Origin of the sequence: Janthinobacterium fluminis (assembly GCF_028595325.1) — a bacterium.
Taxonomy (GTDB): Bacteria; Pseudomonadota; Gammaproteobacteria; order Burkholderiales; family Burkholderiaceae_D; genus Janthinobacterium; species Janthinobacterium fluminis.
Window position 1 is genome coordinate 57241 of sequence record NZ_JAQQXR010000002.1, and the last position, 57671, is coordinate 114911.

The window sequence follows — 57671 nt, forward strand, 5'->3', positions numbered from 1 at the left end:
GTCAGGCCGGCCAGCATTTTCACGCGCAGCAGTTCCGGCAGCAGCGAGCTGGAGGCGCAGATCGAGCCGACCCGCAGCACCGGCGACAGCGTCTTCGAGTAGCTGCCGACGCGGATCACGCGGCGCAGCCCGTCCATCGCCGCCAGCGAGGCTTCGCCGCGCGGCGTCAGCTCGCGGTAGATGTCGTCCTCGACGAGCCAGAAGTCGAATTGCTCGGCCAGCCCCAGCAGGCGGTGCGCCTGGGCGTGGCTGAGCGAGGCGCCGAGCGGGTTTTGCAGCACCGTGTTGACGAACATCAGCTTCGCTTGCGTGGCGGCCGCCTGGCGCGCCAGGTGGTCGAAGTCGAGGCCGGCCTCGCCGCGCGGGATGCCGACCGGCACGCAGCCGTGGTGGCGGATCAGCGACAGCAGATTGCTGTAGCCGGGGTCCTCGACGAAGACGGTGTCGCCCGGCTTGGTCAGCGTGCGCAGGATCAGGTCGAAGGCGTGGGTGGCGCCGTGGGTCAGCAGGATCTGCTCCGGCTCGACCGCGTACAGCTCCTCCGACAGCGTCGCCGCCAGGTGCTGGCGCAGCGCGGCGAAACCGAGCGGGTGGCCGTAGCCGCGCAGCCGGTTGGCCGGGATGCGCATCGCCTGGCGCACGGCGTCGAGGATGGTGGCCTCGCCGTACAGCTCGGGCGGCAGCCAGCCGGCGCCCACCGGCAGCGCGTCGGACACGCCGGAGTACAGGTCGGGGGAGAGGGCGTCGATCGCCGTCGGGCTGGCGTAGATCGCCGCGTGCGGCGGCGCCGCCGCCTCGCTGCGCGCCACGTAGTAGCCGGAGCCGCGCCGCGACGACAGCAGGCCCAGCGTGACGAGGCGGTCGTAGGCCTCCACCACGGTGAAGGTGGAGATGCCGTTGCACTTGGCGAACTGGCGCACCGAGGGCATTTTGGTGCCGACGCGCAATTCGCGCCGGCCCACCATCAGCGTGACGGCCGCGACGATCTGCTCGACCAGGCCGCCCTTCTTGCTGCGCTCGATGGCCAGCGTCGGCCAGCCGGCGTCCGACTTGGCGCAATGGGGCTGCGGCGGCGCGGTGCTAGTCTGATTCATCCGTGTGTCCCCTGTGATGCACCGGACAGAACTGTATTGTTTTCGTTACCTGTACGGTTGGATGGTTTTGCCGTCTGTGTATCTGTGCCATCGCTGGCGGCGTGTCTATTATTGCATCATCATTTTGCCAGCTGGTAAATTATTTTACGTTTGTAAAAAGTTGCGGCCCGGTGGTAGTGATGCCGTTCAGGCGCTTGCCCGGCCCGGACGGCACTCCCAGTCATAATCGAAAGGAGACTCGCATGAACGAATCCAGACCCGCATCCATGTCCGCGTTTTGGATGCCATTTACCAACAACCGCGACTTCAAGGCCCAGCCGCGCCTGCTCGTGTCGGCCGAGGGCATGTACTACAAAGACGTCGACGGCAACGCCGTGCTCGACGGCACCGCCGGCCTGTGGTGCGTGCCCTGCGGCCACGCCCAGCCGAAAATCGTCGGCGCCGTGCGCGAGATGGTCGGCCAGCTCGACTTCGCGCCGACCTTCCAGATGGGCCATCCGGCCGCCTTCGACCTGGCCGAGAAGCTGATGGCCTACACCGGGCACCGCTTCGGCCACGTCTTCTACACCAACTCCGGCTCGGAGGCGGTGGACACGGCGCTGAAAATGGCGCTGGCCTACCACAAGGCGCGCGGCGAGGCCGGGCGCATCCGCCTGATCGGCCGCGAGCGCGGCTACCACGGCGTCGGCTTCGGCGGCATCTCCGTCGGCGGCATCGCCGGCAACCGCAAGAGCTTCGGCCCGATGCTGGGCGGCGTCGACCACCTGCCGCACACCCACAACCTGGAACGGAACGCCTACACCCGCGGCGAGCCGGAATACGGCAGCCACCTCGCCGACGAGCTCGAACGCATCGTCGCGCTGCACGACGCCTCGACCATCGCCGCCGTCATCGTCGAGCCGGTGGCCGGCTCGACGGGCGTGCTGATTCCGCCGAAGGGCTACCTGAAGCGCCTGCGCGAGCTGTGCACCAAGCACGGTATCCTGCTCATCTTCGACGAAGTCATCACCGGCTTCGGGCGCATGACGACGCCGTTCGCGGCCGACTATTTCGACGTCGAGCCGGACATGATGACCACCGCCAAAGGGCTCACCAACGGCGTCGTGCCGATGGGCGCCGTGTTCACCAAGCGGCACATCCACGACGCCTTCATGGACGCCCCCGCCGGCATCGAACTGTTCCACGGCTACACCTATTCGGGCCACCCGCTGGCCTGCGCCGCCTCGCTGGCGACGCTGGAAGTGTTCGAGGAGCAGAATATTCTGGCGCACGCGCAAAGCGTGCAGGCATACTGGGAAGACGCCGTGCATTCGCTCAAGGGCTTGCCGCACGTGATAGACATCCGCAGCATCGGCCTGATCGCCGGCATCGAGCTGGCGCCGATCGCCGGCAAGCCGGGCGCGCGCGCCTTCAGCGCCTTCAAGCAAGCCTTCGCCGACGGCGTGCTGATACGCACCACCGGCGACATCATCGCCCTGTCGCCGCCCCTGGTGCTGGAGAAGAAACACATTGACGAGCTGTTCGGCAAGCTGGCCAAGGTGCTGAAGAATCTGGAGTAGCCCCGCCGAAACATAACGATAAAAGAGGAGACCAGCATGCTAGTAGGCGTTCCAAAAGAGATCAAGAACCAGGAGTCGCGCGTCGGCCTGACCCCGGCCAGTGTGCGCGAGTTGATTCTGCGCGGCCATCAGGTGCTGGTGCAGAAAAACGCCGGCCTCGGCATCGGTCTGAGCGACGCGATGTACGAGGCGGCCGGCGCCACGATCGCCGAGACGGCCGAGGAGGTGTTCCGCCGCGCCGGCCTGATCGTCAAGGTCAAGGAGCCGCAGCCGCAGGAATGCGCGCTGCTGCGCCCCGGCCAGATCCTCTACACCTATCTGCACCTGGCCCCCGACCCTGGGCAAACGGCGGCGCTGCTGAAGTCGGGCGCCGTCTGCATCGCCTACGAAACCATCACCGGCCACGGCGGCGGCCTGCCGCTGCTGGCGCCGATGAGCGAAGTGGCCGGGCGCATGGCGATCCAGGCCGGCGCCGCCCATCTGGAAAAATCCAAGGGCGGCATGGGCCTGCTGCTGGGCGGCGTGCCGGGCGTGGCGCCGGGCCACGTCGCCATCCTCGGCGGCGGCGTCGTCGGCACCCACGCGCTGCAGATGGCCGTCGGCATCGGCGCGCGCGTGACGGTGCTCGACAAGAACGTCGACCGCCTGCGCCAGCTCGACCTGGTCTTCGGCAACCGCATCGTCACGCAGTATTCGAACGCGCAGTCGATCGAGGAGGCCGTGCTTGACGCCGACCTGGTCGTCGGCGGCGTGCTGGTGCCCGGCGCCACCGCGCCGAAACTGGTGACGGCGGCGATGATCGCGCGCATGAAGCCGGGCGCCGTGGTGGTCGACGTCGCCATCGACCAGGGCGGCTGCTTCGAAACCTCGCGCGCCACCACGCACGCCGAGCCGACCTACCTGGTCGGCGACGTCATCCACTACTGCGTGGCGAACATGCCCGGCGCCGTCGCCCGCACCTCGACCTTCGCGCTGAACAACGCCACCATCGGCCACGCGCTGGCGCTGGCCGACAAGGGCTGGCGCCAGGCCATGCTCGACAACGTCCACCTGAAGCACGGCCTGAACGTGTGCCAGGGCCACGTCACCTATGAAGCCGTGGCCAGGAACCTGGGCTACCCCTATGTACCGGCCGACACGGCCCTGGCCTGAACCGCATTTTTTATTTCCGTTAAAGCGAACATCATGAGCAATCTCGACACCATCACCCATTACATCAACGGCGCCTTCACCGACACCCGCAGCGGGCGTTACGCCGACGTCTACAACCCGGCGCTGGGCCAGCCGGTCGCCAGGGTCGCGCTGGGCACGGCGGACGACGTCGACGCGGCCGTGCGGGCGGCGGCCGCCGCCTTCCCGTCGTGGTCGGCCACGCCGCCGCTGACGCGCGCCCGCGTGCTGTTCAAATACCTGCAACTGTGCCAGCAGCACACCGACGAATTCGCCGCGATGCTGACGCGCGAGCACGGCAAGACCTTCTCCGACGCCCAGGGCGAAGTGGCGCGCGGCATCGAGATGGTCGAATTCGCCGTCGGCATTCCGCAACTGCTGAAGGGCGAATTCACCGACCAGATTGCGCGCGGCATCGACGCCTGGTCGATGCGCCAGGCGCTGGGCGTGGTGGCCGGCGTCACGCCGTTCAACTTCCCGGTGATGGTGCCGATGTGGATGTTCCCGGTCGCCATCGCCTGCGGCAACACCTTCGTGCTGAAGCCGTCCGAGCGCGACCCGTCGGCCTCGCTGCTGCACGCCAAACTGCTCAAGGAGGCCGGCTTGCCGGACGGCGTCTTCAACGTCATCCAGGGCGACCGGGTCACGGTCGACGCCCTGCTCGACCATCCGCTGGTGCAGGCGCTCAGCTTCGTCGGCTCGACGCCGATCGCCGAATACATTTACGCGCGCGGCAGCGCCAGCGGCAAGCGCGTGCAGGCGCTGGGCGGCGCGAAGAACCACATGGTGGTGATGCCCGACGCCGACATGGAGATGACGGTGGACGCGCTGATCGGCGCCGCCTACGGTTCCGCTGGCGAGCGCTGCATGGCCATTTCCGTGGTGGTGGCGGTGGGCGACGCCGGCGACAAGTTGATAGGCGCACTGGCATCGCGCACGGCCGCACTGAAAATACGCGACGGCATGGCGGCGGACGCCGAAATGGGGCCTGTCGTGTCGTCGGCCGCCAAGCAGCGCATCGAAAGGCTGATCGGCGAGGGCGTCGAGCAGGGCGCGACCCTGCTGGTCGACGGCCGCAACCACAAGGTGGCGGGGCGCGAGAACGGCTTCTTCGTCGGCGGCACGCTGTTCGACCATGTGACGCCGGAGATGTCGATCTATAGGGAGGAAATCTTCGGGCCGGTACTGTGCGTGGTGCGCTCGCCGGACGTGGCCAGCGCCGTCGCGCTGATCAACAACAACGAATATGGCAACGGCGTGGCCATCTACACGCGCGACGGCGGCGTGGCGCGCGAGTTCGTGCGGCAGATCCAGGTCGGCATGGTCGGCGTCAACGTGCCCCTGCCGGTGCCGATGGCCTTCAACAGCTTCGGCGGCTGGAAGCGCAGCATGTTCGGCGACCACCACGCCTACGGCCCGGAAGGCGTGCGCTTCTACACGCGCCACAAGGCCGTGATGCAGCGCTGGCCGAACACCGCCAGCGCTGGTGTGGAATTTGCTTTCCCGCAGATGAAGTAAGGGGGCAAGCCGGGCGGCCGCCGGCGGCGGCCTGTCGCGTTGCTCGGCTCGCCGGCAGAGCGCACTTGTTGTATCCACGCAGGAGTCGAAACGATGCTCGAGTCTCTCCATTACCTGCCGCGTCCGGCCGAGCCGGACGCCACCCTGGCCGGGCGCTTCGGCGACCTGGCGCCGGCGCTGACGGCGCGCCAGGCGGCCATCGAAAGCGCGCGCTGCCTGTACTGCTACGACGCGCCGTGCACGCGCATCTGCCCGACCGGCATCGACGTCGCCAGCTTCATCCGCAACATCCACGATAACAACATCAACGGCGCGGCGGCCGGGATTTTAGGGCAGAACATCCTCGGCGGCAGTTGCGCGCGGGTCTGTCCGACCGAAGTCCTGTGCGAGGACGTCTGCGTGCGCAACCGCGACGCGGAAGGCCAGCCGGTGCGCATCGGCGCGCTGCAGCGCTACGCCGTCGACCACATGCATTTCGCCGGCCATCCGTTCACGCGCGCGCCCTCCACCGGCAAGCGTGTTGCCGTCGTCGGCGCCGGCCCGGCCGGGCTGGCGTGCGCGCACCGGCTGGCGATGCTGGGCCACGACGTCGTCGTGTTCGAGGCGCGCGACAAGGCCGGCGGCCTGAACGAATACGGCATCGCCAAGTACAAGCTGACCGACGATTTCGCCCGCAAGGAAGTCGAGTTCCTGCTCGGCGTAGGCGGCATAGAAATCCGATGTCGCCACGCGCTCGGCGGCGAGCTGCAACTGCGCGACTTGCGGGCGCAGTACGACGCCGTCTTCCTCGGCCTGGGGCTGGGCGCCAGCCGCCGCCTCGGCCTGACGGGCGAGGACGCGCCCGGCCTGCTGGCGGCGGTCGACTACATCGCCGCGCTGCGCCAGAGCGACGACCTGGGCGCGCTGCCGCTGCCGGCCCGCGTCATCGTCATCGGCGCCGGCAACACCGCGATCGACATGGCGGTGCAGATCGCGCGCCTGGGCGCGCGGGAGGTGACGCTGGTGTACCGGCGCGGCTTCGACGCGATGACGGCGACCGCGCACGAGCAGGACATCGCCAAGGCGAACCAGGTGCGCATGCGCACCTGGGCGCAGCCGCAGGAGGTGCTGCTCAACAGCGCCGGCCGGGTGGCCGGCATGCGCTTCGAGAACACCGCCATGCAAGACGGCCGCCTGGTGGGCACCGGCGTCACCTTCGACATCGGCGCCGACGCCATCTTCAAGGCCATCGGCCAGAGCCTGGACGGCGCCGGCCCGGGCGATCCGCTGGCGGCGGCGCTGCCGCGCGACGGCGGCAAGATCGCCGTCGACGCGCAGTTCCGCACCGCCGTGCCGGGCGTCTATGCCGGCGGCGACTGCGTGGCGCCGGGGCAGGACTTGACGGTGCAGGCGGTCCAGCACGGCAAGCTGGCCGCGCTGGCCATCCACCACGACATGCAATCCAAGGCGGAGCCGACATCATGGCCGATCTGAGCATCGAGTTTTGCGGCATCAAGTCGCCCAATCCCTTCTGGCTGGCGTCGGCGCCGCCGACCGACAAGGCTTACAACGTGGTGCGCGCCTTCCAGGCCGGCTGGGGCGGCGTCGTGTGGAAGACGCTGGGCGAAGACCCGGCCGCCGTCAACGTCTCGTCGCGCTATTCGGCGCTGTACGGACGCAACCGCGAGGTGCTCGGCTTCAACAACATCGAGCTGATCACCGACCGCAGCCTGGACATCAACCTGCGCGAAATCACCGAGGTGAAGCGGGACTGGCCGGACCGCGCGCTGATCGTCTCGCTGATGCTGCCGTGCGAGGAAAAGCTGTGGGCCGCCATATTGCCGCTGGTGGAGGCCACCGGCGCCGACGGCGTCGAGCTCAATTTCGGCTGCCCGCACGGCATGCCGGAGCGCGGCATGGGCGCGGCCGTCGGCCAGGTGCCCGAGTACGTGCAGATGGTCACCGCCTGGTGCAAGAAGCATTCGCGGCTGCCGGTGATCGTCAAGCTGACGCCGAACATCACCGACGTGCGCCTGCCGGCGCGCGCGGCGCTGGCCGGCGGCGCCGACGCCGTCTCGCTGATCAACACCATCAATTCCATCACCTCGCTCGACCTGGACCGCATGGTGGCGCTGCCGACCGTGGGCGGCGCCAGCACGCACGGCGGCTACTGCGGCGCCGCCGTGAAGCCGATCGCGCTGAACATGGTGGCCGAGATCGCCCGCGATCCGCAGACCCGCGGCCTGCCGATTTCGGGCATCGGCGGCATCGGCAACTGGCGCGACGCGGCCGAATTCATCGCGCTGGGCGCCGGCTCGGTGCAGGTCTGCACCGCCGCCATGCTGCACGGCTTCCGCATCGTCGCGGAGATGAAGGACGGCCTGTCGCGCTGGATGGACGAGAAGGGCTACCGCTCGATCGGCGAATTTTCCGGCAAGGCTATCCCCAATACCACCGACTGGAAATACCTGGACATGAACTACCAGGTCATCGCGCAGATCAACCAGAACGACTGCATCCAGTGCGGCAAATGCTATGTGGCCTGCGAGGACACCTCGCACCAGTCGATCGCGCAACTGGTCGACGCGGCCGGCGCGCGCAGCTATGAGGTCATCAAGGAGGAATGCGTCGGCTGCAATCTGTGCGAAATCACCTGCCCGGTGCAGGGCTGCATCACGATGGTGCCGCAGGATACCGGCAAGCCGTATATGAACTGGACACAGGACCCGCGCAATCCACGGGCGGAGGTGCGATAGGCGGGACAGTTGTTATAAACTGTTTGTTTGTTACGCGTCCCCAGCCCCTTGGCTCAATAAAAAAATGGAGAAAAACCTGTGAATAAAGATATATCAGCCAATACGCAGCTGTGGAACGAAGACCTGGCGCCGACCGGCGCCGCGCAACGCACCTGGCGCTGGTATCACTTCGCCGCCCTGTGGGTCGGCATGGTGATGTGCATCCCCGCCTACACGCTGTCGGCCAGCCTGATCGACAGCGGCATGTCCGGCGCGCAGGCGGTGCTGACGGTCTTCCTCGCCAACGCCATCGTGCTGCTGCCGATGTTGCTGATCGGCCACGCCGGCACCAAATACGGCATCCCCTATGCCGTGCTGGCGCGCTCCTCCTTCGGCACCGCCGGCGCGCGCCTGCCGGCGCTGATGCGCGCCGTCGTCGCCTGCGGCTGGTACGGCATCCAGACCTGGTTCGGCGGGCAAATGATCTACACGCTGATGGGCGTGATGCTCGGCCACGAGCTGGGCGGCGAGAAGATCGCCGGCCTCGGCATCAACGGCAGCCAGCTGCTGTGCTTCCTGGCCTTCTGGGCCATCCAGTTCTACTACATCCTGCACGGCATGGACGCGATCCGCAAACTGGAAACCTACACGGCGCCGCTGAAGATCGCCATCTGCTTCGTGCTGCTGGCCTGGGTCCACAACAAGGCCGGCGGCTTCGGCCCGCTGTTCGAGCAGCCTTCGCAATTCGTCGCCGGCGGAAAAAAAGCCGGCCAGTTCTGGGCCGTGTTCTGGCCCTCGCTGACGGCGATGGTCGGCTTCTGGGCCACGCTGGCCTTGAACATCCCCGACTTCACGCGCTTCGCCAAAACCCAGCGCGACCAGATCGTCGGCCAGTCGGTCGGCCTGCCGGTGCCGATGGGGCTGCTGGCGATGCTGGCCGTGATCGTCACCTCGGCCACCGTGGTCCTGTACGGCAAGGCGATCTGGGACCCGGTCGACCTGGCCAGCCGCATGACCGGCGCGGCCGTGCTGGTCGCGCTGATCGTGCTGCTGGTCGACACCGTCAGCGTCAACCTGGCCGCCAACCTGGTCGGCCCGGCCTACGACTTCTCGTCGCTGGCGCCGAAGCAGATCTCCTACAAGGCCGGCGGCTACCTGACCGCCTCGATCGCCATCCTGATGATGCCGTGGAAGATACTCGAATCGACCCAGGGCTACATCTTCACCTGGCTGATCGGCTATTCCGCGCTGCTCGGACCGATCGCCGGCATCCTCATCGTCGACTACTACTTCATCCGCAAGACGGAGCTGGACGTGCCCGAGCTGTACCGCGCCGACGGCTGCTACTCCTACGGCAACGGCTGGAACACGGCGGCGCTGGTCGCCTTTATCGTCGGCGTGGCGCCGAACATTCCCGGCTTCCTGAACGCCGCCTTCCCGCAATCGTTCCCCGGCGTGGCCGACGGCTTCAAGACCGTGTACACCTACGCCTGGTTCGTCGGCGTGGCGATCTCCGCGATCGTGTATGGCCTTATGATGAAGGGCAAAACCGTGCCGTCGCTGCGCGCGGCGGCCCAGCCCTAACCCAGGAGAACCGAATGACCACGATCATCCGCGGCGGCACCGTCGTCAATGCAGACCGCGCCTTCCGCGCCGACGTGCTGCGTTACGGCGACAAAATCGTCGCCGTCGGCGAAAGCCTGGACGCGCCGGCGTCGGCCAAGGTGATCGACGCCGGCGGCCAGTACGTGATGCCGGGCGGGATAGACACGCACACCCACATGAACCTGCCGTTTATGGGCACAGTCACCGCCGACGATTTCTTCACCGGCACGGCGGCCGGCCTGGCCGGCGGCACCACCACCATCATGGACTTCGTCATTCCGGCGCCGCGGCAGTCGCTGATCGAGGCCTACCACACCTGGCGCGGCTGGGCCGCCAAATCGGCCGGCGACTACACCTTCCACGTCGCCGTCACCTGGTGGGACGACAGCGTCCACGCCGACATGGGCACGCTGGTGCGCGAGCACGGCGTCAACAGCTTCAAGCACTTCATGGCGTACAAGAACGCCATCATGGCGGACGACGAAACGCTGATCAAAAGCTTCAGCCGCGCGTGGGAACTGGGCGCGCTGCCGACGGTGCACGCGGAGAACGGCGAGCTGGTCTTCCAGCTGCAGCAGGAGCTGCTGAAAAAGGGCATGACGGGAGCGCAAGCGCATCCGCTGTCGCGGCCGCCGGCGGTCGAGGCGGAGGCGGCCAACCGCGCCATCGCCATCGCCGGCGTGCTGAACACGCCGGTCTACATCGTCCACGTCTCCTGCGCCGAAGCGCTCGACGCCATCACCCGCGCGCGCGCCAACGGCCAGCGCGTCTACGGCGAGGCGCTGGCCGGCCACCTGCTCATCGACGACAGCGTCTACCGGCACGCCGACGCCGCCTACGTGGCCGGCCACGTCATGAGCCCGCCGTTCCGCGGCAAACAGCACCAGGCCGCGCTGTGGCACGGCCTGCAAAGCGGCAACCTGCAGACCACCGCGACCGACCACTGCAGCTTCTGCGCCGAGCAGAAAGCGGCCGGGCGCGACGACTTCACGAAAATCCCCAACGGCTGCGGCGGCGTCGAGGAGCGCATGGCCGTCGTCTGGGACGCCGGCGTCAACAGCGGCCGGCTGACGCCGTCCGAATTCGTCCGCGTCACCTCGACCAACGCCGCGCAGATATTCAATATGTATCCGCGCAAAGGCGTCATCGCCGTCGGCGCCGACGCCGACATCGTCGTCTGGGATCCGCAGGGGACGCGGACGATCTCGGCGCGCAGCCAATTCGCCAAGGGCGGCTTCAACGTCTTCGAGGGACGCAGCGTGCGCGGCATCCCGACCACCACCGTCGCCGCCGGCAACGTCGTCTTCCACGGCGGCGCACTGACGGCGCAGGAGGGCGCCGGGCGCTACGTCGAACGGCCGGCGTTCGCCGCCGTGTCGGCCCGATAAACCAAACAAGGAGCGGACATGGATGAACTGCGCATCAACGGCGCGCGCCTGTGGGCGGCGCTGATGGAACTGGCCAAGATCGGCGCCACGGCCAAGGGCGGCGTCAAAAGGTTGGCGTTGACCGACCTCGACAAACAGGGCCGCGACCTGGTCGTCGGCTGGGGGCGGGAAGCGGGCCTGAGCATCAGCATCGACCAGATCGGCAACGTCTTCATGCGCCGCGACGGCAGCGACCACACGCTGGCGCCGGTGGTCACGGGCAGCCACATCGACACCCAGCCGACCGGCGGCAAGTTCGACGGCAACTACGGCGTGCTGGCGGGGCTGGAAGTGGTGCGCACCCTCAACGAGCGCAACATCACCACGCTCGCGCCGATCGAAGTGGCGTTCTGGACCAACGAAGAAGGCTCGCGCTTCGTGCCGGTGATGATGGGCTCGGGGGTCTTCTGCGGCGCCTTCAGCCTGGAGACGGCCTACGCGGCCACCGACACCGAAGGCAAAAGCGTCGGCGACGAACTGGCGCGCATCGGCTACCGAGGCGAGCAAGTGCCGGGGCGGCACCCGATCGGCGCCTATTTCGAGACGCACATCGAACAGGGGCCGGTGCTGGAAGACGCCGGCAAGGTGATCGGCGTCGTGCCGGCCGTGATGGGACTGTCGTGGTACGACTGCGTGGTCAGCGGCATGGAGGCGCACGCCGGGCCGACGCCGATGGGCTTGCGCAAGGACGCGCTGCAAGTGGCGACGCGCATCATGCAGGAAGTGGTGGCCATCGCCAAGCGCTACCCGCCGTACGGGCGCGGCACGGTCGGCATGGTGCAAGTCTTCCCGAACAGCCGCAACGTCATCCCCGGCGAAGTCAAATTCAGCATCGACCTGCGCAACGTCAACGAGGCGCTGCTCAACACCATGCACGAAGACATGCTGGCCTACATCGACCAGACCCGCCGGGACAGCGGCCTGGCCATCGGCATCGAGCGCGTCTCCCACTACCCGCCGTGCCCCTTCCATCCCGAATGCATAGACGCCGTGCGCCGCGCCACCGCCAAACTCGGCTACAGCAGCATGGACGTCGTCTCGGGGGCGGGGCACGACGCCATCTACGCGGCGCGGCTGGCGCCGGCGGGCATGATCTTCATACCCTGCAAAGACGGCATCAGCCACAACGAAATCGAAGACGCCCAACCTGGCCACTTAGAGGCCGGCTGCAACGTCCTGCTGCACGCCATGCTCGAACGCGCCGGCGTCGCCTAAAAAGTTGCTTCCTCCCCTGGGGTCAGGTCTAGACATGGCGGTTTTGCTTGACTGCGCAAGTAAAACCGCCATGTCTAGACCTGACCCCAGAGGTGGCGGCTTAGTGTTGCCGAGAATGCTTGCGTTTGTTCCCACTGTGGCAGGTGGCCGGCGCCCGCTATGCCGTTCGTTTGCGTCGTGCCTGTTAGCCGCGCCAGGTGGGCGAAGGTGGCGGGGTGGTAGAGGCGGCTTTCGGCGCCGTAGATGTATTGGCAGCGTTCGCCCAGCGTCGGCAGGAGCGCGCGGTAGTCTTGGCGCGCCATGTCGGTCCATAGTTGCGCCAGTCCTTCGGCGGCGTTGCCGCGCATGATGGCGGTGAGGCGCGCCAGCAGCGCCGGGTCGGGTGCGGCGCCGCGCGCGAACAGGCGCGCCGCGCTGAGTTTGGCGTAGCGCCGCCAGTCGGCGCGCACGGCGGCGGCGGTCTGCGCCACCTGCGCCGCCGGGTAGCCGCCCGCCAGGCCGTGCGCCCACTCGTCGTCGGTGACGATTTTCGCTGTCATGTCGATGACGCTGAGTTTGTCCAGCGCCGCCAGGCCGGTTTCGCGCAGGTGTTCCCACGCGATCATCGCGCCCATCGACCAGCCGACCAGCGAGTAGTTGTCCAGGCCGAGGTGGGCGATGAGCGCGCGCAGGTCGGCCGCCAGCAGGCCGACGCTCAGCGGTTGGCGCGCGTCTTGCGATGCGCCGTGGCCGCGCTGGTCCGGCACGATGAGGCGCAGCCCTTGCGCCGCCAGCGCCATCTGCGGTTCGAAGAATTCGCCCGAGGCGCCCCAGCCGTGCAGCAGGATGACGGCCTTGCCGCTACCCGTGTCGCGGTAGTGCAGGCGGGCGCCGTCCTGTGTTGTAAAGGAGAATTTTGTGCATTCTGTCGTTGACATCGGAATAAGCCCGTATACAATATGACACATGAATCATATTGTATATTGAGCTGCCATGCAATCGACCCCAGTCAAGAAAATCGAACCGCCGAAGACGGCCCGCGGCATGAAGACGCGCGCGAATATCTTGCGCGCCGCCGAGCAGGTGTTTGGCAATAAGGGCTTCCATGCCGCTTCGATCGCGGAAATCACCCAGGTCGCCGAGGTGTCGCAGGGAACTTTCTATATTTATTTCCCCGATAAGGAGGAGGCGTTCCGCGCGCTGGTCGAGTATATGGGGCAGGAGACTCAGGCTTTCATCCGCCAGCGCACCGGCGCCGCGCAGACCCGCCTTGAGGCTGAGCGTCTCGGCTTGCAGGCTTTCCTGTCTTTCGTCGCCGAGCACAAGAATTTGTACCGCATCGTGCTGGAGTCGCTGTTCGTCGATGAGGCGATTTACCGCAGTTATTTCAGTAAGTTCGGCGCCTTGTATCAGTCGCGCCTCGACGCGGCCGCCGCGCATGGCGAGATTACCGCCGGCGATACCGAGGTGCGCGCCTGGTGTCTGATGGGCGTCAGCCATTTCCTCGGCATGCGTTACGGCCTGTGGGACAGTCCGGACGCGCATGCCCGCGTGGTCGACGCGGCCACCGATTTCATTACCCACGGTTTGCAGGCGCGGGGCGGCCAGTGAGTGCGCTGGTGCTGGTCGAGCGCGATGGCGCCGTCGCGCGGCTGGTGTTGAACCGGCCGGCGCGCCACAACAGTCTGGTGCCCGAGTTGTTGCGGGCACTGCTGGCGGCGCTGGACGCCTGCGAGGCCGACGACGGCGTGCGCGCGCTGGTGCTGGCGCACGCCGGCCCCTCGTTTTCGACGGGCGGCGATGTACGCGCTTTTTACCAGCAGGGCGAGAACATCGCCGCCTACGGGGCCGAGCTGGTCGGTTTGCTGAACGAGGCGATTGTGCGTCTGGCCGCTTGCGCCAAGCCCGTCGTCGCCGCCGTCGACGGCACCGTCACGGGCGGCGCGCTGGGCCTGGTGCTGGCCTGCGACATCGTGCTGGTGTCGGCGCGCGCCAGCTTCACGCCGTATTACGTCGACGTCGGCTTCAGCCCGGACGGCGGCTGGACCGCGATGCTGCCGGCCTTCATCGGCAGCGCGCGGGCCCGTTCGGTGCAATTGCTGAACCAGCGCATCAGCGCCGAGCAGGCGCTGGCCTGGGGCATGGCGACGAAGCTGGTGGCGTCGATCGATATGGCCGACCAGGCTTTGGCGAGCGCCCGCGCCGTCGCCGCCAAGGTGGCCGGCAGTGTGCGCCGCACCCGCGCCCTGCTGGGGCCGGATCTGCCGCAGTTGCTTGACGCGCTGGAGCGCGAACGGAGTGAATTTTTGCAGCAAGTTGTCTCGACAGAAGCACAGCAGGGTATGCAGCGATTCTTGTCTCAGGGGAGTCAGGCTGTACAGCGTTAACACCTCACAGGGAGTAACAATGAACAGTTTCATGAATTTGCCATCCATCTTCAACCGCTTGTGGCGGGCCGGCTTGTTGTCCGGCCTGGCGCTGGCATCAACGGCCCAGGCGACCCAGACCTTCGCCGACGAGGACCGTTCCGCCGAGTTGGCGTCGCAGCCGCCGCACCAGCGTTACCAGTTCAATTCGCCGACCACGGTCACTTACGATAAGAGTTCCATCGGCGCCGGCGCGGCCGGCGCGCGGGTCTATGTGGCCGACATGGGCAACGACAGGGTGGTGGTGCTGAACCTGAACGGCCAGAAGATCGGCGTGCTCGACGCGGCCGATACGCTGCGCGCCGCCGACAGCCCGGCGGCGGCCGTGGCGCCGATCAAGGCGCCGCTGGGGATCGCCTTCCTGTCCGCCAGCGAGGCGCTCGACCCGCGGCTGGCCGGCCTGTATGTGAATGATGTCGGCAGCCACCAGATCCACTTTTTCCGCCCCGATGCCGCCGACGCCGACAAGTTCTACTATGTGACTTCGTTCGGCGTGAAGGGCTCGGGCGGCGGCCTGGAGTTGAACGTGCCGCGCAATATGGTGGTCACGCCGCAGGGCTGGGTGTATGTGTCGGATGAGTTCAACAACCGCATCAAGGGTTTTCGTCTCAATCCCGATGCCGCCTATGCGGTCACCTATCTGAATACCAGCGGCGCGGTCGACGCCGGCGGCCATGCGATTCCCGCCGGTCCGGTGATTCCCGGCGTGGACAAGGATTACGGCAGCGATTCGGGCAACTACTCCAGTTACGCCGGCCAGCCGAACAAGGTCGCCGGCTTTCGCATCCCGCAGGGGATGACGTACTGGCGCTCGCCGGCCGGCAACCACACGTATCTCTACGTCTGCGACAACGGCAACAACCGCATCAAGATTTTCGAGGTGAACCAGGGCAGCGGCGCGATCACGCTGGTCGACATCATCGGCCGCTACACGGCCAACGGCACGGCCGGCCACTTGAAGCGGCCGCGCGGCGTGCGCACCGACAAGGCCGGCAATCTGTACGTGGCCGACAGTTATAACGGCCAGATCCTGAAGTTCGCCAATCTGGACGGCGCGCTGGGCACCGTCAGCTACCGGGCCGGCGGCGCCAGCGACGCCAGCGCGGCCTGGACCTACGGTCGCCTGGGCATCCAGCAAATCGAGTTGCGCGCGCCGGTGACGGCCGCCACCGAGGACGCCGCCTTCCAGCTGCCCAACGATGCGGTGCCGATCGAGAACCCGGACGGCACGCCTTACCGCGAAAGCATCTGGGCCTCCGGCGTGTTTTACAGCAATCTACCGGTGCTGCTGGTGAGCGACCCGGGCAACCACCGCATCAAGAAGTGCTGGGCCGCCAGCAGCGGCGGTTCGATCGTGCGCTGCTCGGTGTCGGCCGGCGTCGGCGGCACCGCCAGCAATGAGTTCTGGGGCTATCCGCGCACGCTGACGGGACAGGTCCACGCGATTTCGGCGATGACCTATCTGCAGGGCAGTTCGCGCCTGCTGGTTAGCGACACGCCTAACACCCGCATCAATATGTATAGCGCCAGCGGCGCCTATCTGGGCAAGTTCGGCGGCGGCGACATCAACTACGGCGTCACCGGCATCAGCGCCTTCCCGGTCAGCGCCGGCGAGGAGGTGGCCGTCGTCACCGCGGCCGACACCAGCCTGCCGTTCCCGTACACGGGCGACAGCTCGCTGCGCATCTACAAGGCCGACGGCACGCTGCGCTACACCTTCAATCTGGGTTACCGCACCACCGGCCTGGCGGCGCCGAAGATCGCCTTCGCCAACGCGAATTTCCCGGTTGGCTTGCACGTCAAGGCGGAGGCGCCGGCCGACCAGTTTTCGGTGTATCTGACCAGCTTCGGCAACTATGCGTGGAAGTTCTCGTACAACCGCGCGGCCGGCACGCTGAGCTATGCGTGGGCGGCCGGCGGCGCCGACGCCAGCAAGGGCACGGATGTCGGCACCAGCTGGGCGCTGGGGCCGAACTTCTACAACCAGGGCGCGGCCGGCACCTTCGACACGATCCAGGGCATCCTGGCCTTGAACAACCGGGTCTATGCGGTGGACCGGCGCAACCAGCGCATTCAGGCGCTGAACCCGGCCAATGGCGCGTTGCTGGGCCAGATAGGCCAGGGCGGCGGCACTTACGACCACAACGGCAACATCGTCGCCGACGAGTTCTTCCTGCCCGAGGGGCTGGGCTACGACAGCACCCGGCAGCGCCTGCTGGTCGGCGACGGTTTCAATATGGTGGCCAAGTCCTTTGCCAATCCTGACCTGGTCGCGCCTAATGCCAGCGGCAAGATCCTGCCCGCTTTCAACGGTTACTGGTTGAATCCGGCGCTGGGCACCCGGCCGGGCGGCCTGTTCGCGACCCAGCAGGCGGTGGCCGGCGGCGGCAAGGTGTATGTCAGTTCCCTGATCAGCTGCCGCGTGACGATCTTCGACTGGTCCGAGCTGACGCCGCCCTGAGTCCGGTAGCGGGCTTTTTCTTGTACGGTTTTTGACGCCGGGCGCGGCGGCGGGACGGTCCCGCGCCCCGGTGTTTGCAGTGCCATGTAGCATATAAAAAAAGGATAGACGAGACATGAAGAGATTTCCCTTATCGCTGTGCGGCGCCGCGCTGGCGCTCGCCTGCCTGGCTGCGCCGGCGCGCGCCGCCGACATCAGGATCGCTCACATCTACAGCAAGACCGGCGCGCTGGAGGCTTACGGCAAGCAGACCCAGACTGGCCTGATGATGGGCCTGGAGTATGCGACCGGCGGCAGCATGATGGTCAAGGGCCGCAAGATTGTCGTCATCGAGAAGGATGACCAGGGCAAGCCGGACGTCGGCAAGTCCCTGCTGGCGCAAGCCTACGGCGACGACAAGGTCGATCTGGCCGTCGGGCCGACTTCGTCCGGCGTGGCGATCGCCATGCTGCCGGTGGCCGAGGAGTACAAGAAGGTGCTGCTGGTCGAGCCGGCCGTGGCCGATTCCATCACCGGCAGCAAATGGAACCGCTATGTGTTCCGCACCGGCCGCAATTCCTCGCAGGACGCGATCGCCAACGCGGTCGCGCTGGACAAGCCGGGCGTGAGCATCGCCACGCTGGCGCAGGACTACGCCTTCGGGCGCGACGGCGTGAAGGCTTTCGCCCAGGCGCTGTCGGGCAAGGGCGCGAAACTGGTGCACGAGGAGTATCTGCCCACCGGCACCAGCGACTTTACGGCCGGCGCGCAGCGCCTGATCGACGCGCTGAAGAACCAGCCCGGCCGCAAGGTGATTTTCGTGATCTGGTCCGGTGCCGGCAACCCGTTCAAGATCGCCGACCTGGATTTGAAGCGCCACGGCATCGAGATCGCCAGTGGCGGTAATATCCTGCCGGCCATGGCCGCCTACAAGCAGTTTCCCGGCATGCAGGGCGCGACCTATTACTACTACGGCATTCCGAAAAATCCCGCCAACCAGTGGCTGGTGACGGAGCACTACAAAAAGTTCAAGACCCCGCCCGACTTTTTCACGGCCGGCGGCATGACGGCCGGCATCGCGCTGGTGGAGGCGCTGAAGAAGGCCGCCGACACCAGTTCCGAGAAGCTGATCCAGGCCATGGAGGGGATGGCCTTCGAGACGCCGAAAGGCAAGATGGTGTTCCGCAAGGAGGACCACCAGGCGCTGCAGTCGATGTTCCATTTCCAGATCAAGGCCGACCCGGCACTGGCCTGGGGCGTACCGGAGCTGGTGCGCGAGCTGAAGATCGAGGATATCAAAGTGCCGGTGCGCAACAAGCTGTAGACGCGGCGCGCGCCGCCGCGGCGCGTTCCGCACGTCCTGGCGGGCGCAGCCGGTCCGCCAGCTTCTTTTTGCAGGTATTTTTGCCGCCTCGATGCGCGGCCCGGGTTCCCCATGTCCATTTCTCTCGAAACGCGCGCGCTGACCGTCAATTTCGGCGGCCACGTGGCGGTCAAGCAAGTCTCGTGCGCCTTCCGGCCCGGCACGCTGACGGCCATCGTCGGCCCGAACGGCGCCGGCAAGACCACGTATTTCAACCTCATCTCCGGGCAACTGCCGTCGACGGGCGGCCAGGTGCTGTTGCACGGCCAGAACTTGACGCGCCAGGGCGCCGCCGCCCGCGCCCGCAGCGGCCTGGGCCGGGCCTTCCAGCTGACCAATCTGTTTCCCCGCCTGTCCGTGCTGGAAAACGTGCGCCTGGTGCTGCAGGCGCGCCACCGCACCGGCCTGCGCCTGCTGTCGACCTGGTATAGCGAGCGCCACCTGATCGAGGAGGCCGACCAGATACTCGAACAGATCGCCCTCGGCGCCCGGCGCGACACGCCGGCCAGCACCTTGCCGCACGGCGACCAGCGCAAGCTGGAGGTCGGCCTGTTGCTGGCGATGCGGCCCGAGGTGTTCCTGTTCGACGAGCCGACGGCCGGCATGAGCCACGACGAGGCGCCGCTGATACTCGACTTGATCGCGCAGATCCGCCGCCAGCGCGACAAGACCATTCTGCTGGTCGAGCACAAGATGGACGTCGTCGAACGGCTGGCCGACCGCATCGTCGTGCTCAACCAGGGCCAACTGGTGGCCGACGGCGCGCCGGCCGAGGTGATGCGGATGCGCGTCGTGCGGGAGGCGTATCTGGGCGCCGACGCGGCGCTGGGGGAGGCGGCATGAGCGCGCCCCTGCTGAGCCTGTCCGGCGTGCACACGCACATCGGGCCTTACCATATTTTGCAGGGCGTCGACTTGCAGGTGCCGCGCGGCCAGTTGACGATGTTGCTGGGCCGCAACGGCGCCGGCAAGAGCACCACGCTGCGCACCATCATGGGCCTGTGGCGCGCCAGCGTCGGCGAGATCGGCTTCGGCGGCGCCTCGCTGAAGGGCTTGGGCACGGCCGACATCGCCAGGCGCGGCATCGCCTATGTGCCGGAAAACATGGGCATCTTCAGCGACCTGACGGTGCGCGAAAACATGTTGCTGGCGGCGCGCTCCGGGCCGCTGGACGGCGCGCGCCTGGAGTGGATCGTCAAGCTGTTCCCGTCGATCCGGCAATTTTGGAGCAAGCCGGCCGGCAAGCTGTCGGGCGGGCAGAAGCAGATGGTCGCGCTGGGCCGCGCGCTGGCCGAGCCGCGCGCGCTGTACATGTTCGACGAGCCGTCCAAGGGGCTGGCGCCGGTGATGGTCGACAGCATGGTGGCGGCCTTGCGCGCCTTGAAGGAGGAGGGCGCGACGGTGCTGCTGGTCGAGCAGAACCTGGCGGTGGCGCAGGCGCTCGGCGACAGCGTGGCCGTGATGGACGCCGGCCGGGTGATCCACCACGGCGGCATGGCGCAGCTGGCGGCCGACGCCGATCTGCAACAGCGCCTGCTCGGGCTGCACCTCGGCGCCGCGCCGCAGCGCGCGCCGGCGGGGGTTGCGCCATGATGGCCCTGTCCATGCAGAGGTTCGAGCGGAACCTGCCGAAGCTGGTGTTGCCGGCCTTGCTGCTGCTGGCGCTGCCGCTGCTGCCCAGCCTGCCGACGTGGGCCACGCTGAGCATCGCCGGACTGGCGATGGGGATGATGATCTTCATCATGGCCAGCGGCCTGACCCTGGTGTTCGGCTTGATGGATGTGATGAACTTCGGCCACGGCGCCTTCATCGCCGTCGGCGCCTTTGTCGCCACCAGCGTGCTGCAACTGATGCCCGGCTGGATGCAGGCCGACAGCCTGCTGTTGAACGGCGGCGCCGTCGGCGTCGCGCTGCTGGTGGCGGCGCTGGTGACGGGCTTGCTGGGCTGGGGCTTCGAGCGCCTGATGATACGGCCCGTGTACGGCGCCCACCTGACGCAGATTCTGGTGACGACCGGCGGCCTGATCGTCGCCGAGCAGTTGATCCACGTGATCTGGGGGCCGGAGCAGATTCCGCTGCCGCGCCCGGCCAGCCTGCGCGGCGCGTGGGTGTTCGGCGACGTCGCCGTGGAAAAATTCCGCCTGCTGGCGGTGGCGCTGGGCCTGCTGATTTTCGGCGTGATGTGGCTGGTGCTGAACCGCACGAAAATCGGCCTGCTGGTGCGCGCCGGCGTGCAGGACCGCGAGATGGTGGAAACCCTGGGCTACCGCGTCGGCCTGCTGTTCGTCGGCGTGTTCGTGGCCGGCTCCGCGCTGGCCGGGCTGGGCGGCGTGCTGTGGGGCTTGTACCAGGAAAGCGTCAGCGCCGCGCTGGGCGCGCAACTGATGGTGCTGATCTTCATCGTCATCATCATCGGCGGCCTCGGCTCCGTCGGCGGCTGTTTCGTCGGCGCGCTGCTGGTCGGCCTGACGGCCAACTACGCCGGCTTCCTGGCGCCCAAGGTGGCGCTGGGCGCCAACATCCTGCTGATGGTGCTGATCCTGCTGTGGCGCCCGCAGGGCCTGTTTCCGGTGGCGTCGCGATGACGGCCCGCTGGCTCTCCGCCGCGCTGTCGGGCGACACGCCGCGCAGCCGCCTGCTGGCCGGCCTGCTGCTGGCCGTCTTCGTCGGCCTGCTGCTGGCGCCGCTGCTGTTCCCCGGCACGCGCGCGCTCAACGTCGCCGCCAGGATCTGCGTGTTCATCGTGCTGGCGGCCAGTTACGACCTGCTGCTCGGCTACACCGGCGTCGTCTCCTTCGCCCACACGATGTTCTTCGGCATAGGCGCCTATGGCGTCGGCATCGCCATGTTCCAGTACGAGGCCGACGGCCTGGCCCTGCTGGCCGGCGCGGCCGCGTCGCTGCTGCTGGCGCTGTTACTGGCCTTGCTGCTGGGCGTGCTGTCGCTGCGCGTGCGCACCATCTTTTTCGCCATGATGTCGCTGGCGCTGGCCTCCTTCTTCGCCACGCTGGCCTCGCAGTTTTCCGCCTTCACGGGCGGCGAGGACGGCCTCAGCTTCAAGCTGCCGGCGTTGCTGTCGCCCGCCACCGAGTTCTTCGGCGGGCCGCTGCTGGGCGTGGTCTGGAATGGCAAGCTGCTGACTTACTACCTGGTGTTTTTCTGCAGCCTGGCGCTGTTCTTGCTGGCCCTGCGCGTGGTCAATTCGCCGTTCGGCAAGGTGTTGCAGGCGATCCGGGAAAACGACTTCCGCGCCGCCGCCATCGGCTTCAATCCCGTGCTGTACCGCACCGTGGCCAATTGCCTGGCGGCCCTGCTGGCCTGCGCGGCCGGCATCCTGTACGCGCTGTGGCTGCGCTATGTGGGGCCGGACACCACGCTGAGCTTCAGCATCATGATCGACATCCTGCTGATGGTGGTGATAGGCGGCATGGGCTCGATGTACGGCGCGGCGCTGGGCGCGGCCGTGTTCGTGATCGCGCAAAACTATCTGCAGGACGGCATGAAACTGCTCAGCGGCGCGCTGGAGGGGGCGCCGCTGCTGGCCAGCCTGTTCCATCCGGACCGCTGGCTGCTGTGGCTGGGCGTGCTGTTCATTCTGAGCGTCTACTTTTTCCCTAGCGGCATAGTCGGCCGCCTGCGCGGCAAGCCTTAACATTCGAAGGAGGGGCATATGTATGTAGTGGATTACCTGCACAAGCAAGCGCTGCAGCATCCGGACAAGATCGCGCTGGTCGACGTGGCCAGCGGCCGCACCGTCAGTTACCGCCAGTTCAACGAACGCGCCAGCCGCTTCGCCGAATACCTGCTGGGCGCCTGCCGCTTGCAGCCGGGTGCGCGCGTGGCCGTGCTGGCGCATAACTCCTCGGACTATCTGGAACTGTTGTACGGCTGCGCCAAGGCCGGCATGGTGATGGTGTGCCTGAACTGGCGCCTGGCGCCGGCGGAGTTGCTGCCCATTTTGCGGGACGCCGATCCGGCCGTCCTGGTGTACGGCCCGCCGTTTGCGGACAGCGTGCGGACGCTGCGCGCGCAACTGCCGCAAATGCAGGCGTGGCGCTGCATCGTCGTCGGCGCGGCCGGCGACGGCGCGGCGCCCGGCTATGAAAGCTGCCTGGCCGGCGCCTCCGGCCAAGTGATCGAGATGCCGCCGCGCGGCATGGACGAAGTCTGGCATTTGCTCTACACCTCAGGGACCACCGGCACGCCGAAGGGCGTGATGCAAACCTACGGCATGGTGTTTTTCAACGCCGTCAACTGCATGCTGGCGACCGGCCTGTCGGGCCGAGACGTGCTGCTCAACGTGCTGCCCTTCTTCCACACGGGCGGCCTGAACCTGTACACCAACCCCGTGCTGCACGCCGGCGGCACCGTCCACATCATGCAGCAGTTCGACGCCGGCGCCACCATCGAACTGCTCGACAGCAGCGTCACGCTATTCCTCGGCGTGCCGGCCGTGTACCTGCTGATGAGCCAGCACCCGGCTTTCGAGGCGGCGCAATTTCGCGCGATGCGGCACTGGTCGGCCGGCGGCTCGCCGGTGGCGCACAGCCTGCTGGAACGCTATCAGGCCAAGGGCATCACGATCTGCTTCGGCTTCGGCATGACCGAGACGGGGCCGACCGTCTTCATCTGCGACCCGGACACGGCGCGGCGCAAGGTCGGCAGCATCGGCCGCCCGGTCGGCTCGATGCGCACGCGCGTGGTGCTGGCCGACGGCAGCGACGCCGGCCCGGGCCAGCGCGGCGAACTCTATATCAACGGCCCCGGCGTCACGCCCGGCTACTGGAAACTGCCGCAGGCCAGCGCCGAGGCCATCGTCGACGGCTGGCTGCGCTCGGGCGACATCGCCTACTTCGACGCCGACGGCGACTACTACATCGTCGACCGGGCCAAGGACATGTACATCTCCGGCGCCGAAAACGTCTACCCGGCCGAAGTGGAAAACGTGCTGTTCCAGATGGTGCAGATCGCCGACGCCGCCGTCATCGGCGTGGCCGACGAAAAATGGGGCGACGTCGGCGCCGCCATCGTCGTGCTGAAGGCTGGCCAGCCGCTGGCGCCGCAGGAACTGCAGGCGTTTTGCCGCAGCCGCCTGTCCGGCTACAAAGTCCCAAAACACGTGGTATTCCTGGACGCGCTGCCGCGCACGCCGTCGGGAAAACTGGAAAAACACAAACTCCGCAGCCAATTCGCCGACCTTGGCGAGCATGAAAGAAACGCCCGATGAACCATCTCCCCAGCGGCTTCCGCCAAGTGCTGAAGCAAAGCGATTTCGACCGTTTCGCCATCCTCAGCGGCGACGACAACCCGATCCACTGCGACCCCGAGTTCGCCGGCCGCAGCCACTTCGGCGCCACCGTCGCGCACGGCATGTTTTTGTACGGCCTGATCTACCGCGCGCTGGCCGACGCCGTGCCCGGCAAGGGCATGCTGCAAGTGGAGCAGGAATTGATGTTCCCCCACCCCAGCTTTGCCGCCGACGAAGTCGACGTGCAGGTGGCGCCGCTGCCGGCCGCCGCCGACGGCAGCCACTGCTTCAGCACCGTCGTGTGCAAGTGGGTGGACGGCGCGCGCATCGTCACGGCGGAAGGGCGGGCGCGCGTCATCGACGCCGGCCGCGGCGAGGCGCTGCAGGCATATGCCGGCAGCCAGGACGGCGCGGCGCGGCCGGCCGGCGCCAGCGACGCCGAACTGCGCGGCCTGCGCCGCGGCATGCGCGCGCGCGCCGAACGCACCCACAGCGACGCCGACCTGGCCGCCTACGCCGCGCTGACGGGCGACAGCAACCCGCTGCACCACAGCGACGCCTGGGCCGTCGGCCACGGCTTCGGCGGCCGCCTGGTGCCGCCGCCGCTGCTGGCGGCCATGTTCTCGGACCTGCTCGGCACCCGCCTGCCGGGGCGCGGCACCGGCTGGATGAAGCAAACGCTGCGCTTCCTGGCGCCGGCCTATATCGGCGAGCGCATCACGGCCGACGTTGAAATCATCCGCCTGCGCGCCGACAAAGACCTGGTCAACCTGGCCAGCGTGCTGACCGGCGCGGACGGCCGCACCATCTGCCGCGGCGAATCGCTGGTACTGGTGCGCAATCTGGAAGCGCCGGCCGGCTGACGCCGCGCGGGCCCGGCGCCCGCATCCCTTTAGCACCCCCGCATCGCCGTCGCGGCACGGCGCGGCGGGCGTGCGCCCAAAGCGGGGAGGCATTTCCCGAACCAGCCGCCGGCGCGCCAGTGCGCGCCGGCGGCGGACAGTATCTGCCGGCGGGGCCTAGCGGCGCCGCCGGCCGGACCCACCCCGGGCAGAACAGACAAACGAAGCTGCTCGCCCGGACACGCTGCACATAAAAAACGGAGACATACAATGCATAAAAAGACAAGCATCCTCATCCTGCTGGCGGCGCTGGCCGGCGCGGTGCAGGCGCAAAGCGGCGTCACCATCTACGGCTCGATCGACGGCGGCCTGCGCAATCAAACCAACGTCAACGCCGCCGGCGACAGCAAACTGTCGATCGGCTCGAACGGCCAGTACTACCCGAACCGGCTGGGCTTCATCGGCAGCGAAGACCTGGGCGACGGCATGAAAGTGCACTTCAAACTGGAAAGCGGCTTCAACACCGGGACGGGCGCGCTGGACAACAGCGGCGGGCGCCTGTTCAACCGCAGCTCCTGGGTGGGCGTATCGGGCAAATGGGGGCAACTGAACTTCGGCCACCAATACACCATCGCGTTTTTCACCGCCAACGACTACGACCCCTTCAACTACAAATACGCCTACATCATCCCCGTCTCGGCGGCCACGGCGGGCGGGCGCTACGACAACAACATCCAATACACGGGCACCTTCGGCGCCTACAAAGTGCGGGCCGAATACGCGCCCGGCGAAAAGGCCGGCAACGCCGGCACGAACACGGCCAAAGCGGTCGGCCTGAGCTACGCCGACGGCCCGCTGAACTGGGGCGGCGCCTACAGCCGGCGCGACGTCGACGGCTACAGCGACACGCACTACACCGTGGGCGGCGCCTACAAAACGGGCGGCTGGCGCCTTGCCGCCGGCTACATGGACGACAAACTGGCGACGGCGACGGGCAGCGACAGCACCACCAAAAACGCCTGGGGCGGCCTGAGCTACGACGTCTCGCCGCAACTCATCGTCACGGGCGCCTACTACCAGACCAAAGTATCGGTGGCCAACATCGGCGGCGCCAAAAAACTCGCCATGCTGGGCGTCGTCTACTACCTATCCAAGCGCAGCAACCTCTACGCCGACATCGACCATGCCAAACTGAGCGGGCGCTCGCGGATCGGCGCGCAGACCAGCCAGACCGGCATCTCGATCGGCATCGACCACCTGTTCTAATCTTGCTTCACCCCCTGGGGTCAGGTCTAGACATGGCGGTTTTACTTGAGTGCGCAAGTAAAACCGCCATGTCTAGACCTGACCCCATTTTTGGTTTTTAGGAAGTCGGCTGGAAGTGGCGCAGGAAGTCGAGCAGTACCCGCGCCGCGATGTCGGCGTCGTCGGCCGTTATCGTTTCCAGCGGGTTGTGGCTGATGCCGCCGTTGCCGCAGCGGGTGAAGAGCATGCCGATGTCGGTGACGGCGGCCATGGCCATGGCGTCGTGGCCGGCGCCGGACGGCAGGTCGTGGCGCGGCAGGCCGGCCCGTTCCACCGCCGCGCCCAGTTGCCGCATGAGCCAGGGCGCGCACGGCGCCGCGTCGGCCGAGACGATGGCTTGGATGTCACTGGTGATGTTGCGCCGCGCGCAGATGGCGGCGATGCCGTCGAGTATGTCGGCGACGGCCGCCAGGCGCTCGGTGTCGTCGGCGGCGCGGATGTCGAGCGAGAGTTTGCATTGGCCCGGGATGACGTTGACGGAGCCGCCCGGTACGTCGAGCTGGCCGACGGTGCCGACCAGCGCCGCCCCCTGGCCGCAGCGGCGCTCGACCAGCAGGACGATTTCGGCGGCCGCCGCGGCGGCGTCGCGGCGCATGTGCATCGGCGTGGTGCCGGCGTGGCTGGCCAGGCCGCGCAGTTCGACCAGGTAGCGCGAGCTGCCGTTGATGGCCGTGACGACGCCCAGCGCCAGGTCGCGCTGCAGCAGCACCGGCCCTTGTTCGATGTGGACTTCGATGTAGCCGAGCAGGCCGGCCGGGTCGCGTCCGATGGCGGGGATGGCGCCGATGTCGTGGCCGGCCGCGGCGATGGCCGCGCCCATCGTGATGCCGTCGGCGTCGCGCTGTTGCAGCAGCGCCAGGTCGAATGTGCCGGCCACGGCGTTGCTGCCCAGGAAGGTGCTTTTGAAGCGCACGCCTTCTTCTTCCGCGAAGCCGATGATGTCGAGGTGGAAGGGCAGGCGTTCGCCCCGTTCGTGCAGGTGCCGGACGACGGCGATCGGCAGCAGGATGCCGAGCCGGCCGTCGTATTTGCCGCCGTTGCGCACGGTGTCGTAGTGCGAGCCGGTGATGAGCGTTTTCGCGCCCGGCGCGTCGGAGCGGTAGCGGCCGACGACGTTGCCGACGGCGTCGATGTGCACGTGCATGCCGGCCGCGGCCATCCATTCGGCCAGTTGCGCCGCCGTCTTGCGGTGGGCTTCGCTCAGGTAGGCGCAGGTGAGGTTGTCGGGGCTGTCGCTCCAGGTGGCCAGGGTGGCCGACCATTGCATGATGGCGGGGCCAAATTCCAGTGCGCAGCCGAGCAGGTCGTTGAGGCGCAGTTCGGCGATGCGCTTGATCTGGCGCAGGCACTCGGCGATTTCGTCGCCGCGCTGTTGCTGCAGGCGGCGCGCGAAGGTGGCGATGATGTGCTGGCGCGTCAGGCCCTCGCCGTCCGGCCCTTTGACGGCGAGGATGAAGGGGAAGCCGAATTTGGCCTGGTAGTCGGCGTTGAGGCGCTGCAGCGCGGCGAATTCCTCGGCGCTGCACAGGTGCAGGCCGGACTTCGCTTGTTCCCCGCTCGACTCCCGCGTCAGCGCGCCGGCGATGGCGGCCTTGCCGGCCAGTTCCGGGTGGGCGCGGATCAGCTCCAGTTGCCGCTCCGGCGCGGCGGCGTTGACGGCCGCCTGCAGCGCCAGTTTCAGGGCGGTGGCGCTGGCGAAGGGGCGGGCGGCGTAGGCGCGCTGCGGTATCCACGGCGAATGTTCGTAGATGCCGCCCAGGCGTTCGATGAAGCCGGCTTCGTCGCAGCCATTCAATTCTGTCAGTGTCGTCATGGTTTTCTATCCGCTCGTGCCAGCGCCGATCATAGCGCCTTGCGCATGGCCGTGCCATATGCGGGCGCTGATGGGGGACCTCTGCCGCGCCATATACGCCTTATTTGAGGATCAGCGTCTTGGCCGCCTCGCTGACCTGGTCGCGCAGCCATTTGTGCTCGGGCGCCTGGTGCACGCGCTGGTGCCACAGCTGGTAAAAGCGCATGGGCGGGAATTTGAGCGGCACCGTGTAGCTTTTCAGCGGCAGGGTTTTTTCGTAGAAGCGCATGAATTGCCGGCCCGTCGTCAGCACCAGGTCGGTTTGCGTCAGCATGTAGGGGATCAGGCCGAAGTAGGCCGATTCCACGACGACGTTGCGTTGCATGTTCTGTTTTTCCAGGAAGGCGTCGATGACGCCGTGGTAGCCGGGCATCATCTGCGACGGCGCCACGTGCGGCAGGCTCAGGTAGTCTTCCAGCGTCATCGCGTCGCTGGCCGTGCGCTTGGCGTAGGCGCTTTCGGCGCGCATCGTGCAGATGATCGGGTCTTCGAACAGTTTCGAGATGTGCAGGTGGGCCGGCGGTTCGTCCCAGTTGGCGATGACGAGGTCGAGCTCGCCGTCCGACAGCAGGCGCACGTGGTCGATGCCGGCGCCCAGGCTGTGGATGACGACGCGGCTTTTCGGCGAGCCGCGCCGCAGCAGCGCGACGACGTTCGGCAGGAATTGGCTGTCGAGGTAGTCCGGCGCGGCGATGTGGAAGGTGCGCGCCTCTTCCTGGGCGACGAAGGGGGTCTTTTTGACGAACAGGCTTTCGGTCTGGTCGAGGATGCGCTTGGCCGGCTGCATCAGGCTTTCGCCGTGCTGGGTCGGCACCATGCCGCGCGCGCCGCGCACCAGCAGCGGGTCGCCGGTCAGTTCGCGCAGCTTGCGCAGCGAGGCGGAAATCGAGGGCTGCGGCTGGTTCAGCTTGAGCGCGACCCGCGATACGTTCTTTTCCACCAGCAGCAGGTAGAGGATGCGGATCAGGTGCAGGTCGAGGTGTTGCGGCAGGCTGGACATCGTGGGGCGATCCCTGTTGTATATCGGTTGGAATATGTTAAATATACGATATTTTTCATATCCCGTGCGCCGATTCAGTTTATCTTCTGTAAATTAAGCCAAATCAAGCCCGGCCTCGATTGAAGGAGCGTGATGGAAGTGTTTGCCTACCTGATTCCCTACGGCCTGGAGTGGCTGAACTTGCTGATCCGCTGGTTGCACATGATTACCGGCATCGCCTGGATCGGCGCCTCGTTTTACTTCGTCTGGCTGGACAATTCGATCCGCCCGCCGGCGCCCGGCTCCGAGCTGGCGAAGAAGGGCGTGTCGGGCGAGTTGTGGGCGGTGCATGGGGGCGGTTTCTACCATCCGCAAAAATACCTGGTGGCGCCGGCCGAGTTGCCGAAGAACTTGCATTGGTTCAAATGGGAGGCGTATTCGACCTGGCTGTCGGGCATCGCCTTGCTGACGATCGCCTACTACTTCAACGCCCAGGCGATGATGATCGACAAGTCCGTGGCCGACCTCAGCAGTTGGCAAGCCATCGGCGTCGGCGTCGGCACGCTGGTGCTGGGCTGGACCGTCTACGATCTGCTGTGCCGCTCGCCGCTGGCCGGGCGCGAGCTGTACTTCGGCCTCGTCGTGTTCGCGCTGGTGGTCGGCGCTGCCTATGCGCTGACGCAGTTGCTGAGCGGGCGCGCCGCCTACATCCACGTCGGCGCGATGATAGGCACCATCATGGTCGGCAATGTGCTGATGCTGATTATTCCGGGCCAGCGCAAAATGGTCGAGGCCATGTCGGCCGGCAAGTTGCCGGACCCCAGTCACGGCCTGCGCGCCAAGCAGCGCAGCGTGCACAACAACTATTTCACGCTGCCGGTGCTGTTCATCATGATCAGCAACCACTATGCGATGACTTACCGCAACGAGCATGCCTGGCTGGTGCTGGCCTTCATCATGGCGGCGGGCGTGTTCATCCGCCACTTCTTCAACCTGCGCCACAAGGGCCGCCTGGCCTGGGGCTATCCGCTGCTGGGCGTGGCCTTGCTGGTTGCCGTCGCCGTGATGATCGCGCCGGCGCCGCCGCCGGCGCGCGCGGCGCCGGCCGATCCGGCGGCGCAGTTTTTCAAGGTGCAAGCCGTCGTCGCGCGGCGCTGCGCCAGCTGCCACGCGGCGCGGCCGAGCCAGCCCGGCTTTGCGACGGCGCCGGCCGGCATCATGCTCGACACGGAAGGGCTGATACGCCAGCATGCGGCGCAAGTCTACAAGCAGGCCGTGCAACTGAAAGCCATGCCGATTGGTAACCTGACGATGATGACGGAAGACGAGCGCGCGCTGCTGGGCGCCTGGTTCGAGGCCGGCGCCAAATAAAGCCCTGGGAGCAGGTCGAAAAACGTATCACAAATCAATTTAACGCGGTGTTTGCATATCACCGCCAAGGAAGACAATGAGCAATACGCGCGCACAACTGAGTAATTGGATAGACGCCCATTTCGACGAGGAAGTGGCTTTTCTACAACAGGTCATCCGGGTGCCGACCGACACGCCGCCCGGCAACAACGCGCCGCACGCCGACGCCGTCGCCGAGCTGCTGCGGGGCTTCGGCTGGCAGGCGGAAAAGCACGCCGTGCCGCAACAGGCGGTCGCCGACTACGGCATGGAAAGCATCACCAACCTGATCGTGCGCCGCCCCTACCAGGCGGGCGGCCCGACGCTGGCGCTGAACGCCCACGGCGACGTGGTGCCGCCGGGCGAGGGCTGGACCTATCCGCCCTACGGCGGCGTGATCGACAAGGGGCACATCCACGGCCGCGCGGCCGCCGTGTCGAAATGCGACTTCGCCACCTACATCTTCGCCGCCCGCGCGCTGGAAGCGTTGGGCGTGCCGCTGAAGGGCAGCCTGGAGCTGCACTTCACCTACGACGAGGAATTCGGCGGCCTGCTGGGGCCGGCCTGGTTGCTGGAGCAAAAACTGACTAAGCCGGACTTCGTCATCGCGGCCGGCTTCGGCTACAACATCATCACGGCCCACAACGCCTGCCTGCAGCTGGAAATTACCGTGCATGGCAAGTCCGGCCACGGCGCGATGCCGGAAACGGGGCATGACGCCTTGCAGGCGGCGAACAAAATCCTCAACGCCATCTACGCCCAGTTGCCGGCGCTGAAAAAGATCAAATCCGGCGTGGCCGGCATCGACTCGCCGACCATGCTGGTGGGGCGCATCGACGGCGGCACCAACACCAATGTGGTGCCGGGCAAGGTGGTGATGAAGATGGACAGGCGCATGATCCCGGAAGAGAACCCGGTCGAGGTCGAAGCCCAGCTGCGCGCGCTGATCGAGGACGCCGTGCGCGGCGAGCCGGGCATCCGCGTCGAGATCAAGCGCCTGCTGCTGTCGCAGGCGCTGCGGCCGCTGCCCGGCTCGGAGCAACTGGTGGCCGCGCTGCAAAAGAATGCCCTCCTCATCCTCGGCGAAAGCATCCCGGCCCAGGGCACGCCGCTGTACGCGGACGCCCGCCTGTACGGCGAGCACGGCATTCCGGCCGTGCTGTACGGCGCCGGGCCGCGCACCGTGCCCGAGTCGAACGCGAAGAAGGCCGACGAGCGGCTGGCGCTGGACGACTTGCGCAAGGCCACCAAGGTGGTCGCGCTGACGCTGCTCGACTTCCTCGCGGCCTGAGCGCGGCGGCGCCTGTTGTGCTCCGGCGCAATGTGGCGCACTATGTTTGTCACCAATAACCATAGGAGACAAGCATGCGCAAACTGATGAGTGTGATCGTGATGTGCTGGGCCGCCGCGTTCAGCGGCGCCAGCCAGGCGGCCAGCGAGCACGGCTCGGCGGCCGAGGCCGTTGCCTTGGTACACAAGGTCATCGCCTACATGAAGGCCAACGGCCGCGACAAAACCATCGCGGAAATCAACGACCTGCACAGCACCCGCTTCCGCGACCGCGACCTGTACGTGACCATCAACGACCTGCAGGCGAAAAACCTGGCGCACGGCGCCAACGTGAAAATGCAGGGCAAGGACTTGATCGAGCTGAAAGACGCGGACGGCAAGGCCTTCATGCGCGAGCGCCTGGAACTGGCCAAAGCCAAGGGCAAGGGCTGGCAAGACTACAAATTCGTCAACCCCGTCAGCAAGCAGATCGAACAAAAGTCCATGTACTTTGAAAAATACGAAGACATGATCGTCAACTGCGGCATCTACAAGTAAGCAAAGCCGGGGACAGACCACGATTTTCGAGAAATACTTTCTCGAAAATCGTGGTCTGTCCCCAGGCGACACCTTCGAACAAAAGTCCATGCGCTTTGAAAGGTGCGAGGGCTTGATCGTCAATTGCGGCATCTGCAGTAAGCGAAGCTGGGGACAGACCACGATTTTCGAGAAATACTTTCTCGAAAATCGTGGTCTGTCCCCAGGCGGCAATACCGTATGATGGGCGGTATTTACGAGCTCATCCCGAACCTGTGCGTCGATACGATCTGATTAGCTGTCATGACTGTGGTGTGTTGCATCGCAAGCGTCCGCTCCGCCCCCGCGAGAAGGCGCGCTGCACGCGTTGCCGTTCGGTTTTGTACCGCGGCGGTTCCGCCGATCTGAGCCGGGTCGTCGCGCTGACGCTGGCCACGGCGCTGGTGTTTTTGATCGCCCAGTTTTTTCCCATCGTCGAGCTGGAGGTCAAGGGCTTGCGCTCCAGCGCCACGCTGATCGGCGCCATTGCCGTGCTGTGGGCGGAGCAGATGCAGCTCGTCGCGGCGATGGTGTTTTTCTTTACGATGTTGTTCCCCGCCGTCGAGCTGGCCGCGCTGCTGTATGTCGCGCTCGGCCTGCGCGCCGGTTTCCAGCCGCCCGGTTTCCACCGGGTGTTGCGCGCCGTGCAGGCGGCGCGCCGCTGGGGCATGACGGAGGTGTTGATGATCGGCATCCTGATCACGGTGATCAAGATGACCAGTCTGGCGCGGGTGTTGCCGCAGCCGGGACTGTTTGCCTTCGGCGCGCTGACGTTGATGCTGGCCGTGGTCGTCTCTTTCGATCCCAAGACGCTGTGGAATGTCGGCGACGATCTGGCGCCGCGCCCGCCGCCCCGCCTGGATTACGCGGCCTTGCGCGCGTCCGGCGCCGAGTTGCTGCCATGCCACGCCTGCGGTCTGGTGACGCCGGCCGCGCCCGGCCGGGCGCATCCGCGCTGCGCCCGCTGCGGCTGCCAGTTGCACCGGCGCCGCCCCGACAGCGTCAACCGCACCTGGGCGCTGCTGATCGCCGCCGCCATCCTGTATATTCCCGCCAATCTGTTGCCGGTGATGTATACGCATTCGCTGTTCGGCAGCGAGGACGACACCATCATGAGCGGCGTGCTGTTTTTCTGGAACAGCGGCTCGAAGGGCCTGGCCGCGATCATTTTCATCGCCAGCGTGGTCGTGCCCATGCTCAAGCTGGCCGTGCTGACGCTGTTGGCCTGGAGCGCGCAGCGGCGCTCGCGCTGGCGCCCGCTGCAGCGCACCGTGTTGTATCGCCTGGTCGAGTTCATCGGCCGCTGGTCGATGCTGGATATTTTTGTCGTCACGCTGACCGTCGCGCTGGTGCGCTTCCAGGCGCTGGCCGTGATTACGGCCGGTCCCGGGGCGCTGGCCTTCGGTTCGGTGGTCGTGCTGACGATGCTGGCGTCGATGCAGTTCGACCCGCGCCTGATCTGGGACCACGTCGACAGTGGCCCGCCCGTCTACCCTGGAGAAAAACATGTCTGAGAAAGAGGGCGAGATCGCCCGCCCACCCGCGCCTGTGCCCCTGGCGTTGCCGGAGCCGGACGTCGAGCAGGCCAGCCGCTGGTTGCCTTCGCTGGTCTGGCTGATCCCGCTGCTGGCGGCGCTGATCGGCGCTCTGCTGGTGGCCAAGTCGCTGTACGAGCAGGGGCCGACGGTGACGGTCAGTTTCCGCACGGCCGACGGCCTGGAGCCGGGCAAGACCAAGGTCAAGTACAAGGATGTCGAGATCGGGCTGGTGCGCGCCATCACGCTGGCCCCGGACTTGTCGAAGGTGTTGGTGACGATAGACATGAGCAAGGAGGCGAAGCGCTTCACGGCCCAGGACACGCGCTTCTGGGTGGTGCGCCCGCGCGTCGGCGCCAGCGGCGTCTCCGGCCTGGGCACCCTGCTGTCGGGCGCCTACATCGGCGTCGACGCCGGCAAGTCGGCCGACTACAAGGACGCCTTCGCGGGGCTGGAAAACGCGCCGGCGGTGGCCGGCGACCAGAAGGGCAAGCTCTACAATCTGCACGGCGACGACCTCGGTTCGGTCGACGTCGGCTCGCCCGTGTTTTACCGCCGCGTGCAAGTCGGGCAGGTGATCAGCTTCGCGCTCGACAAGGGCGGCAACGGCGTCAGCATGGCCGTCTTCATCAACGCGCCCTACGACCAGTTCGTCGGCCAGAATTCGCGCTGGTGGCACGCCAGCGGCGTCGACGTGCGCCTCGACTCGAACGGCTTCAAGCTGAACACGCAGTCGCTGGCGGCGATGGTGGTCGGCGGCATCGCCTTCGAGTCGCAGAACGGCCAGAAGCCGGACACGCTGGCGGCGGCCGGCGCCACCTTCGCGCTGGCGGCCGACCAGTCCAGCGCGATGCGCGAGCCGGACGGCGCGCCGATCACCACGGTGTTTTATTTCGACCAGTCGCTGCGCGGCCTGTCGCCGGGCGCCAGCGTGGATTTCCGCGGCATCGTGCTGGGCGAGGTGCGTTCGGTCGGCGTCGAGTACGACGGCGTGAAGAAGAGTTTCCGCATGCCGGTGACGGTAGACCTGTATCCGGGCCGGCTCGGCAAGCGCTTCCAGCAGACGCTGGAGGACGAGGACCGCACCGCCGGCCATGACGTGCTGGAGCGGCTGGTCAGCCGCGGCTTGCGCGCCCAGCTGCGCACCGGCAATTTGTTGACGAGCCAGTTGTACATCGCCCTCGACTTCTTCCCGAAAGCGGCGCCGGCCAAGCTCGATTTCAACCAGTACCCGATGGAGGTGCCGACGGTGCCGAACAGCCTGGAGGAGTTGCAGACGCAGATCGCCAGCATCGTCAGGAAGCTCGACCAGGTGCCCTATGCCGACATCGCGGCGAATCTGAACGCCACTTTGAAGAACGCCAATGTGTTGTTCAAGCAGCTGGACGCCCAGGTGGTGCCGGAGATGAAGGAGACGCTGGGCGCCGCCAGGCAAACCTTCAGCACGGCCGAGCAGGTCTTGCAAAAGGATTCGCCGCTGCAATCGGACGTGCGCCAGGCGCTGCAGCAGCTGACGCAGACGCTGCAGTCGCTCAATGCGCTGTCCGACTATCTGGAACGCCACCCGGAATCGCTGATCCGCGGCAAACAAGGAGATAAAAAATGAGCGCATTCCGCACCCTCGCGCTGGCCGCCTCGCTGAGCCTGCTGAGCGCCTGCGCGGCGCCGCAGATCGAGCGTTTTTATACGCTCAACGGCGGCGACGCCGCGCCGGCCAAGGCCGAAGTGAATTTCTATGTCGAGGTGCTGGCCGTCAACGTGCCGCAGCAGGTCAGCCGCAACCAGCTGGTGCTGACGGCGGCCGGCGGACGCATCGAGTTGCTGGAGCAGGAGCGCTGGGCCGGGCCGCTGGCGGCCGAGATCGGCCAGGCGCTGTCGACCGGCATCACCGGCGAACTGGGCGCGATCGACGTCTATCGCACGCCTTATCCGGACAAGCTGCCCGTGTACCGCGTCAGCACCAATGTGCAGCGCTTCGAGTCGGCGCTGGGGCAGTACGCGCTGATCGACGCCGTCTGGAGCGTGCGCCAGCTGGCCAGCGGCAAGGTGCTCACTTGCCGCAGCGTCGTCAACGAGAAGGTGGCGGCCGGTTACGACGCGCTGGTGGCGGGCCACCGGCGCGCCCTGCGCCAGGTGGCCGGGGAAATGTCGAAGGCGATCCGCTCCTTCCCGGCGGACGGGCGCAGCTGCCAGTAGGGGCGCGCCCAAGCCCTATCCGGCCAGGCTTGCCACGGCTTGCGCAGGAATACGGCGCACGGACGGCGAGTCCGCAATAGTCCGTTCGGAGGGGGCCGCACCGGCCGTCCACCGCGTTGACCCTCGCCGCGCGGCGCTGTTAAAATGCAACGATGGGAATGACTAAGATAACGCGCCGTTTCACCGCCTGGATCGCCTGTTTTGCGATCTTGCTGGCCGCGCTCGCGCCGTCGATTTCCCACGCCATCGCCGCCGACGATTCCAGCTCGGCGTGGATCGAGATCTGCTCGATCGCCGGCACGCGCTTCGTCCAGGCCGACAGCGACGACGGGCAGCCGCTGTCGCCCGCTTCGATCGAACAAAGCCTGCACTTCGACCACTGCCCGTTCTGCTCCGCCCACGGCGGCGCCCCCGGCCTGCCGTCCAGCCCGATGGTGACGCTGCCCGTGCTCGCCGGCAAACCCGTGCTGCCGCCGCTCTATTACCAGGCGTCGCGCCCCCTGTTCGTCTGGGCCAGCGCCCAGTCGCGCGCCCCTCCCGCACTGTCCTGATCGCTTTCCCCGGTCGCCACGCCGCCGGATAGCAGCGCCGCCGCGCCTGGCTGCGTTCGCATCCGCGCGCCCGTCGTGCCGCCCCGTCACTTTTATCAGGATTCCTGCAATGACTGCCACTTCCCGCCGCCAACGCGGCCGCTTTTCGACGTTCTGTCTCTTTATGCAATGCTTTAACGTCGCCGCCATCGTCGCCCTCGGCGTGTGGCACGGCTATCTGTTCTATGCCCGCGCCGGCGCGCCGCTGCCGCTGGTGGAAATCGTCGAACTGCGCGCGCCGCAAGCCTGCTGCATCCAGCAAAACTAGCCTTTATCGAGCATCGTCATGAAACCACAATACCAAGTAATGTCCCTGGCGCTGGGCGCCGTGTTTGCCGCGCTGGGCGGCAACGCCCGCGCCGGCGCCGACGAGCAAGTGCTCGACGTGGTCGTCGTCTCCGGCTCGCGCGCCGCCTCCTGGCTGTCGGAAACGCCGCAGGCTATCGGCGTCGTCAAGCAGAAGGAGCTGCGGCGCGACAAGCCGAAAACCATGGGCGAGATCATCAACCGCATCGCCGGCGTCTATTGGAACGACCTGGGCAACGAGCAGCACAGCATGGCGATCCGCCAGCCCATCGGCACCAACGCCGTCTATCAATACCTGGAAGACGGCATTCCCATCCGTCCGCTGGGCGTGTTCAACCATAATTCGCTGAACGAAATGAATATGGCCGGCACGGAGAGCGTCGAGGTGGTGAAGGGGCCGGCCTCGTCTTTGTACGGCAGCAACGCGGTCGGCGGCGCCGTCAATTTCCTGACGTCGGCGGCCTCGCCGACGCCTTACGCCAGCGTCGGCGTGCGCCGCGACAACACGGCCGGCTTCACGCGCTACGACACTTCCGCCAGCAACACCTGGGGCGCGCTGGGCTTGCGCTTTTCCCACTACAGTTCGCGCCGCAGCAGGGACAACTGGCAGGAGTATAGCTACGGCGACAAGGATTCGTTCTCGCTGCGCGCCGACTATGCGCTCGGCGCCGCCTCGCAACTGCGCGCGACGCTGGTGCACACGGACCTGGACGCGGCCATGCCCGGCGGCCTGTTCGAGAACGACTTCCGCGCCACGCCTGGCAAGAGTTTGAACACCTTCAGCTACCGCAAGGACAAGACCACCCGCGCCAATCTGGCCTGGGAGGGCGAGACGACGCGCAACGGGTCGACGACGGTGACGCTGTTCAGCCGCAAGAACGACCACGGCCAGATCCCCAGTTATTCGATAGGCAGTTGCGTCGGAATCGTCTGCAAGGGCGTCATCAACAACAACCACGTCGATTCGCTGGGCGTGGACGTGAAGCACCAGCAGGGTTTCGACTGGCTGGGCTCGCGCCTGATCGCCGGCATCTACGTGGACCGGAGCGACAACCCGTATGTCAGCGATAACCTGAACATCGTGCGCGACCCCGCCAGCGGCAAATACCTGCGCTATACGCTGGCGACCGCCGGCGATCCGGGCGGATTGCGCGGCGTGCGCGACTACCAGACCGACATCAGCAATACCGCCGTCTTCGCGCAGTGGGAATTCGCGCCGCTGGCCAAGGCCCGCGTCGTCGTCGGCGGCCGCTCCGACGCCATCCGCTACAACTACCACAACCGCCTGGCGCCGGGCGGCAGCGACAATTTCGGCGCGCCGAACGAGTCGCGCAGCTTCTCCCACTTCAGCCCGAAAATCGGCGCCACCTATGCGCTGGGCAAGCAGGCCAGCATCTACACCAACATCAGCGAGGGCTTCACGCCGCCCGAGGTGAGCCAGTTGTACGGCAAGACCGGCATCGCCGACCTGCAGCCGGCCACCTACAACAATTATGAAATGGGCCTGCGCATGGCGCTGTTGGACGGCAAGCTGAAGCTCGACGCCGCGCTGTACCGGCTGGACGGGCGCGACACCATCGTCAGCTACACCGTCGTGCCGGGCACCAGCGAAAACCGCAACGCCGGGCGCACCCGCAGCCAGGGGCTGGAGCTGGGCCTGCACTACGACGCCGGCCCGTTCGACGCGCGCTTCGGCACGGCGGTCGCCAGCCACCGCTATGTGCGTTACCAGGTGTCGGGCAGCCTCGACTACAGCGGCCGGGAAATGCCGCAGGCGCCCAGCGACATCACCTCCGCCGAGGTGGGTTACAAACCGCTGGCGGGCGCGCGCGTGGCGCTGGAAGTGCTGCACCAGGGGCGCTACTGGATGGATAACGCCAACACGGTGAAATACCCGGGCCACACGCTGCTCAACCTGCGCGCCAATTACCAGTTTGCGAAAAGCTGGGAGGCGTGGCTGCAGGTGCGCAACCTGACCGACAAGCGCTATGCCGATTCGGCGTCGAGTTCCTACTCCGGCGTCGGCAAGTATGTCGCCAACAGCCAGAACCAGTACACGCCCGGGGCGCCGCGCAGCGTCATGCTGGGGCTGAGCTATACCTTCGCCGCGCAATAAGCGGCTGCGGCGGCGGGCTGCGCGCGGCATGGCCGCAGCCCGCTTGCCGATCTGAAATTTCCAGTATCATTCCAGGCGAACAACGGACAATCGGGTCCGTCGGCACTGGGGGAAATCGACATGGTCACATGCTACTTGCGCTACATCATAGAACCGTCCAGGCTCAAGGAGTTCGAGCGTTACGGGCAGATGTGGATACCGCTGGTGGAAAAATTCGGCGGCCAGCACCACGGTTATTTTCTGCCGTCGGAGGGCGCCAACAATGTCGCGCTGGCGCTGTTCAGCTTCCCCAGTCTGGCCGAGTACGAGCAATACCGCATCAAGATGCTGGACGATGCCGACTGCGTCGCCGCGTTCAACTACGCGGAAGAAACGAAGTGCATCGTCAGCTACGAAAGAAGCTTTTTCCGTCCTGTATTCCAATGAAAAAACGGTATCTGATGGGCGTCCTCGCCGGCGCCTGCACCCTCGGCGCGGCGGCGCTGCTGTTGCGCGCGCCCGCGCCGGCGGCGCCGGCCGCTGCGCCGGCCGCAAACGATACGGCTCGGCCGGCCGTGTTCAGCGAAGGCACGGCCATGCGCGCCATCTTCGGCGCCTATCACACCGGGCAAAAGGGCACGCTGATTCCGGTGGCGAAAACGGCCGCCTGGGACATCAAGGGCGCCAATGTGCTGGCCACGCCGATGCTGGCCGTCACCTTCGACGAGGGCGGCCAGCAAAAGGGCGTGCTCGTCATCCAGCGCCAGATGATTCTCGACGGCGGCGAGGTGGCGGAGTCGCACATCCAGCAGGCCGACATTTCCGTGTATGTATTCGCGCTGAAGAACAACGCCTGGGTCTTCGAGAAGGGCAAGCAGGTCGTGGCGACGGCGGGCGCGCACGGCCAGGCGCCGGACGGCAAGCTGGTGCGCATCGGCGACGGCAAGTTCGGCCTCTTGTTCGAGGGCGGCGACGTGCATCAGGGCTACACCAACGACTACGCCTTCCTGATCGACATCAGCGCCGGCACGCCGCACCAGGTGCTGGCGCTGGAGATGGGGCAGTCGAACGCCGGCAACTGCTCCGACGATCCCAAGGAGTTGGCGGAGGAGTACGGCATGCTGCGTCAATGCTGGCGTAGCGTGGTCGAACTGGATTTCCTGAAGAACGGCCCGGGCGAGTATTTCACGATCAGGGCGACGGATAGCGGCACCTTGGAAGAGGGCAAACCGTTCAAGAAGGTCGAGTATTACGCGATGACGAAGGATGGCTACAAGGTTGCCGGCGCGGCCAGCCTGCGCCAGGGCGCGCCGCTGTCGCGCGAGGATGTGTATGGCAGCGGCGGCGGGCAGCGCCGCGAGGCGAATATGCCGACCGCGCCGCGGCGCCAGTTGAATTGAGGCGGTGCGGATGAAAGGCTTGAAGTGCGCCCTGATGGCGGCGCTGCTGGCGGCCAGCGGCGGCTGCGCGCTGCTCGCCGACGGCCTGCGCGACAATGTGCAGCGTTGCGATGTCGCCATCGTGCTCGGCTCGAAGGTGGAGCTGGACGGCCGGCCCTCGGCGCGGCTGGCGGCGCGCCTGGACAAGGCCGCCGCGCTGTACCGGGCCGGCCTGTTTCCCCGCGTGATAGTTAGCGGCGGGCTGGGCAAGGAGGGCTACGACGAGGCCGCCGTCATGCGCGATTATCTGGTCGCGCACGCCGTTCCCGCGCCGGCCATCATCGTCGACAGCGGCGGCGTGAACACGACGGCGACGGCGCGCAACAGCGCCGCGTTGATGCGCGCCGGCGGTTTGCGCAGCGCCGTCGTGGTCACCCAGTATTTCCATATCCCGCGCACCCGGCTGGCGCTGCGCGACAGCGGCGTGGCGACGGTGTACTCGGCCCATGCCGATTACTTCGAGTGGCGCGACATCTATTCCACGCTCAGGGAGGCCGTCGCGCTGCCGGTCTACTGGCTGGCGGGGCTCTTTTCGGCTGCGCCGCCTACACCGTCAGATTGACGAATTCCTCGAACTTGCCGGAAGCCGGCATGGGAATCCGGTCGGCGAACAGGTGGAAACCGAGCTGGAAAGGGTGGCCCAGCGCCTGCCGGATGATGTCGCCGAGCTGCTTTTGCTGCGCCTCGCTCGGCGCCGTTGCGCACACCAGGTTGACGTCGATGTGTTCGGCCGAGCGCTGCACCAACTGGTACTGGATGACCGGCGCGACGTCGCGGAAGCGGTGGAAGCCGACCAGCGGCCAGTGCCGTCTGCCGCCGATGCTGACCATATTGCGTTCACGTCCGACGATGTGGCGCAGCGTCGGCAGGCCGCGGCCGCAGGGGCAGGCGGGGCCGGCGCAGGCGTAGTCGCCGATGTCGTAGCGCACCAGCGGCGTGGCGAAATTGTGCAGGTCCGTCAGCACCAGGCGGCCGACTTCGCCGTCCGCGCACGGGCTGCCGTCCTCGCGCAGGATTTCCGTGATATAGCCCTCGGCCATCAAGTGGTATAGCTCGCTGTCCGGGCACTGCAGCGCGATCACGCCCAGTTCCTGGCTGCTGTAGCAATCGGCGATGCCGACGCCGAGCACGGCGCGGGTGCGCGCGCGCAGGGCCGGCGCCAGCGTCTCGCCGATGGTGCGGATCTGGCGCAGGCGCGGCAGCGCGCCGCCGCGCCGCTCGATTTCGTCGAGCAGCGCGGCCAGGTTGGTCGGATAGGTCAGCAGGTAGCCGGGATTGATGCCGAGCAGCCAGTCCAGTTGCTCGGTGACGGCGCGGTTGATCGGCAGCGCGTAAGCCGGCCCGGTGGCGAAGAAGGTGGCGACCGGCGCGCCCCAGTCCGGCTGCGCCACGGCCGCGTTGCCGGGCAGGTTGGCGCGGGTGACGGCCAGCGGCGCGCTGAAGTCGCGCCGCTGCCACAGGTGTTCGCGCAGCGTGAACGCCAGCCAGAACATCTGGTTGACGGCGCTGCGGGTCAGCGACACCGGCGTGCCGCTGGAGCCGGAGGTGCTGACCTGGCCGGTCGGCCCGTGGCCGGACGGCAGCGCCGTCGCGGCGACGCGCGCGCCGTCCGCCTGCAAGGCGCGCCGGGACAGCGGCGCCAGCGCCGCCAGCCCGCCCGGCTCGCACAGCGCGGCGACGCCGCAGCCGGCCTGCCGCAGCCTGTCGCCGAAATGGGGGCTGTGCTGTGCGGCGTGCGTCAGCAGGGCGCGCAACTGGCGCCGCTGGCGCGCGGCCAGCTCGGACGGCGCCAGCCACTGGGTCTGTTCAAGCTGCTGCGCCAGGGCCAGCACCGAGGCGGGAAAACCGGCCGACAGGGGCGGCCAGTCGATGCCGGGGACGGCGCTGCACATGGCGAGAAAGGCACTGTCGGCGACGCTCATTTGTGCAGGCTCCAGGCAAGGATGGGGCAGCGCTCGGCCAGCTCGTAACTGCCGTGGAAGACGCCGAGTTCCGCGTAACCGGCGGGGACGGCCTGGCGCACCTGGCGCAGCGTGGGAAAGCTGTAGACGGCCGGCGAATCGCGGTAGACATCGACGGTGTCGATGTCGGCGCGCGCCCAGCCGGCGCGGCTGGCCAGCAGGGCGCGGTCCGGCAGCAGCGCGTCGAAGGCGGCGTGGATCGCCGCCACGGCAATGTCCGGCTGTCCGGCGCGCGCCACCAGCGCCATCGCCAGCCGCCATTTGAAGGCGTGGAAGCTGCCGATGTCGCCGCGCAGGGCGGCGTCGGCCGCCGCCTGCGGCGTTTCATTGTCGTGCGCCGCCGTGAAGACGCGCAGCGCCAGCCGGCCCTGGTCGCGCAGGCAAACGCGCAATTGCTCGAACAGGCGGCCATAGCCGTCCGGGTGGCGCAGCATGTTCAGGCTGCCGTCGCCGGCGGCGAAGGCGAAGCTGTCCGCGCCGAAGGGCAAGGCCAGCCAGTCGCCTTGCCGGACCGACTGGCCGGGACCGCGCGGCCGCCATTGCCGGGCGATCATGGTGGCGTCGCGTTCGACGGCCACCATGTTGTCGCTGAGGGCGGACAGTTCGGCGGTCACGCCCAGCAGCAGGCCCAGCCCCGGCTGCGGGCCGAGGATGCGGCGCATGATGCCGACATCCTCGGCGCCGGGGCGCAGCGGGCCGCCGATGCGCGACCACTGCCGCGCGTGGGCTTGCCAGTGGTCGGCGCCGCCCGCTGCCGCCATCCGCTTAGAATTCCTTGCGCAGTTTCAGCGACAGGCTTTGGTTCAGGAAGGAGCGGTGGGCCTCGGCGTCGTAGCGGGCCGTCACTTCCATGCCCTTGCCGCGCAATAGGGTCAGGCCGGCGCCGGCCCGGACGAAGACCTTCGTCGCCTCCAAGCCGCGGGTTTCGAATGCCGGGCCGCCGCCGACAAAGCTTGCCACCACGGCCGTTTGCTTGGCCAGGAAGTCGTAGCCGACGCCGAAGTTGGCCGACAGCGTCAGTTCCTGCGACGGCGAATGGTTCAGGCGCGCGTCCGCGTACAGGATCAGCTGTTTCGCCGTTTGCGCGTCCACACTCAGGTTCAAGGCGCCGGCGCCCGTCTCCGTGTAGGCATTGTTCCTGACCGTCGTGTAGTCGACACGCAGCGAGGGCGTGACATTGCTTTGCTCGTTGAGCGTGATGACCCGGCCGATGCCGGAGCCGATATGCAGGCTCAGGCCCCGGTAAGCGCTGTGGGCGAGGCGCTCCAGGCCGCCGAAGCGGATGACGCGGCTACCCGTGGTCTTGTTGGCGCCGACGTCGATTTGCCAGCTGATGTCGGTGCCGGGGTCGAGGTTGTGGCTGCCGTAGGCCATCAGTTGCAGCATGTCGATGTCGGCCGACTGCGGCGTCACGCCGTCGCCGTCCAGATTGGTTCTGGCATAGGTGAAGGCGGCGCCGACGCGGTCCTTCGCCGTGGCGGCGCCGTCCGCGCCGACGATGATGCCGCCGCTGTCGGCCTTGTAGCCGGCCACGCCGCCGCGCGCGCTTTGCCGGGCCCAGGCGCCGAAGGGCTTGACCCAGGCATTGCGCTCGGTGACGCTGTCGTCGCCGGCGGACAGGCCGCGGTTCGACTCGATGCGGGCTTGCACCACGCGGTCAGTCAGATTCATCGTGCTGGCCACGGACGCGGCGGTGCCGCCGGTCGCCAGCGGCAGGGTCTGGCTGACGGCGTCGGACACTTCCTTCGCGGTCGCCAGCTTGCCCAGGGCCGTGATGACCTGGCCCATGTCGCCGCTGGTGCCGCCGGCGATCAGACGGTCGAACACTTGCGCGGCGCCGGTGCCGGGGGCGTTGCCGCTGGAGGCCACGGCGCTCGTGGCGCTATTGCCCGGTACGGGCGTTGGCGTCGGCGTTGGCGTTGGTGTTGGAGTGGGCGTCGGCGTCGGCGTCGGCGTCGGCGTTGGCGTTGGCGTTGGAGTAGGCGTAGGCGTTGGCGTTGGAGTGGGCGTCGGCGTAGGTGTCGGGGTGGGCGTCGGCGTAGGTGTTGGAGTGGGCGTCGGCGTCGGGGTGGGTGTCGGCGTGACTGCCGCAACGATGACCAGGTCGAGAGCCTTGCCGTTTTGCACGCCGGTCAAATCGAACAGGAAACTGTTGTCGGTGACGGGTATCGTGCTGGCGGTGGTCAGCGTGCCGCCGGCCTGGATGACGCCGGGAATCACGGTGCCGTTGGCCAGGACCGGCGCGTCGCTGACGTCGACGTCGATCTTGCTGCTGGCCGACAGGTTGGCGTTGCCAGTCACCAGCAGCTTGCCGTAGTTGGTGGCGGAGGACAGGCCGACGCGGAATACGCCGCTGGCGGCCTGGACATAGTCGCCCGTCAGGTTGACGGTGTGGCCGGCGGCGATCGACAGGATGCCGGCGTTGCTCATGGTCGTCGCGCCGATGGCCAGGCCGTTGCGCGAGTGCAGGGTGCCGCCCTCGCGGATGTTGAACTGGCTCAGGCCGGAGAAATTGGCGGCGGGCGCCAGGGCGGCCGGATGGGCGGCGTCGGTGCCGATATTGACGACGCTGCCGGCGCCGCCCGTGACGTTGCCGGCGATGCTGGCGCTGCTGCCGAGTATCGTCAGGGAATTGATGCCCAGGGCGACCGCGCCGTTCAGTGCGCCGCTATTGTTCACCATGAAGGCGCTGCCGGTGTTGGCCAGGTTCAGCGCCGTCGTGCCGCCTATCGCGCCGCTGTTGGCGATGCCGCCGTCGATGACGCTGCTGCCCGACACGGCGATGCCGCTGGCGCCGCCGTTGATGGTGCCGGCATTGCTGATGCCGCCGTGCAGCGTCGAATCGGCCACCGAAATGCCGGCGTCCGTGCTGGTGATGGTGGCGCCGGCCTGGTTGGCGATGCCGGCGGCGAGGACGTTGGCGCCGTTGCTGAGCAAGATGCCGCGCAGGCCGGACAGGGTGCCGGCATTGGCGATGCCGTTCGCCACTGTACTGTTGTTGATCTTGATCGCGCTGCCGCCGCTGGCCGTGATGGTGCCGCCGACGGCGTTGCTGACGGCCGCCGCGCTGGCGTTGTTCAACAAGGCGATGCCGTTGCCGCCGCCGCTGGTGATGATGGCGCTGTTGCTGATGTTGCCGGTCATGGTGGCGTTGTCGAGCCAGATGACATCCTCGGCGGCCGTGGCGGTGCCGGTGTTGCTGATGTTGCCGGTCAGCGCGGTGCTGCTTTCCAGCACGATGGCGCCCTCGGCGCCGTCGATCAAGCCGCGGTTGACGATGTCGCCGGTGATGCTGGAGCTGCCCAGCTTGATGCCGGTTTCGGCGTGGATGGCCCCGGTCGTGTCGTTGAGGATGCCGCCGGCGCTGATCGTCGCGCTGTTGCCTTGAATGCCATGCTGGCCTTGCAGCGTGCCGGCGTTGCCGATGCCGTTGCCGATGATGGAATAGGAGACGGCGATCGCGTCATAGTCGGTGGCGATGTTGCCGCCCGCCGCGTTGGCGATCGCATTGACGGTGGAATTGCTTTGCACCTCTATGCCATTGTTGGCGCCGACGATGGTGCCGCTGTTGCTGATCGTGCCCGTCACCGTGCTGGCGTCGATGACCAGCGGGGTAAAGCCGCTGCTGACGTCGAGCGCGCCGCCGTTGACGATGTCGCCGTTGACGGTCGAGCTGCCGCTCACCTTGATGCCTGTGCCATTTTGTCCCGCGGCCCTGCCGACATGTCCGTGGTTGACGATGCCGCCGCCGATTTGCGCGCCGTTGCTGATGTCGATGGCCGCTGCGTTGCCGGCCGAGGTGATCTCGCCGCCGGCGGCGTTGCTGATGCCGCCCAGCAGGGAACCTCCGTTGATCAGGATCGCCGCGCCATTTGCGGCGCTAATATGTCCTAGCGGGCCGTTGCTGATGGCGCCGCCGACATTGGCGCCGAACAGGCGGATCGCGGCGCCGCTGCCGGTCGAGGCGATGGTGCCGGTATTGCCGATGCCGCCGATCAGCGCTCCCTCGACGTTGATGCCCACCGCCACCGGATCGATGGTGCCGGCATTGGTGATGGCATTGGCCGTCACGCCGCTGTTGACGACGACGCCGCTGTTGGGCGTATTGATTACCGCAACGGTGATGCTGCCGCTTGCCGTCACATTGAGGCTGTCGCCCGAGCCCAGCGTGCAGGTTTGCATCACGGCCAAATTGTCCACGGTGATGATGCCGCCGCTGGCGGCCGGGCAGACGCCGTTCGCCGCCGCGTTGGACATCAGCAGACAGGCCCCCGCGACCAGTGCCGCCATCCGTTTTTGCTGGAAATTAAAATGGTTCGCCATCAGATGGGCTCCCAAAATAGTAATTCGTATCAAGGGAGTCGGCCGCCCGCTCGTCAACACGGTATGCACTTCCCGCACAGGCTGGATGCGGGCGCGGACGCGGTGCCGGCGGGTCATCCAGATTCATTTCCGCCATTTAATATATCGGATGAATAGCAAGAGGTAAATGCTGTTTTGATTGAAACTAAATAGAATGGAACCGGCAAACAACAGTTATAGCGTAATAATTTTCAATTGTCTTATTGAAAACATTTGGCAAGAATATACTGCCTGTGCGAGGCTGTCAATGATGTCTTTAAATTATCGCGATGCGCTGCCGCCGCTGCCGCGCCGCTATGGCGCGGCGTGTTCGGAACCGCACAATTGCGCTGTCCGATTGCGGACTGTTTGCGCCGCAAGGAGGCGCCGTGCGGCGCATTTTAGCGTGGCATAAAAATTGCTGTTTTTCTCATGTTGCGTTGATGAATATACCGATGTCGGCGCAGATTGCTCCGCCAACTGGCATTGCCCTTTACTCCACCAAAGGACCAGCATGTTTCAGCTTCAGAAGGATTGCAAAATTTTCCGGAGCGGCGATGGCCGCATCCGCCGCGCCGCAGACTGGCTGCTCAGGGAGCCGTCATGACCTTGCGTAATTTCCGCGTCGGCTGGCGCACGCTTGTGCAAGAGCCGGCATATTCGCTGGTCGTGGTCGTGGGGCTGGGCGTCGGGCTGGCGGCGGCGCTGTTGTTGCTGGGCTTCGTGCGTTATTCGCTGCAATACAATGCGCATGTGCCCGGCGTCGACAGCGTCTACGTGGTGAAGCAGCGCTTCAACGTCGACCCCTCGGCGCCGTCGTTCGACCAGGTGCCGCTGCTGTTGCGGGCCGCGGCAGCCACGGCGCCCGGCGTGGCCAGCGTCACGGGCTACATTCCCACCCGCCCCGAGGGCAACGGCCTGACGGTGAAGATCGACGGACAACTGCGCAGTCTGCCCGGCCTGACGGTGCTGCCGGGATTCACGGAAATGCTCGGATTGACGGCGCTGCGGGGCAACTTGAAGCTCGCGCTGGAACAGCCGGACAGCGTTGTCATCAGCGAAGAGGCGGCGCGGCGCCTCTTCGGCACGCCGGAAGCGCTGGGCAAAACCATGCAGGCGGAAGGCAAGTTGCTGCGCGTAGGCGCAGTCTTGAACACGCCGCAACAGAACACCACCATTCCATTCCAAGCGCTGGTTGGCGTGAACTCGGTCCTGGTGGACGAGGAAATGCGCGACGAGCTGCTCAGCGGACGCCGGGGCTGGTGGGGCAAGCTGCTCGTCCGCGTGCGGCCCGGCGCCTCGCCGCCGGCGATCGGCGAAGCCCTGCAGCAGGTGGTGGACCGCACGCCGGGGATACAGAACCAGCCGCCCGAGATCAAGCAGCGGCTGGGCAAGCGCAAAGTCATGGAGCTGGAACTGGCGCCGCTGCGCGACGCCTACTTCGACACCAAGGTGGCGGGCAACCATATCGCGGCGCCCGGCGACCGGGCCAATCCGCTGGTTGTCGCCGCGCTGGCCGCCATCGCCGTGCTGATACTCGCGCTGGCCTCGATCAATTACGTGAACCTGGCGGCGGTCAGGATAGTGCGGCGCCAGCGCGAGGTCGCCATCCGCAAGGTACTGGGCGCGGGCGTGCCGCAGATCGTCCTGCAGTTGCTTGCCGAGTCGATGCTCGTTGCGCTGCTGGCGACCGGGCTGGGCCTGATGCTCGCCTGGCTGGCGCTGCCGATTTTTTCCGAACTGGTGCACCGCAAGCTGGACAGCCTGCTGACGGCGTCGAATATTGCCATGGCCATGGCCATCGGCGCCATGCTGGGCGCGCTGGCGGCCGCCTATCCCGCCTGGATCGCCATCCGTGTGCATCCGGGGCAGGCGCTGGGCGGCGGCAAGCCGGAGACGGAGTCGCGGCAGGGCATGTACTTGCGGCGTGTGCTGACCGTGCTGCAACTGGCTACCGCGATGAGCTTTGCCAGCCTGACGCTGGGCATCGCATGGCAGACCCACTTCGCCATGCGGGTTTCAGCGGGGTTCGATGCCGCGAGCATGCTGATCGTGGACTTGCCGGAGCCGGTCAGGCACAGCGCGGTGGCGCGCAACTTCATCGCGGCCCTGTCGGCGCAGGCAGGCGGCGCCGGGGTGGCGATTTCCGAGGACGCCGTCGGGCGCCACCGGGTGGCGTGGATGCGCGACATGAAGCGCCCCAGCGGCGCCAGCGCTGCGATGGACATGAAGTCGGTCAGCGCGAACTTTTTCGAGCAGTACGGGCTCCGCGCCGAATCGGGGCGACTGTTCGACCCGCGCATCGACAGGGAAGACGATCCCGTGCCACTGGTGCTGAACGCCATCGCGGCGCGTGAACTGGGCTTCGCCACGTCCGAGGCGGCGCTGGGCGAGGAGGTGCTGTTCACGGGATTCGACGGCAAGGTGTTGCATAAGCGCGTGGTCGGCATCGTGCCGGAATTGCGCTTCGGCTCGCTGCGCGAGGCGCCGCACGCGGTGGCCTATGAGCTCTGGACCGCCGGCACGACGCTCAGCGTGCGCGCAAGGGAACCGCTGGCGCAGCTGGAAGCGCGCATCCAGGCGCTGTGGCCCAGGTACTTCCCCGATTCGATCCTGTCTATGCACCGGGCCGCGGATATCCTCGCGGCCAACTATGCGGAGGACGCGCGCATGGCCAAGCTGCTGGCCATTGCCACGGGCATCGCGCTGGCCATCGCCGCCTTCGGCACCTATGTGCTGTCGGCGTACACGGTGCAGCGGCGGGCGAAGGAAATCGTCTTGCGCATGCTGCACGGCGCCGGCCGCGCCGACATCGGCCTGCTCGTCGCCCGGGAGATTGGCGGGCTCACGCTGGTGTCGGCGGTGCTGGCCCTGCCGCTGGCCGGCGTGGTGGTGCAGCGCTATCTGTCGTTCTACGTCGAACGCGCGCCGATCGGCTACTGGCCCCTGCTGATCGCGCTTGCCGCAACGTCGGCGATCGCCTCGTGCGCCGTCGCGCGGCACGTGTGGGTGGCGATGCGGATGCGGCCGGCGGCGCCCCTGTATGGCGGGTGAGGGGATGGTTGGCGGGGCCGGGACCGTCTGCTCCAGGGCGGTTCCGGTGCCTGTTCGGCGGTGTTCGCGCTGACGCCCGAGCTGGCGCAGATTCGAGGGGGCTGGATCGAAAACCGGCCATCCGAGCGGGAATGGTCGGGGTGAGAGGATTCGAACCTCCGGCCTCTGCGTCCCGAACGTAAACTTTAAATTTTCTATGTCGTTGTTTTTAAAAGACTAAATTTCAGTTGGCGCCATGGTTCTGATTTTTGCCAAATTTTATTGCCAAATTCGTTTGGTGCTGCCACGTCGCAACCGCTGGCCGTGCGCTAATTCGTCCGCGCTGCGTCCGCTGGTGTGCGTGCGGTCGCCCGCCAAGCTTCCGCTATCTCTTCGTTTTTTTGCCATCGGGTTGCACGCCAGAGGCCCACAGTCCAAAGACCAAGCTATCGCTCTCATTCTTCGCATTCAGCCCCAAATCTTTCCGCATCGAGTGAATGAGCGCCGACATTAGCTCGTCGTGGCGCTCGCGGGTGCCGTTCGAATTGGTGACTTTTATCTCTTGCTGGAAGCCCTGTAAAGCAACAATGACGGCGTACGGCGCGACGAGGTTGAGCTTGTTGCAGGCCCGTGAAAAGGCGCGCTGTCCGTCCGGCGTGTCCTCTCCCAAAATCACGCCGCTCAGGCTGGTCATGAATTCCTTGTAATGCTCAAGCTTCTCCTTGCGTATCTCGGCCTCTCGCTCGCGCTTCTTGGTGGTCGCATAAGTGACGACTGCCGTTAGGGTCGCGACGATCACGCCGACAAACGAAGCGATGACAGTGGCAACCGGGGCGGAAATTTCAAGCATGGGTATGTCTCGCGTTTGGTTAACCGGGGCCTGCATTGTGGTCGAAAAAAAAGCGCCCTGCGCAACGGTGCAAGGCGTCTTGGTTAAATGCGGGCGCGCGCAGCGAGATTTGTGCAGGTTCTTATCTAGGGATTGTCTTCAAGACCGTTACGAATGCGCTGACATGGTCTAGCGAAATATCGCGCGCAAGCTCGATGAATTCTCTTGCCGTGATTGTGAGGTGTGAGGACGGTTGCATCGGCTGAATCAGTGGCCCTATCTTGTATCCATAACGCAACGAATGACCCACGAGCGGGTCCGTTGTAGCATGAATGATTCGAAAAGCATCGGCATGGACAAGCGCGTTGCGGACACGGAGAAGCGTTTTGTATCGCTTGTCGTCGACAACGCCGTCAATCCAAGCACGCCACGGCGACTTTACAAGGCCCCGCTTGTCCGTGACCTTTCCAGAGCTGACATTAACACTATAGTAGGCCCGGATGTCATCTTCGCCATGGCCCCGGTGGGCGAATCCACCGAGTCTCGCGGCGGCCGCGATACAAAGGTCTAGGCTTGTCAGAGCTCCTGCCGCCGCCCAGTGAACATGACTATCGTCGACGACATCGTTATGGAATTCATCGTCAGGCCAGAGGTCCTTGAAGCGAAGATCATCTATCTTAGCGAGATAAACGAGTGATTCCGCTGCGCGGCCGGCAGCACTTGCGAGGTGCGCAATAGCCCCATCTTGCGAATTGTTTGCTCCGTTCAGGATTCGTCCGATTTCCTCGTTTGCCGCTTGATCGAGTCTCATTAATGCTTCGCTCCTTGGTGTCGAGATTCTATGTTGCCGGCAAGCCCCGCCACCCAACTACATCTAGAAACCCGAATTGTCGGAAACTTTCTGATATTCCAATGCGCTGTTCACTTCTGGTCGGTGGCAAACATTACCGATAGACGAATTGTTCCGTAGGGGGACACCGATGCGAGTTGCTGCCAACGAGACGACTTTTGCGTCTCATGAGAGTTGATGTGGTACTTCTGAGACATCTTCCTGCTCGGTATAGACTTACCTGAGACGCCTTTCCGCCTTTGCCATTTGCATGTAGCGCGAGCACGTCGGCATGGAATGCGAGCCGGTAAGGTCAATCACGGGCAGGTGTTTGTCACGATTTTGACAACTTATTCCGCCAAGTAGTTTAACCATGCCCCGACCGCCGCATGTAGCGCAAGGCCGATAGCCCCTTGATATTGCCTGATTAAGCGTCAGCTAAATACATGTTACATTCGTCGCGTAAGAGTAGGTATGTGCCAAGTCCCATTTGATTGTAGATGCGTTTAGTGAAATTTATAAGATAATTTTTGGTCGGGGTGAGAGGATTCGAACCTCCGGCCTCTGCGTCCCGAACGCAGCGCTCTACCGGGCTGAGCCACACCCCGACTGATACATGAATTACAGCAGATATGCGGCCATTTTTCAACCGCCACCCGCTTGACGCGGCGCCAACACTGCTGCTGGATACAACGGTTTCCAGCAGCAACTTTGGGGTCAGGTCTAGACATGGCGGTTTTTCTGCCTGGTTTTGAGTGGACACAGCCCCGGCATGGTTCTTTTTCTGCACAAACCGCCATGTCTAGACCTGACCCCAGGGGGGATTGCAACTAAATGATATTTTGATTATTATCGAAATATGGAATCTTCTGCCGCAATTGTTTCCTTGGCCGCGCTGGCGCAGGCGTCGCGCTTGGCTGTGTTCCGCCTGCTGGTGCAGGCCGGCCCCGCCGGGCTGGCAGCCACGAGGATCGCCGAGGCGCTCGATATCGCGCCATCGTCGCTGTCGTTTCATTTGAAGGAGTTGGCACACGCGAATTTGGTGACGTCGACCAAGGCCGGGCGGTCGATTATTTATTCGGCTGATTTCGCGGCGATGAATGGTTTGTTGGCATTTTTGACGGAGAATTGTTGCGGCGGGAAGCCTTGCGCACCCGCTTGCGGCGCCGGGGAGGGGCAGCCATGAAGCCGGCCCTTTCCACGCCGGGTCTGTTTCGGGCGGTCGCGCAGCCGGAGCTGGCGCGCGTGCATTTTCCCCTCGGTGCGCTGATTTGGGCGATGATTGTTCCGATGCTCGCCAAGATTGATTTCGCCGCGCTGGCGCAGGTGAGACGCCAGTGGCGCGGCATCGCCGTGACCTTGGGCGTCAATTGGTTGGTCAAGCCGAGTGATCGCGATGCTGGCCAGGCCGTCGAGCCTGATCGGCGCCTCTAATTTTTTTCGAGCTGGCCGCGGCGACGGCCATCAGCCTGTTCGGCTTTCAATTTGGCGCGGCGCCGGCAACGGTGGTCGGCGCGCTGATTGAGGTGCCGCTCATGCTGCTGGCGGTCGCCGTCGTTAAGCGCTCCCAACCCTGGTATGAAGCAAAGGTATAAATCATGACTATTACGATCTATCACAACGCCGCCTGCGGCACGTCGCGCAATACGCTGGCGCTGATCCGCAACGCCGGCGTCGAGCCGGAGATTGTTGATTACCTCAAGAATCCGCCGTCGCGCGACACCTTGATGGATTTGATCGCGCGTGCCGGCCTGACCGTGCGCGGCGCGCTGCGCGAGAAGGGCGAGTTGTACGCCGAGCTGGGCCTGGCCGATGCCCATTCGGACGAGGCGCTGCTCGACGCGATGCTGGCCCATCCGATTCTGATCAACCGCCCCTTCGTCGTCACCGAGAAGGGCGTGCGCCTGTGCCGCCCGTCCGAGCTGGTGCTCGATATTTTGCCGCAATAAAAAAGCCGGGGACAGACCACGATTTCCGAGAAATGTTTCTCGAAAATCGTGGTCTGTCCCCGGCTGTCCGGCGCTGTCGGTGTTAGTGGTTGCGGTCGACGGCGAAGACGCACAGTTGCAGCAGGGCTTGCTTGTACTGGCTTTCGGGCAGGCCGGCGACGGCTTCGGCCGCGCGCCGCGCCGCCGCTTCCGCCGCGCGCCGCGTATAGTCGAGCGCGCCGCTGCTGGTGACGGCCGCCAGGATGGCGTCGAAGTGTTGTTCGTCGCCTTTTTCGATGCAGCTGCGTACCAGTTCGCGTTGTTCCGGCGTGCCGTTTTCCATCAGGTAGATCAGCGGCAGCGTCGGTTTGCCTTCGCGCAGGTCGTCGCCGACGTTCTTGCCGATTTCCGCGGCGTCGCCGGCGTAGTCGAGCACGTCGTCTATCAGTTGGAAGGCCGTGCCCAGCGAGCGGCCGTATTCGCCGGCCGCGTCGATGTCGGCGTCGCTGGCGCCGGAGATCAGGGCGCCCAGTTGCGCGGCCGCCTCGAACAGCTTGGCCGTTTTCGAGCGGATGACCTGCAGGTAGCGTTCCTGGTTGACGTCGGGGTCGTGCATGTTGAGCAGTTGCAGCACTTCGCCTTCGGCGATGACGTTGGTGGCGTCGGAGAGGATTTGCATCACGCGCATATTGTCGAGCGTGACCATCATCTGGAAGGAGCGCGAGTACAGGAAGTCGCCCACCAGCACCGAGGCGGCGTTGCCGAACAGGGCGTTGGCCGTCTGGCGCCCGCGCCGCATCGACGATTCGTCGACGACGTCGTCGTGCAGCAGCGTGGCCGTGTGGATGAATTCGACGACGGCCGCCAGTTCGTGGTGGGCCGTGCCCCGGTAGGAGTAGGCGTTGGCCACCAGCAGCACCAGCACGGGGCGGATGCGTTTGCCGCCGGCGCTGATGATGTATTCGGCAATCTGGTTCACGAGGCTGACCTCGGAGTGCAGTTTTTGCCGGATCACGGTGTTGACGGCCTCCATGTCGGCGGCGATCGAGAGGGCGATGGTGTTCTGGGTGGCGGTTTTGTTAGCGGCAGACAAGGCGAACCTGCAATAGACGTTAGGTGCCGCGATTATACGACATGCCCAGGGGCGCTGTGCTTATTGCCGCGGCCGCCAGCCCCTTGTTTTGCGTTTCCTTTACCCGCGGCGGGTTTTTGCCCCCCTTGCCGCCCTGTCCGGCGTGTCGACATACCACGCCGGCCGGGGTTTGTGAATAGTTTTTGACGGCATTTCTCAGTCCGTGTATAATCGCCAGTCCTCCTGACCTTGCACGGCTTGCCTGGCTGGGCCCAGAGAGAATTCTTTCAACATTTGATGAGGTTTCAAATCATGTACGCGGTCATAAAAACCGGTGGCAAACAATACAAAGTTGTCGCTGGCGAAAAACTTAAAGTAGAACAGATACCGGCAGACATTGGTTCCGAAATCACCATCGATCAAGTACTCGCAGTAGGTGCGGGCGACACCATCAAGTTTGGTGCCCCATTGGTCGAAGGTGCAACGGTACTGGTTACGGTTGTGGCGCATGGTCGCCATGATAAGGTCAAAATTTTCAAGATGCGTCGTCGTAAGCACTACCAAAAGCATCAGGGCCATCGCCAGAATTTTACCGAAATCCAAATCGTTTCGATCAACGGCTAAGCCGCTGCTTGAATTCATAATCAGCTATCAAGGAGTTTTAAATGGCACATAAAAAAGGTGGCGGCACAACGCGCAACGGCCGTGATTCAGAATCAAAACGCCTGGGCGTCAAGGTTTACGGCGGCCAAACGATCAATGCTGGCGGCATCATCATTCGTCAACGCGGCACCCCAGTGCGCGCCGGCGAAGGCGTAGGCATGGGCAAGGACCACACCCTGTTCGCGCTGATCGCCGGCAAGGTGAAGTTCGTTATCAAGGGCGCCAAGTCGCACCAGTTCGTTACCGTTGTTCCGAACGAAGCAGTACCAGCGTAATACTTCGCGTATTCGCATCATGTAAGGCGCAAGCCTTCAATCGAAAGGCTCTGCCCCAGGTAGGGCCTTTTTAGTTTTATGGCGGCAAATTATGAAGTTTATCGACGAAGCAAAAATCGAAGTCATCGCTGGCGATGGCGGCAATGGCTGCGCCTCTTTCTGTCGTGAGAAATTTAGGCCCTTCGGCGGCCCCGACGGCGGTGACGGCGGCAAGGGCGGCACCATTTGGGCTGTCGCGGACCGCAACATCAACACGCTGGTCGATTTCCGTTTTTCCAAAATGCACAAGGCCAAAAACGGCGAGCCGGGCCGCGGCGCCGATTGCTACGGCAAGGGCGCGGACGACATCCACCTGCGCATGCCGGTCGGCACGCTGATCGTCGACAATGCCAGCGGCGAGATCATCGCCGACTTGACCGAGCACGGCCAGATCGAATTGCTGGCCAAGGGCGGCGAGGGCGGCTGGGGCAACATCCATTTCAAGTCGTCGACCAACCGCGCGCCGCGCCAAAAGGGCGAGGGCAAGGAGGGCGAGCGGCGCGAGCTGCGCCTGGAGTTGAAGGTGCTGGCCGACGTCGGCCTGCTGGGCATGCCGAACGCCGGCAAGTCGACCTTCATTTCGGCCGTCTCGAACGCCCGTCCGAAGATCGCCGACTATCCGTTCACCACCTTGCACCCTAACCTGGGCGTGGTCCGCGTGTCGCACGAGAAGAGCTTTGTGATCGCCGACATTCCCGGCTTGATCGAGGGCGCTTCCGAAGGCGCCGGCCTGGGCCACCAGTTCCTGCGCCACCTGCAGCGCACCGGTTTGCTGCTGCACATCGTCGACCTGGCGCCGTTCGAGACCAACGTCGATCCCGTCAAGGAGGCGAAGGCGCTGGTCAAGGAGTTGAAGAAGTACGACGAGTCGCTGGTCGACAAGCCGCGCTGGCTCGTGCTCAACAAGCTCGACATGGTGCCGGAAGAGGAGCGCAAGAAGCTCGTCAAGGATTTCCTCAAGCGTTTCGCCTGGAAGGGGCCGGTGTTCGAGATTTCGGCGCTGAACCACAACGGTTGCCCGGAATTGGTCAACGCGATCTATCAGCATCTGGAAGAGAAGAAGCACAGCGAAAGCCGCGCCGAGGAAACCCAGATGACGGAAGAGGCGCGCGGCATTTCCTCGATCGACCCGGACGATCCGCGTTTCAAGATCCTCGACTGAGGCTCCGGCCGCCGCGCCGACAGCGGCGGCCCGCCCCGGCGGTTTGCCTCGGGCGTCTATTCATGCAACACTCTTGGGGTGGGCGGCTACCGCCGCCCGCCCACGCCGGGGCCGGCCCGCTATCGCGGGCGCGGCCCCGTTGGCGCGATGCCCGGCGCACAGCCTGCCGCGGCGATGTCACAGCAATGTTCGTCCTGGCGCAAGCGCCCGGCCGTGTGCGCGCGGCCCCGCGGCTTGCCCGGGTTTTTTGTTTGTCATGTGCGGGGTGGCCCGGCCTGCCGGCGTTGCGCCCCGCGTCTTGAGATAAGAGCCGCCGCACCATGAATTCCGTCATTCAAAAAGCCACACGCATCATCATCAAGGTCGGCTCCTCGCTGGTCACCAACGACGGCCGCGGCCTGGACCACGCCGCCATCGCCCGCTGGGCCGTGCAGATCGCCGCCTTGCGCGCGCTGGGCAAGGAGGTCGTGCTGGTCAGCTCCGGCGCCGTCGCCGAGGGCATGCTGCGCCTCGGTTTCGAGCGCCGCCCCACGGATATCCACGAATTGCAGGCTTGCGCCGCCGTCGGCCAGATGGGCCTGGCGCAAATCTATGAAACCAGCTTCCGCGCCCATGGCCTGGGCACGGCGCAGGTCTTGCTGACCCACGCCGACCTGGCCGACCGCGAGCGCTACCTGAACGCGCGCTCGACGCTGACGACCTTGCTGCGCTTCGGCGTGGTGCCCATCATCAACGAGAACGACACGGTCGTCACCGACGAGATCAAGTTCGGCGACAACGACACGCTGGGCGCGCTGGTGGCGAACTTGATCGAGGCCGACGCCTTGATCATCCTGACCGACCAGCACGGCCTGTTCTCGGCCGATCCGCGCAAGGACCCGCAAGCCTATCTGATCACGCAGGCGCAGGCCGGCGATCCGGCGCTGGAGGCGATGGCCGGCGGCGCCGGCAGCAGCATCGGCCGCGGCGGCATGCTGACGAAGATCCTGGCGGCCAAGCGCGCCGCCAAGTCGGGCGCGCACACCATCATCGCCTGGGGCCGCGACAGCGACGTGCTGACGCGTCTGGCCGGCGGCGAGGCCATCGGCACCGAGCTGACGGCGCAGACGGGCCACCTGACGGCGCGCAAGCAGTGGATGACGGACCATTTGCACACGGCCGGCATGGTGGTGCTGGACGCCGGCGCCGTGCAGAAGCTGACGCGGGAGGGCAAGTCGCTGCTGCCGATCGGCGTCACCGAGGTCAGGGGCGAGTTCGGCCGCGGCGCCGTCATCACCTGCATCGGCGCGGCCGGCGAGCCGGTCGCCCGCGGCCTGTCGAATTACACGAGCGCCGAGGCGCGCCGCATCATGCGCCGGCCGTCGGCGGAGATCGAGGCGATTCTGGGCTTCATGGAAGGCCCGGAGCTG

General features: G+C 66.1%; 47 protein-coding genes, 1 tRNA gene and 2 pseudogenes (2 of these 50 only partly in view). 39 read left to right on the plus strand and 11 right to left on the minus strand.

Translation table 11 applies throughout. The features are described from left to right. Nucleotides 1–1094: the 5' portion of an aminotransferase-like domain-containing protein gene (locus tag OIK44_RS06125; RefSeq protein WP_273669849.1), read on the minus strand. It extends 373 nt beyond the left edge of the window; only the first 1094 of its 1467 coding nucleotides appear in the window; the start codon lies at nt 1092–1094; its stop codon lies off the left edge, out of view. A 242-nt stretch (nt 1095–1336) separates the two neighbouring features. Here OIK44_RS06125 and aptA point away from each other — a divergent pair, with 242 nt between their 5' ends. From aptA to OIK44_RS06165, 8 genes are all read left to right on the plus strand, one after another. Further along, nucleotides 1337–2653, plus strand: a complete 1317-nt coding sequence (gene aptA / locus OIK44_RS06130; protein ID WP_273669850.1) for an omega-aminotransferase AptA — start codon at nt 1337–1339, stop codon at nt 2651–2653. A 36-nt stretch (nt 2654–2689) separates the two neighbouring features. Beyond that, a complete protein-coding gene (ald, locus tag OIK44_RS06135) occupies nt 2690–3805 on the plus strand; it encodes an alanine dehydrogenase (protein WP_273669851.1) in 1116 nt (371 codons plus the stop codon). Between the two features lie 33 nt (nt 3806–3838). Next, nucleotides 3839–5341, plus strand: a complete 1503-nt coding sequence (locus tag OIK44_RS06140; protein WP_273669852.1) for a CoA-acylating methylmalonate-semialdehyde dehydrogenase — start codon at nt 3839–3841, stop codon at nt 5339–5341. A gap of 93 nt (nt 5342–5434) precedes the next feature. Then, a complete protein-coding gene (locus OIK44_RS06145) occupies nt 5435–6814 on the plus strand; it encodes an NAD(P)-dependent oxidoreductase (RefSeq protein WP_273669853.1) in 1380 nt (459 codons plus the stop codon). Next, complete coding sequence (gene preA / locus OIK44_RS06150; protein WP_273669854.1) at nt 6802–8076, plus strand: NAD-dependent dihydropyrimidine dehydrogenase subunit PreA; 1275 nt, start codon at nt 6802–6804, stop codon at nt 8074–8076. Before OIK44_RS06145 ends, preA begins: the two co-directional genes overlap by 13 nt. A gap of 78 nt (nt 8077–8154) precedes the next feature. Beyond that, nucleotides 8155–9639 (plus strand): NCS1 family nucleobase:cation symporter-1, encoded by a 1485-nt coding sequence (locus OIK44_RS06155; protein WP_273669855.1) that lies wholly within the window; start codon nt 8155–8157, stop codon nt 9637–9639. 14 nt (nt 9640–9653) lie between these two features. Further along, nucleotides 9654–11048 (plus strand): dihydropyrimidinase, encoded by a 1395-nt coding sequence (hydA, locus tag OIK44_RS06160; protein WP_273669856.1) that lies wholly within the window; start codon nt 9654–9656, stop codon nt 11046–11048. An 18-nt stretch (nt 11049–11066) separates the two neighbouring features. Beyond that, nucleotides 11067–12302 (plus strand): Zn-dependent hydrolase, encoded by a 1236-nt coding sequence (locus OIK44_RS06165; protein WP_273669857.1) that lies wholly within the window; start codon nt 11067–11069, stop codon nt 12300–12302. A gap of 74 nt (nt 12303–12376) precedes the next feature. On the opposite strand, the gene OIK44_RS06170 is transcribed toward OIK44_RS06165, so the two are convergent. After that, on the minus strand, nt 12377–13219 hold the full coding sequence (locus tag OIK44_RS06170) for an alpha/beta fold hydrolase (RefSeq protein ID WP_273669858.1): 843 nt from the start codon (nt 13217–13219) through the stop codon (nt 12377–12379). A gap of 55 nt (nt 13220–13274) precedes the next feature. On the opposite strand from OIK44_RS06170, the gene OIK44_RS06175 reads away from it, so the two are divergent. From OIK44_RS06175 to OIK44_RS06225, 11 genes are all read left to right on the plus strand, one after another. Beyond that, the gene (locus tag OIK44_RS06175) at nt 13275–13892 is read left to right on the plus strand and encodes a TetR/AcrR family transcriptional regulator (protein WP_273669859.1); all 618 of its coding nucleotides are present in this window, start codon (nt 13275–13277) and stop codon (nt 13890–13892) included. Then, nucleotides 13889–14668, plus strand: coding sequence for an enoyl-CoA hydratase/isomerase family protein (locus OIK44_RS06180; protein WP_273669860.1), 780 nt, complete (start codon nt 13889–13891; stop codon nt 14666–14668). Before OIK44_RS06175 ends, OIK44_RS06180 begins: the two co-directional genes overlap by 4 nt. A gap of 31 nt (nt 14669–14699) precedes the next feature. Next, nucleotides 14700–17168: an NHL repeat-containing protein gene (locus OIK44_RS06185; RefSeq protein ID WP_273669861.1), complete on the plus strand. Its 2469-nt coding sequence runs from the start codon at nt 14700–14702 to the stop codon at nt 17166–17168. A 115-nt stretch (nt 17169–17283) separates the two neighbouring features. Further along, complete coding sequence (locus tag OIK44_RS06190) at nt 17284–18471, plus strand: substrate-binding domain-containing protein (protein ID WP_273669862.1); 1188 nt, start codon at nt 17284–17286, stop codon at nt 18469–18471. A gap of 111 nt (nt 18472–18582) precedes the next feature. Beyond that, nucleotides 18583–19353 carry an ABC transporter ATP-binding protein gene (locus OIK44_RS06195; protein WP_273669863.1) on the plus strand — a complete coding sequence of 257 codons (771 nt, stop codon included), beginning with the start codon at nt 18583–18585 and terminating at the stop codon, nt 19351–19353. Continuing rightward, nucleotides 19350–20102 carry an ABC transporter ATP-binding protein gene (locus OIK44_RS06200; RefSeq protein WP_273669864.1) on the plus strand — a complete coding sequence of 251 codons (753 nt, stop codon included), beginning with the start codon at nt 19350–19352 and terminating at the stop codon, nt 20100–20102. The genes OIK44_RS06195 and OIK44_RS06200 overlap by 4 nt, the downstream gene beginning before the upstream one ends. After that, nucleotides 20099–21094 carry a branched-chain amino acid ABC transporter permease gene (locus OIK44_RS06205; protein WP_273669865.1) on the plus strand — a complete coding sequence of 332 codons (996 nt, stop codon included), beginning with the start codon at nt 20099–20101 and terminating at the stop codon, nt 21092–21094. Before OIK44_RS06200 ends, OIK44_RS06205 begins: the two co-directional genes overlap by 4 nt. Continuing rightward, on the plus strand, nt 21091–22161 hold the full coding sequence (locus OIK44_RS06210; protein ID WP_273669866.1) for a branched-chain amino acid ABC transporter permease: 1071 nt from the start codon (nt 21091–21093) through the stop codon (nt 22159–22161). The genes OIK44_RS06205 and OIK44_RS06210 overlap by 4 nt, the downstream gene beginning before the upstream one ends. An 18-nt stretch (nt 22162–22179) precedes the next feature. Then, nucleotides 22180–23736, plus strand: a complete 1557-nt coding sequence (locus OIK44_RS06215; RefSeq protein WP_273669867.1) for an acyl-CoA synthetase — start codon at nt 22180–22182, stop codon at nt 23734–23736. Beyond that, entirely contained in the window at nt 23733–24620 is an 888-nt protein-coding gene (locus OIK44_RS06220; RefSeq protein ID WP_273669868.1) for a MaoC/PaaZ C-terminal domain-containing protein, read from the plus strand. The genes OIK44_RS06215 and OIK44_RS06220 overlap by 4 nt, the downstream gene beginning before the upstream one ends. Nucleotides 24621–24869: 249 nt before the next feature. Continuing rightward, complete coding sequence (locus OIK44_RS06225; protein ID WP_273669869.1) at nt 24870–25865, plus strand: porin; 996 nt, start codon at nt 24870–24872, stop codon at nt 25863–25865. A gap of 97 nt (nt 25866–25962) precedes the next feature. Here OIK44_RS06225 and OIK44_RS06230 read toward each other — a convergent pair whose 3' ends face one another. Both OIK44_RS06230 and OIK44_RS06235 read right to left on the minus strand, forming a co-directional pair. Beyond that, nucleotides 25963–27717 carry an allantoate amidohydrolase gene (locus OIK44_RS06230; RefSeq protein WP_273669870.1) on the minus strand — a complete coding sequence of 585 codons (1755 nt, stop codon included), beginning with the start codon at nt 27715–27717 and terminating at the stop codon, nt 25963–25965. Nucleotides 27718–27817: 100 nt separating this feature from the next. After that, nucleotides 27818–28756 (minus strand): LysR substrate-binding domain-containing protein, encoded by a 939-nt coding sequence (locus OIK44_RS06235; protein WP_273669871.1) that lies wholly within the window; start codon nt 28754–28756, stop codon nt 27818–27820. A gap of 132 nt (nt 28757–28888) precedes the next feature. On the opposite strand from OIK44_RS06235, the gene OIK44_RS06240 reads away from it, so the two are divergent. The 12 genes from OIK44_RS06240 (at nt 28889) to OIK44_RS06295 (ending at nt 40692) form a co-directional block, all read left to right on the plus strand. Continuing rightward, the gene (locus OIK44_RS06240) at nt 28889–30106 is read left to right on the plus strand and encodes a urate hydroxylase PuuD (RefSeq protein WP_273669872.1); all 1218 of its coding nucleotides are present in this window, start codon (nt 28889–28891) and stop codon (nt 30104–30106) included. A 76-nt stretch (nt 30107–30182) separates the two neighbouring features. Beyond that, nucleotides 30183–31415, plus strand: a complete 1233-nt coding sequence (locus tag OIK44_RS06245) for a M20/M25/M40 family metallo-hydrolase (RefSeq protein ID WP_273669873.1) — start codon at nt 30183–30185, stop codon at nt 31413–31415. A 74-nt stretch (nt 31416–31489) separates the two neighbouring features. Beyond that, a complete protein-coding gene (locus OIK44_RS06250) occupies nt 31490–31951 on the plus strand; it encodes a cache domain-containing protein (protein ID WP_273669874.1) in 462 nt (153 codons plus the stop codon). Nucleotides 31952–32205: 254 nt separating this feature from the next. Further along, nucleotides 32206–33483 (plus strand): paraquat-inducible protein A, encoded by a 1278-nt coding sequence (locus OIK44_RS06255; protein WP_273669875.1) that lies wholly within the window; start codon nt 32206–32208, stop codon nt 33481–33483. Further along, on the plus strand, nt 33476–35110 hold the full coding sequence (locus OIK44_RS06260; protein WP_273669876.1) for a PqiB family protein: 1635 nt from the start codon (nt 33476–33478) through the stop codon (nt 35108–35110). The genes OIK44_RS06255 and OIK44_RS06260 overlap by 8 nt, the downstream gene beginning before the upstream one ends. After that, nucleotides 35107–35700 carry a PqiC family protein gene (locus OIK44_RS06265; protein WP_273669877.1) on the plus strand — a complete coding sequence of 198 codons (594 nt, stop codon included), beginning with the start codon at nt 35107–35109 and terminating at the stop codon, nt 35698–35700. Before OIK44_RS06260 ends, OIK44_RS06265 begins: the two co-directional genes overlap by 4 nt. A gap of 158 nt (nt 35701–35858) precedes the next feature. Further along, nucleotides 35859–36251, plus strand: a complete 393-nt coding sequence (locus OIK44_RS06270) for a DUF2946 domain-containing protein (RefSeq protein ID WP_273669878.1) — start codon at nt 35859–35861, stop codon at nt 36249–36251. Nucleotides 36252–36360: 109 nt separating this feature from the next. Next, nucleotides 36361–36558 carry a hypothetical protein gene (locus tag OIK44_RS06275; RefSeq protein WP_273669879.1) on the plus strand — a complete coding sequence of 66 codons (198 nt, stop codon included), beginning with the start codon at nt 36361–36363 and terminating at the stop codon, nt 36556–36558. Nucleotides 36559–36576: 18 nt separating this feature from the next. Next, entirely contained in the window at nt 36577–38712 is a 2136-nt protein-coding gene (locus tag OIK44_RS06280; protein ID WP_273669880.1) for a TonB-dependent receptor family protein, read from the plus strand. Between the two features lie 120 nt (nt 38713–38832). After that, nucleotides 38833–39138 (plus strand): NIPSNAP family protein, encoded by a 306-nt coding sequence (locus tag OIK44_RS06285; RefSeq protein WP_273669881.1) that lies wholly within the window; start codon nt 38833–38835, stop codon nt 39136–39138. Next, nucleotides 39135–40091, plus strand: a complete 957-nt coding sequence (locus OIK44_RS06290; protein WP_273669882.1) for a hypothetical protein — start codon at nt 39135–39137, stop codon at nt 40089–40091. Before OIK44_RS06285 ends, OIK44_RS06290 begins: the two co-directional genes overlap by 4 nt. Nucleotides 40092–40101: 10 nt before the next feature. Beyond that, complete coding sequence (locus tag OIK44_RS06295) at nt 40102–40692, plus strand: YdcF family protein (protein ID WP_273669883.1); 591 nt, start codon at nt 40102–40104, stop codon at nt 40690–40692. Here OIK44_RS06295 and OIK44_RS06300 read toward each other — a convergent pair. From OIK44_RS06300 to OIK44_RS06310, 3 genes are read right to left on the minus strand one after another with little or no spacing between them, the layout of a single operon-like run. Further along, complete coding sequence (locus OIK44_RS06300; protein WP_273669884.1) at nt 40676–42052, minus strand: phenylacetate--CoA ligase family protein; 1377 nt, start codon at nt 42050–42052, stop codon at nt 40676–40678. The genes OIK44_RS06295 and OIK44_RS06300 overlap by 17 nt on opposite strands. Then, nucleotides 42049–42852: a class I SAM-dependent methyltransferase gene (locus tag OIK44_RS06305; RefSeq protein WP_273669885.1), complete on the minus strand. Its 804-nt coding sequence runs from the start codon at nt 42850–42852 to the stop codon at nt 42049–42051. The genes OIK44_RS06300 and OIK44_RS06305 overlap by 4 nt, the downstream gene beginning before the upstream one ends. A 4-nt stretch (nt 42853–42856) precedes the next feature. Next, on the minus strand, nt 42857–46414 hold the full coding sequence (locus OIK44_RS06310; RefSeq protein ID WP_273669886.1) for an autotransporter family protein: 3558 nt from the start codon (nt 46412–46414) through the stop codon (nt 42857–42859). A gap of 621 nt (nt 46415–47035) precedes the next feature. Here OIK44_RS06310 and OIK44_RS06315 point away from each other — a divergent pair. Then, on the plus strand, nt 47036–49486 hold the full coding sequence (locus OIK44_RS06315; protein ID WP_273669887.1) for an ABC transporter permease: 2451 nt from the start codon (nt 47036–47038) through the stop codon (nt 49484–49486). A 364-nt stretch (nt 49487–49850) separates the two neighbouring features. Here the strand turns inward: OIK44_RS06315 and OIK44_RS06320 are convergent, their stop codons facing one another. The 3 genes from OIK44_RS06320 to OIK44_RS06330 all read right to left on the minus strand — a co-directional run bounded on the left by OIK44_RS06320 (nt 49851) and on the right by OIK44_RS06330 (nt 51731). Further along, nucleotides 49851–50315 (minus strand): hypothetical protein, encoded by a 465-nt coding sequence (locus OIK44_RS06320; RefSeq protein WP_273669888.1) that lies wholly within the window; start codon nt 50313–50315, stop codon nt 49851–49853. Nucleotides 50316–50436: 121 nt separating this feature from the next. Continuing rightward, the gene (locus OIK44_RS06325; protein ID WP_273669889.1) at nt 50437–51105 is read right to left on the minus strand and encodes a hypothetical protein; all 669 of its coding nucleotides are present in this window, start codon (nt 51103–51105) and stop codon (nt 50437–50439) included. A gap of 549 nt (nt 51106–51654) precedes the next feature. After that, nucleotides 51655–51731 (minus strand) — tRNA-Pro (locus tag OIK44_RS06330). A 251-nt stretch (nt 51732–51982) separates the two neighbouring features. On the opposite strand from OIK44_RS06330, the gene OIK44_RS06335 reads away from it, so the two are divergent. The 3 genes and pseudogenes from OIK44_RS06335 to arsC all read left to right on the plus strand — a co-directional run. Further along, on the plus strand, nt 51983–52309 hold the full coding sequence (locus OIK44_RS06335) for an ArsR/SmtB family transcription factor (protein ID WP_273669890.1): 327 nt from the start codon (nt 51983–51985) through the stop codon (nt 52307–52309). A gap of 17 nt (nt 52310–52326) precedes the next feature. Continuing rightward, nucleotides 52327–52718, plus strand: a pseudogene (locus OIK44_RS06340) (hypothetical protein); the annotation flags it as partial. Between the two features lie 3 nt (nt 52719–52721). Further along, nucleotides 52722–53066 (plus strand): annotated as a pseudogene (gene arsC, locus OIK44_RS06345) (arsenate reductase (glutaredoxin)); the annotation flags it as partial. Nucleotides 53067–53154: 88 nt separating this feature from the next. Here the strand turns inward: arsC and ispB are convergent. Continuing rightward, nucleotides 53155–54144: an octaprenyl diphosphate synthase gene (ispB, locus tag OIK44_RS06350; protein WP_273669891.1), complete on the minus strand. Its 990-nt coding sequence runs from the start codon at nt 54142–54144 to the stop codon at nt 53155–53157. A 291-nt stretch (nt 54145–54435) separates the two neighbouring features. Between ispB and rplU the strand changes: the two genes are divergently transcribed. The 4 genes from rplU to proB form a co-directional block, all read left to right on the plus strand. Beyond that, nucleotides 54436–54747: a 50S ribosomal protein L21 gene (gene rplU / locus OIK44_RS06355; RefSeq protein WP_038500602.1), complete on the plus strand. Its 312-nt coding sequence runs from the start codon at nt 54436–54438 to the stop codon at nt 54745–54747. Between the two features lie 41 nt (nt 54748–54788). Next, the gene (rpmA, locus tag OIK44_RS06360) at nt 54789–55061 is read left to right on the plus strand and encodes a 50S ribosomal protein L27 (RefSeq protein ID WP_273669892.1); all 273 of its coding nucleotides are present in this window, start codon (nt 54789–54791) and stop codon (nt 55059–55061) included. Between the two features lie 91 nt (nt 55062–55152). Continuing rightward, entirely contained in the window at nt 55153–56262 is a 1110-nt protein-coding gene (gene obgE / locus OIK44_RS06365) for a GTPase ObgE (RefSeq protein WP_273669893.1), read from the plus strand. 320 nt (nt 56263–56582) lie between these two features. Beyond that, nucleotides 56583–57671, plus strand: the 5' portion of a protein-coding gene (proB, locus tag OIK44_RS06370; RefSeq protein ID WP_273669894.1) for a glutamate 5-kinase. Its footprint extends 30 nt past the window's final position; only the first 1089 of its 1119 coding nucleotides appear in the window; the start codon lies at nt 56583–56585; its stop codon lies off the right edge, out of view.

Excerpts from the sequence above, each read along its gene's own strand:
- aptA (WP_273669850.1), top strand. The coding sequence starts at position 1,337 with ATGAACGAATCCAGACCCGCATCCATGTCCGCGTTTTGGATGCCATTT.
- ald (WP_273669851.1), top strand. The coding sequence starts at position 2,690 with ATGCTAGTAGGCGTTCCAAAAGAGATCAAGAACCAGGAGTCGCGCGTC.
- OIK44_RS06140 (WP_273669852.1), top strand. The coding sequence starts at position 3,839 with ATGAGCAATCTCGACACCATCACCCATTACATCAACGGCGCCTTCACC.
- OIK44_RS06145 (WP_273669853.1), top strand. The coding sequence starts at position 5,435 with ATGCTCGAGTCTCTCCATTACCTGCCGCGTCCGGCCGAGCCGGACGCC.
- preA (WP_273669854.1), top strand. The coding sequence starts at position 6,802 with ATGGCCGATCTGAGCATCGAGTTTTGCGGCATCAAGTCGCCCAATCCC.
- hydA (WP_273669856.1), top strand. The coding sequence starts at position 9,654 with ATGACCACGATCATCCGCGGCGGCACCGTCGTCAATGCAGACCGCGCC.
- OIK44_RS06165 (WP_273669857.1), top strand. The coding sequence starts at position 11,067 with ATGGATGAACTGCGCATCAACGGCGCGCGCCTGTGGGCGGCGCTGATG.
- OIK44_RS06170 (WP_273669858.1), bottom strand. The coding sequence starts at position 13,219 with ATGTCAACGACAGAATGCACAAAATTCTCCTTTACAACACAGGACGGC.
- OIK44_RS06175 (WP_273669859.1), top strand. The coding sequence starts at position 13,275 with ATGCAATCGACCCCAGTCAAGAAAATCGAACCGCCGAAGACGGCCCGC.
- OIK44_RS06185 (WP_273669861.1), top strand. The coding sequence starts at position 14,700 with ATGAATTTGCCATCCATCTTCAACCGCTTGTGGCGGGCCGGCTTGTTG.
- OIK44_RS06190 (WP_273669862.1), top strand. The coding sequence starts at position 17,284 with ATGAAGAGATTTCCCTTATCGCTGTGCGGCGCCGCGCTGGCGCTCGCC.
- OIK44_RS06195 (WP_273669863.1), top strand. The coding sequence starts at position 18,583 with ATGTCCATTTCTCTCGAAACGCGCGCGCTGACCGTCAATTTCGGCGGC.
- OIK44_RS06200 (WP_273669864.1), top strand. The coding sequence starts at position 19,350 with ATGAGCGCGCCCCTGCTGAGCCTGTCCGGCGTGCACACGCACATCGGG.
- OIK44_RS06205 (WP_273669865.1), top strand. The coding sequence starts at position 20,099 with ATGATGGCCCTGTCCATGCAGAGGTTCGAGCGGAACCTGCCGAAGCTG.
- OIK44_RS06210 (WP_273669866.1), top strand. The coding sequence starts at position 21,091 with ATGACGGCCCGCTGGCTCTCCGCCGCGCTGTCGGGCGACACGCCGCGC.
- OIK44_RS06215 (WP_273669867.1), top strand. The coding sequence starts at position 22,180 with ATGTATGTAGTGGATTACCTGCACAAGCAAGCGCTGCAGCATCCGGAC.
- OIK44_RS06220 (WP_273669868.1), top strand. The coding sequence starts at position 23,733 with ATGAACCATCTCCCCAGCGGCTTCCGCCAAGTGCTGAAGCAAAGCGAT.
- OIK44_RS06225 (WP_273669869.1), top strand. The coding sequence starts at position 24,870 with ATGCATAAAAAGACAAGCATCCTCATCCTGCTGGCGGCGCTGGCCGGC.
- OIK44_RS06230 (WP_273669870.1), bottom strand. The coding sequence starts at position 27,717 with ATGACGACACTGACAGAATTGAATGGCTGCGACGAAGCCGGCTTCATC.
- OIK44_RS06235 (WP_273669871.1), bottom strand. The coding sequence starts at position 28,756 with ATGTCCAGCCTGCCGCAACACCTCGACCTGCACCTGATCCGCATCCTC.
- OIK44_RS06240 (WP_273669872.1), top strand. The coding sequence starts at position 28,889 with ATGGAAGTGTTTGCCTACCTGATTCCCTACGGCCTGGAGTGGCTGAAC.
- OIK44_RS06245 (WP_273669873.1), top strand. The coding sequence starts at position 30,183 with ATGAGCAATACGCGCGCACAACTGAGTAATTGGATAGACGCCCATTTC.
- OIK44_RS06250 (WP_273669874.1), top strand. The coding sequence starts at position 31,490 with ATGCGCAAACTGATGAGTGTGATCGTGATGTGCTGGGCCGCCGCGTTC.
- OIK44_RS06260 (WP_273669876.1), top strand. The coding sequence starts at position 33,476 with ATGTCTGAGAAAGAGGGCGAGATCGCCCGCCCACCCGCGCCTGTGCCC.
- OIK44_RS06265 (WP_273669877.1), top strand. The coding sequence starts at position 35,107 with ATGAGCGCATTCCGCACCCTCGCGCTGGCCGCCTCGCTGAGCCTGCTG.
- OIK44_RS06270 (WP_273669878.1), top strand. The coding sequence starts at position 35,859 with ATGACTAAGATAACGCGCCGTTTCACCGCCTGGATCGCCTGTTTTGCG.
- OIK44_RS06275 (WP_273669879.1), top strand. The coding sequence starts at position 36,361 with ATGACTGCCACTTCCCGCCGCCAACGCGGCCGCTTTTCGACGTTCTGT.
- OIK44_RS06280 (WP_273669880.1), top strand. The coding sequence starts at position 36,577 with ATGAAACCACAATACCAAGTAATGTCCCTGGCGCTGGGCGCCGTGTTT.
- OIK44_RS06285 (WP_273669881.1), top strand. The coding sequence starts at position 38,833 with ATGGTCACATGCTACTTGCGCTACATCATAGAACCGTCCAGGCTCAAG.
- OIK44_RS06290 (WP_273669882.1), top strand. The coding sequence starts at position 39,135 with ATGAAAAAACGGTATCTGATGGGCGTCCTCGCCGGCGCCTGCACCCTC.
- OIK44_RS06295 (WP_273669883.1), top strand. The coding sequence starts at position 40,102 with ATGAAAGGCTTGAAGTGCGCCCTGATGGCGGCGCTGCTGGCGGCCAGC.
- OIK44_RS06300 (WP_273669884.1), bottom strand. The coding sequence starts at position 42,052 with ATGAGCGTCGCCGACAGTGCCTTTCTCGCCATGTGCAGCGCCGTCCCC.
- OIK44_RS06305 (WP_273669885.1), bottom strand. The coding sequence starts at position 42,852 with ATGGCGGCAGCGGGCGGCGCCGACCACTGGCAAGCCCACGCGCGGCAG.
- OIK44_RS06310 (WP_273669886.1), bottom strand. The coding sequence starts at position 46,414 with ATGGCGAACCATTTTAATTTCCAGCAAAAACGGATGGCGGCACTGGTC.
- OIK44_RS06315 (WP_273669887.1), top strand. The coding sequence starts at position 47,036 with ATGACCTTGCGTAATTTCCGCGTCGGCTGGCGCACGCTTGTGCAAGAG.
- OIK44_RS06320 (WP_273669888.1), bottom strand. The coding sequence starts at position 50,315 with ATGCTTGAAATTTCCGCCCCGGTTGCCACTGTCATCGCTTCGTTTGTC.
- OIK44_RS06325 (WP_273669889.1), bottom strand. The coding sequence starts at position 51,105 with ATGAGACTCGATCAAGCGGCAAACGAGGAAATCGGACGAATCCTGAAC.
- OIK44_RS06335 (WP_273669890.1), top strand. The coding sequence starts at position 51,983 with ATGGAATCTTCTGCCGCAATTGTTTCCTTGGCCGCGCTGGCGCAGGCG.
- rplU (WP_038500602.1), top strand. The coding sequence starts at position 54,436 with ATGTACGCGGTCATAAAAACCGGTGGCAAACAATACAAAGTTGTCGCT.
- rpmA (WP_273669892.1), top strand. The coding sequence starts at position 54,789 with ATGGCACATAAAAAAGGTGGCGGCACAACGCGCAACGGCCGTGATTCA.
- obgE (WP_273669893.1), top strand. The coding sequence starts at position 55,153 with ATGAAGTTTATCGACGAAGCAAAAATCGAAGTCATCGCTGGCGATGGC.